The sequence below is a fragment of the Chryseobacterium sp. 2TAF14 genome, assembly GCF_052115105.1.
Classification (GTDB): Bacteria; Bacteroidota; Bacteroidia; order Flavobacteriales; family Weeksellaceae; genus Chryseobacterium.
On sequence record NZ_JBFRGA010000009.1, the window covers coordinates 1 to 57,671 of the forward strand.

Here is a 57,671-nt window from a genome sequence, read left to right on the forward strand (position 1 = left end):
TCTTTTTACAACCTGGTGCGGACCGTGTAAACTGATGAAAAAGAACACATTTACAGATGAAAAAATCGGTAAACTCTTCAATAAAAATTTTGTAAATCTTGCGATTGATGTCGAAAAAGATAAAGACGGGCTTGAACTTGTAAAAAAATATAAGATCGTTAATTATCCTTCGTTTTTATTTTTAGATCAAAACGGCGGGTTGATTCAGTATGATTTCGGCTACTACAATGCGCAACAGTTTTCAGCAGTCGGAATGGCAGTTTTAGATAAAGCTTCGTCAAAAAGCATGGTAAAAACGATCGATCAGGTAAAAGGAAAAATAGTGGGCGATAAAATTGCCGATTTTTCTGCCAAAGATCATTTAGGAAAGACATTCACATTTTCAGAAGAGAAAGGAAAAACAGTTTTGGTTTTTATTCGCGGACAATGGTGTCCTTACTGCAACAAATATGTAGAAAGCCTGCAAAATATTTCACCGGAATTAAAAGCTAAAAACGCAAGGCTGGTTATTATTTCACCCGAAAAGCCAGAATTTATCGAAAAAACGATCGCCAAAACAAAAACTAATTACACTGTCTTGTACGATGAAGATTATAAAATTGCCGAAATGTTTGATGTACTTTACACTCCCGAGCAACAAACGCTTGATTTTTACAACTCAAAAATGAAGGACGATTTTACAGACAGCCGATCAGACAAATCGGGAAGACTTCCGGTTTCTGCAACTTTTATTATTAATGAAAATAAAGAAATTTTGTGGAGGCATTTCAATCCTGATTATAAAGAAAGAGCTTCTCTCAATGATATTTTAAAACAATTATAAACTTTTATTTTTAAAACAATTAAACCCACACATTATGAAAAATCAATTATTCTACAGCTTTTGCTTTCTTTTGCTTGCAATGAATCTAAGTCTGTTAAAAGCACAAGGCTGCAGCGACGCAGGATTTTGCACGGTAAACAGCTTAAAACCTCACAACGCAAATGATTCTGTATCTCTAAAAAATCAATTAAAAATAGGTTTTTCTGTCGGGCAAGCCGATCATAATATTTCTGCCTACAGCCAATATCTGGAATATAACCGGCAGATTAATTCTAAATTGGGCGTAAGCGCCAAAGCAACCTCTATTTTGCAAACCGGAAATGAGGTGAGCGCTTTCGGATTATCTGATATTTATCTGAATTCCAATTACCGTTTAGATAAAAACATTATGTTTACTTTAGGTACAAAAATCCCGTTAACGAATGGAAACACTTTGAAAAACGGGAACGCTTTACCGATGGATTATCAATCAAGTCTTGGTACTTTTGATCTTATTATCGGAATCGGGTATCAAATTAAAAAACTACAGTTGGTTGCAGCTTTACAGCAGCCTTTAACCCAAAATAAAAATCAGTTTGTTGCCGAAAGCTATCCTGCAAATTCTGTTTTTAGGAATTTTCAGACAACAAAAGATTTTAAACGAAGCGGAGATATTTTATTAAGAGCTTCTTACCCGATAAGAATCAGCAACAATTTTCAGCTCACTCCTGGTTTATTAAATATTTATCATCTTTCCAACGATAAGTTTACCAATCTGAACGGTTCTCAACAGCAAATTGAAGGATCTGAAGGATTAACGATAAATGGAAATCTGTTTTTAGATTATAAGCTGAATGAAAGCAATGCTTTGCAACTCAGTATAGGAGCTCCGTTTTTAATTCGTGACATAAGACCTGACGGATTAACGAGAAGCTTTATAGCCAATCTGGAATACAGCTTCAGATTTTAAGTACATTAAAAGTATTTATAAAATCAATAAATTTTATTTAAAAGTGATTATCAGATAACAAGAAGACATTTATCCCAACAAATGTTTTTAAACATTAAATCCTCAAATAAAAAGAAGATTGATGCGTTTTTTTAGGGACAAAAAATTAGCTATTTTAGCGAAGCAAAAAAATCAGCCGATCATCAATGGAAATAATACTGTTTAATTATTGTTTCCATTGACATGAAAGGCATACGCAAAAGATGAGAAATGAGAAAGGTTCTCATAATTTTAATGAAAAAGTAAAATGAAATTTAAAAACTGGTTTTTACTCATTCTGTTGTTTTTTACAACAGCAATTAATGCTCAGATCAAAAATCCCGTAAAATTCAAATTCACGGTCAATGAATTGGGAAACAATCAATATGAAGCCGTTCTGAATGCCACTTTGGAAAGCGGATGGCATATTTACTCGCGAGACATTCCTGAAGACACGGGAATTCCTACAGAATATGTAGTGTCGGGAAAAAACATAGAACTGATCGGAAAATTTCAGGAAGTAGGAAAAAAACATGAAGAATTTTCTGAAGCTTTCGGCGGAACAATTATTTATTATTCCAATTCTGCAGGCTTTAAGCAAAAATTCAAATTAAAAGATCCTTCAAAACCCGGAGATGTTGTTGCAGAAATTACGTATCAGACTTGTGACGATAGGGTTTGTCTGGCTCCGAACACTTTAGAATTTAATAAAAAAATTACACCGACCGGAGYAACAGAAGAAGCTGTAACTGATGATAAAACAGAAGCTGCAAAAGATTCTGTAAAAACTGTTGAAACCGTTATTGCAAATCCCGTAAAAGGTGATTCTGCGATCGTTGAAACCGCAAAATTAGATCCTAAACAATTAAAAATAGCTTCTATTGACATCGCAAAACCTTTAACAGATTGCGGAACCGGCTCATCAAAAATCGATGAAAATTACTGGACGTATCTTTTATTAGGTTTCATCGGAGGTTTGATTGCTTTGTTAACGCCATGCGTTTTCCCGATGATTCCGTTAACGGTTTCTTTCTTTACAAAAGGAAATAAAAACCCTGCAAAAGGTAAAAGAGACGCTTTGGTTTACGGTTTTTTCATCCTTTTGATTTTTGTTTTATTAAGTCTTCCTTTCCATTTAATTGATGGAATTGCAGGAAATATTTTCAACGAAATTTCAACAAATGTCTGGCTGAATATCGTATTTTTTATCATCTTTATTTTCTTCGCAGGAAGTTTCTTTGGATACTACGATATTACATTACCGAGCTCTATCGCCAACAAATCTTCGAAAGCTGAAGAAGCAGGCGGAATGATTGGTATTTTCTTTATGGCTTTAACTTTGGTGATCGTTTCTTTCTCTTGTACAGGTCCTATTTTGGGAAGTTTACTGGGAAGTGCAATTACAGGTTCGGCAAACGTTCCGATGCTGTTAACTTTTGCTTTGGCTGGTTTCGGATTGGCTTGGGCGATTGTTTTCGGATTGTTGGCATTGTTCCCGCAAGCTTTGCAAAGTCTTCCAAAATCAGGAGGCTGGATGAATACCGTGAAAGTAGTTTTAGGTTTTGTGGAACTGGCTTTGGCTTTAAAATTCTTATCAAAAGCAGATTTGGTTTCAAAAACGTTCTTAATTAAAAGAGAACTTTTCATTGCGATCTGGATTGTGGTTGCGATCGGATTGGTTATTTATTTATTTGGATTGATAAGATTTCCGCATGATGATAAAAAGCCGAAAATCTCTATAACAAGAAAGATCATCGGAGTTTTAGGAATTGGTTTTGTTGTTTATTTAATTCAGGGGTTAATTCCTGCGGAACGACCAAAACTGCAATTGCTGAGCGGAATTTTGCCTCCGTTAAATGTAAGTTATTTCCACGATGAAAAAGACGGAATTTTAGGAATGCATCCTGAACACGATTTCTTTAAAGCGATAGAATTAGCAAAAAAAGAAAACAAACCAATCCTGATCGACTTTACAGGTTACGGTTGTGAAAACTGTAGAAAAATGGAAGAATTTGTCTGGAGCGAACCTGATATTTTACCAATCCTACAGAATGACGTAATTCTTGCTTCCCTTTATGTAGACGACAAAGAAGAACTTCCTGAAGACCAGAAAACCAAAATCGATCTTGGTGACGGACAGGTAAAAAAAGTGAAAACAATCGGCGATCGATGGAGCTTGTTCCAGACTGCTAATTTTAATAATAATTCGCAGCCTCATTACGTTCTTTTAACTCCTGACGGAAAAGTGATCAACACACCGGTTTCAGGTTATATGGAGAAAGAAAAATTCAAAAAATTCTTAGAATGTGGCGTCAATTATTTTAAGAACAATAAATAAAATTTAAATAATTTTATCCTAAAAACTCATGCTGAAAAGTGTGAGTTTTTATTTTTTTCTACCTTAATTTATTTAACAATTATTCATTTAAATAAAATTATCTATATTTAAACAACCAACATACAATCAATCGCTTATGAAATATTTAAAATTTACTTTTTATTTTTCTCTTTTTTCTTTTTCATTGATAAACGCACAGACAGCACCTTCCATACAGTGGCAAAAAGCTTTGGGCGGAAGTTCTTATGATGTTGCAAAATCTATACAGCAAACTTCTGACGGAGGATATATATTCGCAGGAGAATCTGATTCTACCAACGGAGACGTTACAGGAAATCACGGAAATACTGATTTTTGGATCGTAAAACTAGATGCATCAGGAATTATACAATGGCAAAAATCTTTAGGCGGAAGTTATGGTGACACGGCAAATTCTATTCAGCAGACTTCTGATGGAGGATATATCGTGGCAGGAGAATCAAGATCTCTCAATGGTGATGTTACAGGAAATCATGGGAATGCCGATTATTGGGTTGTAAAATTAGACCCATCAGGAAATATACAATGGCAGAAATCTTTAGGCGGTAGCAACAGAGATGCAGCAAACTCCGTTAAACAAACTTTAGACGGAGGCTACATCATTGCCGGTCAATCTAATTCTACCGATGGCGACGTTACGGGAAATCATGGAAATTATGACTACTGGATCGTAAAGCTGGATCCTTCAGGAACCATACAATGGCAAAAGTCTTTAGGCGGAAGCCTTTATGATGCCGCAAAATCTATTCAGCAGACTTCAGATGGGGGATATATTGTAGCGGGAGGAGCTGCTTCTGCGGATGGAGACATTACATACAGTCAGGGAAACGGAGATTTCTGGATTGTAAAATTAAATCCTTCAGGAATCATTGAATGGGAAAGATCATTGACGGGCAACCTTCCAGATCACGCAGAATCTATTCAGCAGATAGAAGGAGGTTATATTGTAACAGGCGGATCTAATTCTCAAAACACTGAAAACCCCACAACTTTCGGAATTTCCAATTATCGTGTGGCAAAATTAGATTCTAACGGAATTATGCAGTGGCAAAACCATTTTGGCGGAAGCAACAACGATTACGCCTACTCTACCCAACAAACTCCCGACGGAGGATACATCGTTGCAGGAGGTGCTTTCTCTGCAGACGGAGATGTTATAGGAAATCACGGGAATAGCGACTTCTGGATTATAAAATTAAATTCTTCAGGAAACCTGGAATGGCAAAAAGCTTTAGGCGGAAGCGCTTTTGAAGACGCCTATTCTATAAAAATGACCAATGACGGAGGATTTGTAATTGCAGGATTGACCCAGTCTACAGACGGAGACATTACAGGATATCACGGAAATGGTGATGCGTGGATTGTAAAACTCGGGGCATTTTTAAGCACGAATGAAAACAATATTAAAAATAATATATCCGTTTATCCAAACCCTGCAAAAGATTTTGTGAATATAGACAATCTTCCTTCTGAAACCACGATAAGCGTAACTGATGCATCGGGAAGAAAAATTTTATCTAAAAAATATTCCGAAAAAAATGTTTCAATTAATACATCCGGTTTAATTAACGGAAACTATATTATTCAGATTGAGCATGATGGAACAGCTATTTTATCTAAAAAAATAATCATTTCTAAATAACATCTACATCCAAAACAAAATTCATTTATTAAATTTTTAACTTTATTAAAATTTAGGTATAAACTTTGCATCGAATCATTTTAAAGTGAAATAAAATTTCATTGATTTTAAAATTTTGTTCAACATTTAAAAAACTGAATCATGGCTGAAGTTATCACCAACGAAAAACAAGGCGGAAAATCCCGTCAGAGAAAAAAAAGAATCGGTATTGATATGACCCCGATGGTCGACTTAGGATTTTTACTGATTACATTTTTTATGTTTACAACCAATTTTACAAAACCCAATATAATGGATCTGGGATTGCCAGCAAAAGATGAAAATCCACATCCACCAAAATATGATATTGATTACAGAAATCAAATCACTTTTATCATTGGTGAAAACAACAGGATTTTTTATCATCAAAGCAATGAAAAAGATTTAACAGAAGCGGGCTTAAAAGAAACAAATTACAACGGTCTGAATGTTTCAAAAATAATTTCTGAAGCGTATGAAAAAGCGCCGAAAAAAGAAATTTTCACCATCATCGTAAAGCCGACCGACGATGCCAATTACAAAAACTTTGTAGATATGATGGATAATATTTCGATCTCTAAAAAAGACAGATACGGAATAAGCGACATCAAACCCTGGGAAAAGAAAGTTTACGAAAACCTAATAAAATAAAACCTCAGAGCATTTTTATAATGCTCTTTTTTTGTATAAATTTGAGCATAAATTTCAATCTTTGATGAAAAATATTTTAATTTTAGCCGGAATCGGAATCCTTAGCTTTTCATGCTCTAAAAAAGAAACTACAGAAAACAACAATAAAGTTGACAGCATAAAAATTGTAGATTCTATCAATGCTGTAAGAACAAAGATCAACGACAGCATTAAGATCAAAAACAGCGAAAACCGTTTTAGAGATTTCAGCGGAAGCCATAAATTCATTTATCAGAACGACAGCTCGCCTCAATATGTTGGATCCGTAAAATTTACAAAAATTGAAGGTGAAAGAGACAACTACAATGTTGCAGGAAGCATAAAATCAGGAAATCATTCTGTAAATATCGAAGGATTCATGCAGGTTGTTACAAAAAGACACATGAATTTCACAGGAGAAATCACCCAAAAAATCCCCGAAAACGACAACGGAAAACCCTATACCAGAAAAGGAACCAAAACTTTTATGTCTAAAGACGGCGGAAAAAGCTATAGGCTGCAGGATATGGTAAATGGTTCAGGTTTTGTAGATTATATCGACATTCAATACTAAAATTTTAAGGTTATGCTCAATTTTGAAAAAAAAGGTGACGGAAAAGAGACATTGGTTCTGCTTCATGGTTTTATGGAAAACATTTCAATCTGGAGCGACCTTGAGAAGCACCTTTCCAAAGATTTTACTTTAGTAAAAATAGATCTTCCCGGACATGGACAATCTGATATTTTAGCCGAAGTTCACACCATGGAAATGATGGCGGAAGAAGTAAAAAAAGTTTTAGATCATCAAAATTTAAAAGATATTCATTTGCTCGGTCACTCGATGGGAGGCTATGTTTCATTGGCTTTTGCAGAGCAGTTTTCTGAATATTTAAAAAGTCTCACATTATTTTTCTCAACTTATTTTCCGGATGATGAAGAGAAAAAAGAACAACGCAAAAAAAGCTACAGAATCATAAAAGATGCCTTTGCCCATTATTTTAGACTGCGGCCATAACGGTCATTGGGAAAAACCTTCTATCTGCGCAGAAATTATCAATACAGAACTGCTTCATCATTTGCCAAAAAAATGGGTATTTTAAAAATCATTTATCAATATTAGATACCATTTGTATATAAAATCTTATCTTAGTAAGGCTTAATTTTTTAGATGAATTTATTTTCTTTCAAAAAAAAGAAACCCATTATAGGACTTACACTTTCCGGCGGCGGAATGCGCGGAATTGCCCACATTGCCGTTCTGAAAGCTCTTGAAGAATATGATCTTAAACCCAATATCATTTCGGGAACGAGTGCGGGATCAATCATCGGAGCGTTTTACTCGTTAGGGAAAACTCCTGAAGAAATGATGGATATCGTAAAAGAAACTACATTTTTTTCACGTTCTTACCTCAAACTTTCCAAAAACGGAATTTTCAGCTCAAAATTTATCCTGAAGCTTTTTAATGATCATTTTCCTGAAGATGATTTTAAAGTTTTAAAAATTCCGGTGTATGTTGCTGCAACAGAAATGACTCACGGCATCGTTGATTTTTTCTCTGAAGGTGAGCTTTTCGGGCCGCTTTTGGCGTCTTCAAGCGTGCCTTTTGTTTTACCCCCGGTAAAAATCGGCGAAAAAATCTATGTTGACGGTGGAGTTTTAGATAATCTTCCGATAGAACCAATTATTGACAAATGCGATTTCCTTATTGGCTCTCATGTAAATTCCATCAGTTACGACGGATTAGAAAACATGAGTTTAATGAAAGAATTTGACCGTATTCTGCATTTAGCGATCGCAAAATCTGTTTATTCTAAAGCAAATCATTGCGACATCTTTTTAGACCCTCCAAAAATGACAAAATTCAGTTTATTCAACAAAAAATTTCTTGATGTGATGTTTCAGGAAGTGTATGAATATACCTGTAATGATCTTGAGGAAAGAGGATATAAGAAATTATAATTGATAATTGATAATTGTTAATTATTGTAACTAACTACAAATTCTCCTCAGAAACCCTGCTTTTAAAAGTTTCAATCGTATCAGGTAAAGACTCCATCGATTTTCCTCCTGCAGCATTAATGTGACCTCCCCCATTGAAATATTTTCTTGAAAACTGGTTTACATCTACATCATCTTTACTTCTGAAAGAAATTTTAATGAAATCTTCATAAAGATCTTCCATGAAAAACGCTGCCATTTTCACACCGACAATACTCAGTCCGTAGTTCACAAAACCTTCCGTATCACCTTTCTGGAAACCATATTCCTGAAGCTCTTTTCTTGTTAAATACAAAACCGCAACTTTTCCGTCATTCACCACTTCTATTCTGCCTAAAATCAAAGCCAGTAAATGTAAGCGTGAAACCGTATTTGTATCCCAAGTATTGGAAGTAATCACAGACGGATCTGCTCCTTTTTCAATTAAATTAGCAACAATTCTATGCGTAGTTGCACTTGTAGAACGGAAACGGAAACCTCCTGTATCGGTCATAATTCCCGTGTAAAGACATTCTGCAATATCTTTATTGACCAGTTTCTCGTCATCCATCGCTTCAATGAAATGATAAACCATTTGGCAAGTCGCAGGAATAACGGTATCAGAATACACAAAATCGAAATCTTCCGGTTGCTGATGATGATCGATAAGAATTTTCTTTGCTTTCGCTCTCATCAGCCAATCTCCCAAAATCCCGATTCTTGCAGGAGAATTAAAATCAAGACAGAAAATGACATCAGCTTCATTAATGATATCAAAAGCTACCTTCCTTTTGTATTCTCCGACAATATTTTTCTTTGCTTCGGGCATCCATTTCAGAAACTTCGGAAAATCATTGGGAACTACAACTTCAGCTTCCAGACCTTTGGCTTTTAAGTAATGTTTTAAACCTAAACTCGATCCAATAGCGTCACCATCCGGATTGTAATGGGTAAGAATAACAATTTTATTTTCCGGGACAAGAAGCTGATTGATTTCTAAAAGTTCTGAAGGTGTAAACATTTTCTTTAATTTTGAGTTTCCAAAGATAGAGGTTTTAAACGGAATGAATAGTAAATATAGAATAGCAGAAACGTAGTTTTTTAATAAATTTCTTTAAAAAACAATCAAAAAATATTTCAAAAAAAGAAAGTTAATATTTGCATCTAATAAAAAAATTAATATCTTTGCAACCTGAAAATTAATAGATAATTACGACTTAAACATATAGTAATGAGCAAAAGAACATTCCAACCATCAGAAAGAAAGAAAAGAAACAAACACGGTTTCAGAGAAAGAATGTCTACACCAAACGGTAGAAGAGTTTTAGCTGCAAGAAGAGCTAAAGGAAGAAAAAGCTTAACAGTAAGTTCTGCAAGAGCTAAAAGATAATTCTTTAGTTACAATATACAAATCATGCTTGAAAAGTACTTTTTCAGGCATTTTTTGTTGTTAAAATATATTAATTTTTAGGTTTATAAAATATCTTTTTTTATTTTTAAAATCTGAAAAAGAGCTTTCTGAAAAGCTTGTAAAATCTGAATTTATGCCACATACAAATATCACAGGAGACAGTATTGTAAGCCTGCAACATGCAAAAATTGCTCAAAAAAACTTCACAGTACTTTCTGACGTTAACCTTAATATAAAAAAAGGAAGATTCTGCTATCTTATCGGGAAAACAGGTTCCGGAAAAAGCTCTCTTCTGAAAACCCTTTACGGGCACATTCCGTTGGTTGCAGGAAAAGCGGAAGTGGTAGGTTTTGACCTGGCTAAATTACGCGCATCAGATATCCCCAACCTGAGAAGAAAACTGGGAATTGTTTTCCAGGACTTCCAGCTGCTTTCCGACAGAACAGTTGAGAAAAACCTGAAATTTGTTTTGGAAGCTACAGGATGGAATGACAAAAATAAAATTGATGAGCGTATTAACGAAGTTCTTTCAAGCGTAAACATGAAAGGGAAAAAGCATAAAATGCCGCACGAACTTTCCGGTGGAGAGCAACAGCGTATCGCCATTGCACGAGCGCTTTTAAACCACCCGGATTTAATTTTAGCCGATGAGCCGACAGGAAATTTAGATCCTGAAACTTCTAACGAAATTATGACCCTTCTGAAAAAAGTTGCTGAAGACAATCATGCCGCTGTAGTAATGGCAACGCACGATTACCACATGATTCAGAACTTCCCGGGAGAGGCGATCAGATGTGAAGACGGTAAAGTTTCTGTATTGGATACGTCTGAATTGTTTGAATAAAATTAAACCATTAAGGAGAATTGAAAAGTTAAGTTTCATTAAGAAAAATCAAATAGATTTTTTGAAAAGCATAATGCTTGAAGCGAAGCTGAACTTAATATTCTGAACTTCTTAAGAAAATCTTAATGGTTCAAAATATATTATTTACCGAAAACATGAAACTCTTTAGTGAGTTCAAGATATTGGTCCGAGTATTGTCTCGGGCTTTTTTCTATAATAAATTCTGATTCTTCTAAGGATTTTTCGATTAGAGAAAACTCCAGTATAAGTCTTTTTACTTTTGAGTTTTCAATTCCTTTAATATTAACTTTTCGGATAAGAAACAATCGATTTTCATTAGCAATTCTTATAAAATCGTTTCCAGCTTCAGATGGAATAATCACAGACAAAATTCCATTTTCAGAAAGCAATTCTGTTGATTTTGAAATCAATTGCAGGAAATTTAATTCAACCGTTTGGCGCGCCAATTTATCTTTTTCAGAATCTGATTCTTCAAAATATGGCGGATTTGAAACAATTAAATCAAATTTTTCTTCAGACTGAAATGTTTTGAAATCCTGATGGATATTTTTTAATCCATATCTTCCGCAATTCCGATACCGTTATCTTCAACAGAAATGATAACTCTTCTCTGGTGCTGCTCAATATCGACATTTACCAGAAGTTTTCTGTCGTCACTCTGAGCCTGTTTTGCATTGGTAACCAAATTGGTAATGATTCGAGAAAGAAAAACGCGATCCATCGTAATCATAATATTGCTCTTATTAGAATGAACGAATATCTGATCATCGTTGAAAACCCTTAAAATATTTTCTATTTCATTATTAAGATTTATAACCTCATTATTTTTTTCCGGAAGCTTTGCAAACTCTGAAAAAGCCGACGCCACTGTTGCAATCACATCGATCTGATCAACCATCGTTTTGCTCATCTGCTTTACCCTTTCTGTAACATTCGGATCTTGCGGATCAAATTTTCTTTCAAAATTCTGAATGGTAAGCTTCATCGGCGTTAAAGGATTTTTCACTTCATGCGCCACCTGTTTTGCCATTTCACGCCATGCTTCTTCAGATGCTTTAAAACGAAGCCTTTCTTTCTGATCCTGAATCTGAAGAATCATCCTATTGTAAGCTCTTGCCAAAGCATTAAGCTCATCATTTTTATAATATTTGATGGGGCGCATTTCATTCTCAAATAAAGTGATACGCGTAATCATATCTGAGAATTTCGTAATATTTTTAGCCAAATTATTTGAAGTAACCCAACTGAGCCAGATGCTGAAAGCGATGATAATAAAATCTATTAAAAGTATGTAAACCACATACTTGTGCAATACTTCCAAATAAGCAGATTCGTTGTGGTATAACGGAATGTAAATAATTCCGATCGGCTCCCACATATTGTTTTTCAAAACAAGATAAGATGATGTATAAACCGCATCTTTTGTGGGATCGTACCCACGTATATCATATCTTGTCTCCTTCGAAAGGATTTTATTTACAATATTTAACGGTACTTTTTTCTGATCAATAAGATTAGATTCTTTGTTAGAAAGCAGGTAATTTCCTTTTAAATCATACACAATAATATCATGCTGATTGATATCCGCAATTTCAAATATTTTATTCCCTAAAACCTTTTTCAGGTCATTGGTTTGCACAGAACTGCGACTCAGAGCATAATCAAAGTATGCCATCACCGCATTGGTTTTTTCCTGCATATCTATTTTGCTCTGTTGCAGGGCATTATTCCGCAACACAAAATAAGGCACGAGAGAAGATGCAGCAACACTTAAAAGACATATGAGCAAGAATCCGAAAAAGACCCGGTTTCTTAGACTATATCCTTTATATTTATCAAATGCCATTCTGCCTGTTAATTAATTTTGAAATGTATTTACCAATAATATCAAATTCAAGGTTTACTTTATCGCCAACCTGAAGTGTATTCATATTGGTAAATTCCCAGGTGTATGGGATGATCGCTACAGAAAACTGAAAATCTTCACTTTTAGCCACCGTTAAGCTAATTCCGTTAACGGTGATTGAGCCTTGAGGAACTGTAACAAAATTACCTTCTGAATTATATTTTACAGTAACAAAATAGCTGCCATCTTTGTTTTCGATGCTTACAATTTCTCCGGTTTTGTCTACATGCCCTTGTACAATATGCCCATCAAGCCTTCCATCCATCTTCATACAGCGCTCCAGATTAACCACGCTTCCCACTTTCCATTTGCCTAAATTGGTTTTTTCTAAAGTTTCATTAATTGCAGTAACTACATATTTATCGTCTTTAATCTCTACAACGGTCAGACAACATCCGTTATGCGCAAGACTCTGATCAATTTTTAGTTCGTTAGTAAAAGGACAACTTAGTGTAAAGTCTATATTTGTTCCGTTTTCCTGAATTTTCTCAATAACCCCTACTGCTTCAATAATTCCTGTGAACATATTTATTTTTGCTAAATTTGTAAAATTATAATCTTCAAAGATAATCAAAATGAGCCCAAAAAACCATAAAGTACGAGTAGGAATTTCAATTGGCGATTTCAACGGCATCGGTCCGGAAATCATCATGAAATCTCTGGCAGACAAAAGCATTACAGATTTTTTTACTCCGGTTATTTTTGGCTCAGGCAAACTTTTCACTTACCAGAAAAATCTTTTTAAGCTTAATTTAAATTTCAACTACATCACCGAAGCTTCTCAAGCCCAAAACGGGAAGCTCAATATGGTAAATCTTGTGAAAGAAAATTCTAATGTAGAACTGGGAAAACCTACAGAAGAATCTACAAAAATGGCAATAGATTCGCTGGAAGCTGCAACTACAGCTTTAATGAACGGTGAAATTGACGTTTTGGTAACTGCGCCTATCAACAAAGATGAAATGATGAAGATGGGTTTCAGACATGCAGGTCACACAGGTTATTTTGAAGAGAAATTTAATAAAAAAGGATTAATGTTTTTGGTGTCTGAAGATTTGAAAGTAGCAGTTTCTACGCATCATATTCCTATCTCTCAGGTTGCTGAAAATATTTCTAAAGAAAAAATAAAAAAGCAGATCCGTGCTTTAAACCAAACTTTAATTGAAGACTTTTCAATTACAAGACCCAAAATTGCTGTTTTAGGATTAAATCCGCATTCGGGTGATGGCGGAGTAATCGGAAAAGAAGAAATAGAAATCATCTCTCCCGCAATAAAAGAGCTTTCAGACAACGGAATTCTCGCTTTTGGACCATTTCCTGCAGACAGCTTTTTCCAGCCTGAAAAATATAAAAATTACGATGCCGTTTTAGCAATGTATCACGATCAGGGATTAACTCCTTTTAAGACTTTAGCATACGAAGAAGGAGTAAATTACACTGCTGCGCTGCCTTTCATCAGAACATCTCCCGATCACGGAGTAGCTTATGATATTGCAGGAAAAAACATTGCTGATGCAAGGAGTTTTATGGAAGCAATTTTTACAGCAATAAAAATTTTCAATAACCGAAATGATTATAAAGATTTGATGAGCAATCGCCTACAGCCAAGAAGAATGCCATCGGATAACGGAATTGATGAAGATCTGCCAATAGAAAGTGAAATGTAAAATCTGTAAATGAATTAAAATTAATTTGTTATGGATTTTATTTGTAATATTAAAAAAAATGCATATTTTTGCACACTCATTTTATGGACAAGTTAAGAAACTACGACGTAAGCTTTTCCGGACTAAAAGCCGGTAAGCACGAGTTCAAGTTTGAGATAGATAAAGAGTTCTTTCAATTATTTGACACTGATCAGGAATTTACAGATCCTAAAATTGCAGTTGATGTTTTACTTGATAAGCACACTACTTTTTTAGAATTTGAAATAAAAGTAAATGGTACAGTAGAATTGGTTTGTGATATCACCAACGAAGATTTTACTTATCCTATTGAAAACCAAATCGGTATTTTGGTAAAGTTTGGGGAAGAATATGACGACAGCGAAGAAGATGTCATCACTATCCCTGCAAACGATCACGCTTTCAATGTAGCACAATTGATTTACGAAAACGTGGCCCTTTCAATACCCATGAAAAAATTATCACCCAATGTAAGTGATGAAGATTTGGAAATCCTTGAAAAATTCAGTCCAAAAGAAACAGAAGAAGAGGAAGAACACGAAAGCGATCCCAGATGGGACGCATTAAAAAATTTAAAGAATAAAAATTAAATAGTTTAATGATGAGATGATGAATCTCATCACTCATCAATTAAAAAAGTTATTACAAAATGGCACATCCAAAGAGAAGACAATCGTCTACAAGAAGAGATAAGAGAAGAACTCACTATAAAGCTGTAGTTCCTCAATTGGCAAAAGATGCAACATCAGGAGAAATGCATTTATACCACAGAGCTCACTGGCATGAAGGAAAACTTTACTACAGAGGTAAAGTAGTTATGGAGAAAGAAGTAGCTTCTACTGAAGAAAACTAAGAGTTGATTTTCATCGAAAAACACTCGTTTTAATACAGAAACCGCCCGATTTTTATAAAATTTGGCGGTTTTTTGTTGTTTTTTGTGTTTTTTTGGTATCTTTGACAGCAAATCAAATATCAAATTTATGGACATTAAAGACATACAGAATCTTATCAAGTTTGTATCTAAAGCTGAGGTTTCAGAAGTAAAATATAAAACTAAAGATTTCGAAATTACTATTAAAACCCCACTTGGAGGTAATGAAGCAAGCTATGTTGCTCAGCCTGCAATGTATCAGCAAGCTCCTCAACAGGCAGCTCCTGCACATTCACCTGCTCCTGTTTCTGCAGCTCCGGAAAAAACAGAAGCGGCTTCTGATGATAGTAAATATGTAACTATTAAATCTCCAATGATCGGAACTTTCTACAGAAAACCATCTCCGGATAAAGATGTTTTTGTAAATGTAGGTGACGAAGTTTCTAACGGAAAAGTAGTTTGTGTAATCGAAGCAATGAAGTTATTCAACCAAATCGAATCTGAAGTAAGCGGTAAAATCGTGAAGATTTTAGTTGATGACGCTACCCCTGTTGAATACGACCAACCATTATTCTTAGTAGATCCATCTTAAGGAATTTTAGATTAAAGATTATAAATTTTAGATGAAACATTTCATTTAAAATAATTTAAAATTCAAAATTTATAATTTAAAATTTCGGAAAGATGTTCAAAAAAATATTAATTGCCAATCGTGGCGAAATTGCAATGCGTATTTTACGTACTTGTAAAGAAATGGGAATCAAAACGGTTGCAGTATATTCTACTGCCGATAAAGACAGTCTTCACGTAAGATTTGCTGACGAGGCTGTTTGTATTGGTCCTGCAATGAGCAAAGACTCATATCTTAAAATCCCTAACATTATTGCTGCTGCAGAGATTACAAACGCAGATGCAATTCACCCGGGGTATGGTTTCTTATCTGAAAATGCTAATTTCTCAAGAATCTGTCAGAAAAACGGTATCAAATTTATTGGTGCAAGTCCTGAGCAAATTGAAAGAATGGGAGATAAAGCAAACGCTAAAGCAACCATGAAAGCTGCAAACGTACCTTGTGTACCTGGTTCTGACGGTTTAATTGAATCTTACGAGCACGCAGTAAAAACAGCAGAAGAAACAGGTTATCCGGTAATGATCAAAGCTACTGCAGGTGGTGGCGGAAAAGGGATGAGAGCTGTTTGGAAAGCCGAAGATCTTAAAGAACACTGGGAATCTGCCATTCAGGAAGCGGTTGCAGCCTTCGGAAACGGAGGAATGTACATGGAAAAACTGATTGAAGAGCCAAGACATATCGAGATTCAGGTTGCAGGTGACCAATTTGGAAAAGCCTGTCATCTTTCTGAAAGAGACTGTTCTGTACAAAGAAGAAATCAGAAATTAACTGAAGAAACACCTTCTCCTTTTATGACTGACGAACTTCGTGAGAAAATGGGTGAAGCAGCAGTAAAAGCAGCAGAATTTATCGGTTATGAAGGTGTGGGAACTATTGAATTCCTTGTGGATAAGAACAGAAATTTCTATTTCATGGAAATGAACACCAGAATTCAGGTAGAGCACCCGATTACTGAGCAGGTTATTGATTACGACTTAATCAGAGAGCAGATTCTTTTGGCAGCGGGAACTCCGATTTCAGGAATTAACCATTATCCAAAATTGCATTCAATTGAATGCAGAATCAATGCTGAAGATCCTTACGCTGATTTCAGACCTTCACCGGGAAAAATCACAGGATTAAACATTCCTGGCGGACACGGAATCAGAGTTGATACACACGTTTATTCGGGATATACGATTCCATCAAACTACGATTCAATGATTGCAAAACTGATTACTACGGCTCAAACCCGTGAAGAGGCAATTGCGAAAATGAAACGTGCCTTGGAGGAATTCTACATTGAAGGTGTAAAAACCACTATCCCTTTCCACAGACAATTGATGGAGGATGAAGCTTATCTTTCAGGAAATTACACAACAAAATTCATGGAGACTTTTGTTATGGATAAAAAATATGATAATCACTAAGATTATTCTGAAAAACATATTTAAAACCGCTTCTCTTGAGGCGGTTTTTTTATTTTAAATTTAAACTTCACTGCAAAAGATATAAAAACTGCAAGTCATAATGAGCTTGGGCAATATTTTCTAAATGATTATTTTATATCATCAAAACATACTTGAATACCATTAATATTCAGCAGCATTATACTGTTAAACCATCTTATTTATTATCCTTAAATTTGTAAAAAAGCAAAAAAAGATATGTCAACAGCAGAACAAACAAAAAACTCACAATATTTCATCGAACTTGAAGAAAGACACGGTGCTCACAATTATCATCCGCTTCCTGTGGTTTTAGATAAAGGTGAAGGCGTTTTTGTCTGGGATGTTGAAGGTAAAAAATATTACGATTTTCTTTCGGCTTACTCAGCGGTCAATCAAGGTCATTCTCACCCGAAAATCGTTGATGCGTTGGTAAATCAGGCTAAAAAACTGGCTTTAACATCCAGAGCATTTTACAATTCAAATTTGGGAGAATACGAGAAGAAAATCACTACTCTTTTCGGATTTGATAAAGTTTTACCGATGAATTCCGGAGCAGAAGCCGTAGAAACTGCTGTAAAATTAGCCAGAAAATGGAGCTATGAAGTAAAAGGAATTTCTGAAAATGCAGCCAAAATTGTAGTTTGTGAAAATAATTTCCACGGAAGAACGACAACAATTGTTTCTTTCTCAAATGATCCTGATGCCAATAAAAACTACGGTCCTTTCACACCGGGATTTGTAAAGATACCTTACAACGATCTTTCTGCTTTAGAAGAAGTTTTAAAAAATGATGCTCAAAATATTGCTGCATTTTTAGTAGAACCGATCCAGGGAGAAGCCGGAGTGTACGTTCCGGATGAAAATTTCCTGAAGAATGCTTTAGAATTATGTAAAAAGTATAATGTTTTATTTATTGCTGATGAAGTTCAGACCGGAATTGCCAGAACCGGTAAGCTGATTGCTTGTCACCACGAAGATGTTCAGCCTGATATCTTAATTTTAGGAAAAGCACTTTCAGGTGGAATGTATCCTGTTTCTGCGGTTTTGGCGAATGATGATATTATGAATGTAATCAAGCCGGGACAACATGGCTCTACATTTGGAGGTAATCCGATTGCTTGTGCAGTTGCCATCGCTGCTTTGGATGTTGTGGAAGAAGAGAAACTTTCTGAAAGAGCGGAAAAATTAGGAAAACTATTCAGAAGTGAAATTGAAAAAGTAATTGAAAAGACCGATTTAATTACAAAAGTCCGCGGAAAAGGCTTGCTAAATGCAATCTTAATCAACGATACTCCTGAAAGTTCTACCGCATGGAATCTTTGTTTACAATTAAAAGAAAACGGACTTTTAGCTAAACCAACTCACGGAAACATCATCAGATTGGCGCCGCCATTGGTAATCACCGAAGAGCAATTATTAGATTGCGTAAAGATTATTGAAAAGACAATTTTAGATTTCAAAAAATAAAATTAAATATTTTAAATGAATAACACTCTAAATCAGGGTGTTATTTTTTTATTCAATAAATCGAACAAACGATTGTTTAACTTTTGTACTTATTTTTAATCTAATATTTTTATAATGTGAATGGTATGGAAGATCCAAAAATAAGCGCGCTGCTAATTGTATTTAATGAAGAAAAAAATATTGAAGAAGCTTTAAATTCGGTAGAATTTGCCGATGAAATAATTGTTTTGGATTCTTTCAGCACCGATAAAACGGTTGACATTATAAAAAACAAATATCCCCACGTAAAATTTTATCAAAATAAATTTGAAGATTTTACCAAACAGCGCAATCTCTGCATTTCTTATGCGAAAAACGACTGGATCCTATTTTTAGACGCCGATGAGCGAATTACTCCGAAACTGAAAAGCGAAATTTTAAAAGAAATTAAAAAACCGGTTACTAAAAAAGCCTATTTTTTTAAACGAAAATTCTTTTTTATGGGTGAAAAAGTAAATTATTCGGGTACTCAAAATGACAAWAACATCCGTCTTTTTAAAAAAGAAGTAGCTCATTATGACGAAAATAAAAGAGTACATGAAGGGTTGAGCAATGTTGAAAATCCGGGAACTTTACAAAATTATCTTCTTCATTTTTCTTTTGATTCTTACGAGGCATACTACAAAAAAGTGATTCATTATGCCAGATTAAAAGCCAAAGATCTGCATGAAAAAGGCGTGCATTATCAAATGATAAAGCAGCTGTCTAAAAGTGCTTTTAATTTTATTAAAACCTATTTTTTTAAACTAGGAATTTTAGATGGCAAAAAAGGCTTAACCCTCTCCTACTTAAGCGCTTTAAGTTCTTTTAAAACCTATGAATTTTTAAAAAAAGAATATTCATAATGATTATTTTTTATCAAATATAAAATTCTGAAAATAAACTGTATTTTTGCATCAGTAAGTCACGAGTTTATGAAGCTTTCTGTAGCAATAATTACTTTTAACGAAGAAAGAATAATTGAAAAAAACCTCACCGCAGTTCACGATTTAGCTGACGAAATTATTATTGTTGACAGCTTTTCTAAAGACTGTACGCAGGAGATTTGCTCGAAATTTTCTAAAGTAAAATTTATACAGCACAAATTTCCGGGTTTCGGAAAGCAGAAAAATTTTGCTATTGAACAATGTCAATCTGAATGGATTCTGTTTTTAGATTCTGATGAAATTCCTGATGAAGAATTAAAAAAATCAATCCAAAAAACAACCTCAGAATCACAACCTGAATTTAACGTATATGATGTAGAATTCAACAATATTTTCTTAGGCGAAACACTGAAATACGGAGGTTGGGGAAATATAAAAAGAGAAAGGCTTTTCAAAAAAGGTCACGGTAAATATTCTGAAGACATCGTGCACGAAGCATTCATCACGACCGAAGCTAAAGGAAAACTGAAAGGAAAAATAAATCATTACACCTACAAAGATATTTATCACCACATCGAAAAATCTAACAAATACACTTCGATGATGGCAGAAAAGATGTATAAAAATGGTAAAAAATCCAACATCTTTAAAATTCTTTTCAAACCTATGTTTCAGTTTTTTAAATCCTATTTTTTACGTCTGGGATTTCTCGACGGTTTGGTGGGTTATTACGCAACTGTAGAAAATCTTGATCAACAGCTGATTTACATTAAAAAAAAATTCAACACCGTTTTTTTCAAAGATCTGGAAACTTCAAAATCTGTTGAAAATAAAATCATCTTAACCTTCGATGACGGATATTACAATAATTTGGAATATCTTCTTCCGTTACTGGAAAAGCATCAATTAAAGGCGACAATTTTCATTCCTACCGAATTAATTCAAAACAATCTGAATGAAAATAACAGGATATACATGAATTTTGATGAAATAAAATCGCTGAATCCTGATTTAGTGGAAATTGCTTTACACAGTCATTCTCACAAAAATTTTTCGCAAATGACATTATCCGAAGCAGAAACAGACCTTCTAAAAAACATTGAAGTTCTGGAGCAGAATAAGATCACTTTCACAAAAGTCCTTGCGTATCCTTATGGTAAATTTCCAAAAGACAAAGAAAGTAAAAAGAAGTTTTTTGAAATGCTCGACAGAATAGGCATTATCTCTGCGGTAAGAATCGGGAATAAAATTGCAGATTATCCTTTTAAAAAAAGATTTGAAGTCACACGTATCGATATTAAATATGGTGATTCTTTAAAAAAATTTAAACTAAAACTTAAGTTTGGTAAAACAAAGCTTTAATCAAGCAAATCCTGATACAATCGTTCATAAGATTCGGCCATGCTTTTATAACTGAATTTTGATGCTCTATCCTTTAATTTTGCACTGTACTCATCTTTATTAGCATTAAATTTTTCAATTCCCTCTTCATAAGTTTTCTTCATTAGTTCCGGCGAAAAATCTTTAAAATAAAAAGCCAGATCGCCGCCAATTTCCGGAAGACTTGTTAGATTGCTTAAAAAAACAGGCTTCCCGAAATGCATTGCTTCAACCGGAGGAATCCCAAAACCTTCTGCCAATGAAGGATGGCAATACGATTCGCATTGCTGAAGCAGGAAATATTTTTCGTTATTTTCTACATTTTCTAAAATGTGAACCTTTTTTTCTAAACCTAAATTTTTAACTTTTTCAAGAAACCTTTCTTTGTATTCAGATTTTGTAGAAGAAGTGATTAAAACAAGATCTCTTTCATTTTCTGCAATGAGATTAAGCAAAGCTTCCTGATTTTTCTTAGGGAAAAGAACCCCGATATTGAGAATGAATTTTCTGTTGATAAAATCATACTTTCTTTCTGAACTGAACTTTTCGTTTTCAGGTAAAACCAATCCATTATAAATCACCTCGATTTTTACATCGTTTTTTAGGGCAAACAAATGTTTATTTTTAAGAAAATCATTCTTTACAAACTCTGAAATACACACGATAGAATCTGCATTTCCGATATTTTTTTGCACAAGCTTCTTAGATTTTTCAATTTTTTTTGCAGAACTATTATCATGAAGAAAGTTTAGATCGTGCAATATAACTACTTTTTTCTGATCTGTTTTTTTAGAATGAAAATAATCTGATAATTGATGCGTAACATGAATTAATGAAAAAGATGACGTATTTATTTTAATTTTTTTTTGCCAGAACTTCCAGTTAATGACTTTAAAATCAGACTGAGTTGCTGGGATATTCTTCTCCGGACCATAAAGTGTATAATTGAAATGGCACAATTTTTCGTCTAATCCTCTGATTAATGAAACGCATACGTTTGCAATTCCGGATCTTGGATATTTAAGTCGTTCAACGTCTATAAGAATATTCTTTTTCATGAAAAACATGGGGTTTTGCCCAAAATTATAAATTTAAACTTTAAAATCTTTACTTTTGTTTTATGAAAATTTGTTTAATCAGTTTTGATTTCTGGCACTATGATGAACATATCGTAAATAAACTGAAAGAAAAAGGTGTAGAAGCTTACCACATTAACATCGGAGCTTTTACGCACAAAAATTTTGGGGCAAGGGTTAAGAATGCGATGAGCAAAGTTTTTATCGGAAAAAACCTGAAGCACGAGAAAAGACAAAACTTCATCATCGATTCTCTTAAAAAAATAGGAAAGCAGGATCAAATCTTGGTCATTAATCCTGAAGGAATTGAAGAACACGTGCATGAAGTGATCAGAAAATACACAGACCGCAATATTGCTTATTTATATGATAGCATGTCGAGAAATCCGGCTCATCATATTTTACATTTTTTTGATACCGTTTTCTCTTTTGATGATGAAGATGTGAAAGAATATGGATTCAAAAAAATAACCAATTACAATTATCTTAAATATTGCCCGGCTGAAAAGCAAAATCCGGCGCTCGATCTTTTTTACATTACCTCTTACGATACGCAGAGATTGCAGAAACTTAATATTTTAATCAATCAGATTGAAGATCTGAACATTAAATTTAAAACAATTGTTGCCGGAAAAAAAAGCTGGAAAAATAAGATTGCACAGATTGTTGATTCTAAAAATATCAACATCATTAAATTCAGAACCCGAAATATACCTCAGCAATCATTGCCTAAGATTTATAAAAACACGAAGGTAATTCTGGATCTTCAGCGTGATAATCAAATGGGGCTTAGTTTCCGTATTTTTGAGGCAATGGCTTTGGAGAAAAAGTTCATTACTGATAATCAAACAATTAAAAACTACGATTTTTATAATCCTGAAAATATTTTGATTCTCAATGAAGATTTCAGTAATATTGAAAAGTCTTTTTTTGAAACCGATTATCAAAAACTTCCGGATGAAATTTATTATAAATACACTTTGGATAATTGGGTGAAAAAAGTTTTTGACTTATGAAATCAGTTAAACATGTTTTGTTTATCACAAAGGAATTTGAATCTGAATTTCAACAAAATATTGGAGGAACTGGTGTTTTTTATAAAAACCTTACAGATGCCTTTATTGAAAAAAACATCTATGTTTCAGTTTTCGGATCTTCCAGAAAACCGTTTTCTATTAAAAATGATAAACTCTCTGTACTTTTTGTAAAAGATTATTTCAAAAAAAATAAATTTATGGAGCTATTACGTTCCGTAACCGGTAAAGTTTCCTTTTTGAAGAAACTACACTTTAAAATTTATGATTTAGAATTTAAATATTTAGAAAAAGAGTTAGCAAAATTTACAGAAAGCAAAAAAATTGATATTATTGAAACACATGACTGGGAAGGAATAAGCCGCATTGTGGAAAATTCGGGAATTCCATACGTTATTCGCTGTCATGGTTCCTGGTCTATTCTGCATAATTTCTTTGGATATGGCGCTGCAAAAGGCAAAATGTATAATGAAAAAAAAGCTTTTGAAAACTCTGATCATATTATTACCATTTCACACAATAACGAGAAGATGGTGCGACAAATCTTTGGTGAAAAAAATTACCATTTAATCTATAATGGAATAGACACTGATATTTTCAAGCCTCAAAAAGGTGTTCAGATTTTAGAGAAATCAATCTTTTATTTAGGAAATGTATCATCTGAAAAGGGAGCTGAAACTGCATTGAATGCATTTATTAAAGTAAACAAAACCGAACAGAACTCTACACTTCACTTTATTGGAAAAGAAACTGATCTTGTCAATCAATTAAAGGAAAAAATTTCACAGGAAAAGCTGGGACAAAAAGTTTATTTTCATGGTAAAAAAAACAGAAATGAAGTAATAGAGCTTATTTCTGAAGCAGAGGTTGTCATATTCCCTTCGAAAGGCGAAACGTTTGGCTTGGCTCTCGCAGAAGCTATGGCTCTGGAAAAACCAATAGTCTGCTCCAATTTGGAAGCTTTCAGAGAAATCGTTTCTGATAAAGAAAACGGACTCATTGCAAAATCTGAAGATGAGTTTGCCCATCATATATCTCAAATTTTTTCTGATCAATCATTTGCTGCACATTTAGCAAAAAAAGCAAGGAAAACAATAACAGAAAAGTTTTCGTCGCAAATTATGGTGCAAAAAACTCTGGAGTATTATACTGAAATAATTAACAAGTAAAAGGATTATTTGATCTTATGAAAAGCTTTCACTTCTTTTTTACCGGTAAAAGAATTCAATATATTTAAGAAGACTTTCAAAAGCTTCCACAAAAATGGATGATTTTTTTGAATATTTTGAATTTGCTGAATTCTACGAGAGCTCGCAAATTCAATTAATTTAATTTCATTTTCCAAATTGGGAAACAGTTCTTTATATACAGCTTGCTTTTCGTTATAAATCAGTTTTTCATTTTCAGAATTGCTTGAAATTCCAGAATTATCAAAATCACTGATTACTGTATCTATATGAAAATAGCTGGCTTTATTCACAATAATCGCTCTCAAAAAGAATTCCCAATCTGAGATTATCTTAAATTTCTCATTATAAAGCCCAATCTTCTGAAAAAGGCTTTTTTTAATAAAAGATGAAGGATGCGGAAGAAATGAATTTAAAAAATAAGTGAAATCTATATTTTTTGAAGGTACAAATAATGTTTGGGGAGTTTCGTTTAAACTGTAAATTAGATTACCGTAAATAATATCTGAATTATTTTCTAATAAAGGTAAAACTTTCGCTATGACATTCTCATCCGCAAGTTTGTCACCACTATTCAGAAATAGCAAATAATCACCACTTGCCATTCCAATGCCTTTATTCATTGCATTATAAACACCTGAATCTGGTTCGCTGATCCATTTATTGATATAATTTTTATTTTTTTCAATTATATCTTTACTTTCATCGGTGCTGTTTCCGTCTACGACAACATATTCAAAATTTTTAGAATTCTGATTAATAATACTTTTCAAGGTTCTTTCTAAACCTTTAGCATTATTATAATTTATGGTAATTATAGACAGTTTACAGCTCACTTTTTTAAATTTGAGTTTGAACAAAATTGATTATTCAAGAAATCAATCTTTTTTCATTTTGAATTTTCGTAAAAATAATAAGACCAAACTAATCATCCATTTTAAAATTCTCCAGGCTACAGGAAATTTTTTAATGTGCATTACCTGTTGAATTCTTTTAATTCTTGCTTCCTGACTGAATTTTAAATCATCAAGAAACGCAGAAAAATATTTATTTAAAGTAATCTCTCTTTCTGAATGATAAATGGATAAATTTTCTGGTTTTGCAGAAATTCCCGAAAAATCATAATAACAAATAGTTTCTCCCAAATGTTTATATGTCGCATTATACAAACATATGGCAACAATAAAAAATTCCCAGTCTGCACTGATTTTATAATCTTCATTGTAAAAGAAAAAATCGTGGAAAAGATTTCTTTTTATAAAAGCAGCCTGATGATTGATTCCCCCCGAATAAAAGAAGCTAAATGTTAATTTTTTCGGCGGAACTTCTACTCTTCTATATCCTGTATCATTAAAATAGACTGAGTCGCCATATAAAATATCAATATCAGAATTAAGCTGCTTTTGTACTTTTTCTAATACATTATCATCATAGAAAAAATCACCACTGTTCATAAAAATGATGTAATCACCGGAAGCTTTTCTAATACCTTTATTCATTGCATTATACACTCCGGAATCTTTTTCACTCACCCAATGATTGACTTTAGGATTTTTTTCAATTAATTCTTTTCCGCCATCTGTACTTCCGCCATCAATTACAATATATTCAAAATCTGACCATGTCTGATTACTGATAGATTCAAAAGTCTTAGCAAGACCTTCTTTATTATTAAAATTAATGGTTATAATAGTTAACTTTATACTCATTATGAATGTTCTCCTTTTAAATTATTTCCTGCTGCATCCATGTAAACCTGCAAGCATTGTTCCGCTGCATCCTTCCAATCAAACTTCTTCACGTGTTGCAATCCTTTTTCAGCATGCTCTTTTCTAAGATTATCATCAGACAATAGCATCTGTATCTTTTCACGAAGGCTTTCTTCAGAATCAGAATCAAAATAAATTCCGGCATTACCCGCTACTTCCGGGAAAGATCCGTGTTTCGACAATATAATCGGGCAACCACAAGCCATGGATTCTAAAACGGGAATTCCAAAACCTTCGTATAAAGATGGAAAAACGAAACATTTTGCATTTTGATAATAATGTCCTAATTCTTCTTCTTTAAAGTACCGTTGAATTACTTGTTTTTCTATACCTAATTCCTTGATAAATGTCGTTTCTTCGTCACTAAACTCTCCTCCTCCGGCTGCAATCAGCATTAAATCAGGATTATTTTTCAACAAGGGCGCTGCTGATTTTACTAAAAATTCAAAGTTTTTGTAATTAGGTCTGGCTCCAACATATAAAATATAATTCTTTGGCAAATCAACTTTTACTGTCGGATCAATTTTTATTGAACTGCCGTGATAAATTACAACAATTTTATCAGGGTCGATTTGAGGATAAACTTTAATAATATCTTTCTTTGTATTATTTGAAACCGCAATTATTTTAGTAGCTTTTTCCAGCAATTGCAGTTTACGTTCAACAACTTTAAAAGAGTCATTTACAAAATATTGTGGAAACAATTCGTGAATCATATCATAAACCGTTAAAACATATGGTTTATCATTAATTTTATCTAAAAAATATGGATGATAATATGTTGGAACAAATACATCATAATCATTATCTTCAAAAGCCTTAATGAGTAGTTTTTCAGAATTTTTTCTTCTTAAAGATCTTGTACTTATTTTGAAAAATGCCAAAACATTATATAATAAATTTAACCCTTTATTCTCAACAAGCAAATCTGTTTTTTTAATGTAAGCATTATCTGATCTATAAATTGGTAAAACAATTTCTACATTTTTTTTCTTTTTAAGAATTGAAAAAATCTCAGTATAATATCTTGAAATCCCTCCATAGGTTTGCTGATCAAAGATCTGTGGATCTAAAAGTATCTTCATATATCCTAAATATAAAATTCCGAGATTTTATCTTCTGTAAATTCTTTCTCTTGTTCACTGTAAGCTAATACATCAAAATAGAAAATGGTAGAATAATGATTTTTCACCTGTGATCTTATTACATACTTATTCAGTGTAATGATATCATCCACAGAACTGGTAGTCATCACATACGTTCCAAAATTATCAAACAGGCTGAATTGAGTATATCCTTTTTCTTTGAGTTTTATGATCGCATTGATATAATTTTCACTCATTTCTTCCCTTTGTAGAGTTTTACCAGCGTCATTGTTAAGGAAAGTCTGCATCTCAAAAAATATAAATCTTGGATTATACATTTTTTCACTATTCTCCGCGAACGAATTAATAACATCCCAATCAAAACCATCAGTATCGATTTTTAACATATCAAAACTTTTGTATTTTTCTGACGGAACTAAATTCATTAATTCAGAAAAAGAAATTGTGTTATCAACATCTTCAGAAGTGCTAATATTTATTGATCCAGTGGATGAAGTTTTATCTTTTTCAATAATAAAAGAACCTTTTTTCGTTGAAATAAATTTCTGCACTCCAAAAAAACGGTCGGTTAGATGATTAATTTCAATAGTTTGTATACAATGATTAAAGAAATCTTTATCAGGTTCCACTCCTACGATAAAACAGTTATCATTTTGGCTAAAAATTGCAATGCTTGTATCTCCGATATTAGCACCGATATCAATGATTAAACCGTCAAAGAAACTGCAGAAATATGGTAAAAAACGGTCATACAGCGGAAATTGTGCCTGATATTTTTCAATCATATGATTATTTTTCAGAAGCATTTTATATTTTCCGACATGGTATTCAGTAATCACCTCTTCTTCAATCTGAGATTCTGCATACTTTTTTTTACCAAATAAATTCAATTTCATAAGAATAGGTTATTAGCTATAAAAAACAATCTTAAAATTTATATGTTCTCAATATTATGATAAAACTAGCTCCTATCATATTCATCATCCAGCCTCACAATATCGTCCTCACCAAAATAAGTTCCGGTTTGTACTTCTATGAAAACAACAGGTTTTTCGGAAAGATTCATGATTCTGTGTTTGGCTCCTAAAGGAATGAAAATACTTTCGCCGTAAGACAGTTTTATTTCTTTATCATCCAGAATTATGGTAGCATCACCTTCAATGATCGTCCATTGTTCCTGTCTTTTGTGGTGATATTGGTATGACAATTTTTGCCCCGGATTTACTTCTATTCTTTTCAGTTTATAATTGGGTTCGTCTGCCAATACATAATATTTTCCCCAAGGTCTTTCGCCGATTTCTAGCATAATTGATGAATTCTAAATTTATACAAATGTAAATATTAAGATTAAAAATCCCAATATAGAAAACATTAAACATCATTAAACATTTAATTTTTAAGTAAATTTGCAAAAATTTTATTTAAAATGGAGAAAGTAAGAGTCCGTTTTGCACCAAGTCCTACAGGACCTTTGCATTTGGGAGGCGTAAGAACCGCATTGTATGATTATCTTTTTGCTAAAAATCAGGGTGGCGAGTTTGTATTGAGAATAGAAGATACAGATACCGCAAGATACGTTGAAGGAGCCGAAGAATACATTGAGGAAGCTTTGGAATGGTGCGGAATTAYTCCCGATGAAAGTCCTAAAAAAGGTGGGAAATTTGCTCCATACAGACAATCTGAAAGAAGAGATATTTACGATAAATATACAGAGCAGATCCTTAAAACAGATTATGCATACATTGCTTTCGACACTGCGGAAGAATTAGACGCAATCCGTGCTGAATACGAAGCTAAAGGAGATGTTTTCTCTTACGACAATAAAACAAGAAACCGTTTAAGAAACAGTCTTGCACTTTCTGAAGAGGAAGTTCAAAGGTTGTTGGATGCAAAAACACCTTACGTTGTAAGATTTAAAATGCCTGTTGACAGAACTCTAGGTTTGGTAGATATCATCAGAGGAAATTCTGCGGTAAATACAGATACTTTAGACGATAAAGTTTTAGTAAAAAACGACGGAATGCCTACTTATCATTTCGCTAATATCATCGATGATCACGAGATGGAAATTTCTCACGTTATTCGTGGTGAAGAATGGTTGCCTTCTTTAGGTTTGCATACTTTATTATACGAAGCAATGGGTTGGGAAGCGCCTCAGTTTGCTCACCTTTCTTTAATTTTAAAACCTGAAGGTAAAGGAAAATTAAGCRAAAGAGATGGCGATAAATTCGGATTTCCGGTATTTCCATTAAACTTTACAGATCCTGCAACGGGAAATGTTTCTAAAGGATACAGAGAAAGTGGCTATTTACCGGAAGCTTTTATCAATATGGTAGCGCTTTTAGGTTGGTCTCCTGCAGATGATAAAGAGATTTTATCATTGGATGAAATGGTAAATGAATTTGATTTGCATAAAGTTCATAAAGCCGGAGCAAGATTCAGCAAAGAAAAAGCAGAATGGTTTAATCATCAATATATTCAAAAAACGTCTGATGAAGAATTGATGAATATTCTTAAAAATTCAGATTTAAATTTAAATATCGATGATGAAAAATTGTTGAAAATCATTCATCTGATGAAAGAAAGAGCAACTTTCCCGAAAGATATTTACGAAAACGGAAAATTTTTCTTTGAAGCACCTACTTCTTACGACGAGAAAGCATCAAAAAAAGCTTGGAATGACGAAACTTCAAATCTTTTGACTGAATTTTCTGTCACGCTGAGCGCAGTCGAAGCGTTTACTGCTGAAAACATCAAACAAAGCTTACACGATTTTGCTGAAAGCAAGGGCTTAGGAATGGGTAAAATAATGATGCCATTACGTTTAGCATTGGTAGGAGAATTGAAAGGACCAGATGTTCCGGACATCGTAGAACTCATTGGTAAAGAGGAAACTACCCTCCGAATAAGTAATGCAGTGAATAATTTTAAATAGATWTATCATATTTTTCATACATTTGAAAGATTTAATTTACTTCAAGAATGGAATATTTAAGTTTCGAACTTCCTATAAAAGAACTGATGAATTTTGCAGATGATCCTGCATTGATTGGTGGTTTAGCAACTCTTGATGGTCAGAAAATAATGATTATCGGAACCCAAAAAGGAAGAACTACTAAAGAAAGACAATACAGAAGATTTGGAATGCCAAATCCTGAAGGATACAGAAAAGCTTTAAGACTCATGAAGCTTGCTGAAAAATTCAGAATTCCTGTTGTAACTTTGGTTGATACACCGGGAGCTTACCCAGGTTTGGAAGCTGAAGAAAGAGGACAAGGTGAAGCGATTGCAAGAAATATTTTCGAAATGACCATGCTTAAAACTCCTATTTTCACTTACATTATCGGTGAAGGAGCAAGTGGCGGAGCATTAGGAATTGGTGTTGGTAACAAAGTGTATATGCTGGAAAATACTTGGTACACTGTAATTGCGCCGGAAAGCTGCTCTTCAATTCTTTGGAGAAACTGGGATCATAAAGAAGATGCCGCAAACGCATTGAATCTTACCCCGAAAGATGCATTGAGAGAAAAATTCATCGACGGAATTATAGAAGAACCACTTGGTGGAGCTCATTACGACCCGGAAGTTGCTTATTTAAATTTAAAAGCTTCTATTTTACAAAACATAAAAGCTTTCTCTAAATTTACAGGTAAGGAACTGGAGACCCACAGACAAGACAAATTTATTGCAATGGGGCAATTTAAAGGATAAAAAAAACGGTTAAGAAAAAAATTCTTAACCGTTTTTTGTTTTTGTAATTAAATTTACTCTGCAACATTCAGCTGAATTTCAATATCTCTTGTTACTTTTTTCAAAGAAGAATATTTAGCATCACAAACGGATKTCGTCAAAACATAATCACCTTTTTCTACCATAACAAAATTTTGCCCGTTTGCAGGCACATCAAGATTATAATATTTTTTACCGCTTATTTTTACAATCAGCCTGCACTTTGATTTGTTTTTGATATTGATATAAGCTTCATTATCATTAGGATCGTTATTGAAAAGATGAGTCAGGTAGCTGTCTTGGTATTTGAAGCCAGATTTTTACCTTTATTAAGCTCGTTATTGCTTACGATTTTTTCAATTTTATTTTTGCTTAAAGGTTTTATGGTAGGTTTTGCTTCTATGGAATTATCTGCCATAATCATCTCGATAAGTTTCCTTTTCAGCTTATCGTTTTTTTCGTGTCCCGGATTTTGTTTGATAAAACCTGCTATAATTCTTGCTTCGGCAGTAGACTCTGCTTCTTCAAGAGTATAAATGATAACCGTTTCTTTTTCTGCAACAACTTTGGCTTTGGCTTTTTTCTTCTTTTGAGCAACGCCCAGACTGAAAATAGACAAGAATATGATTAGAAATAGTTTTTTCATGTAAAATCTTTAAAAATTTATTAAATAAATACTATAACGTCAAAAGTCATTTTTTAGTTTATCATTAAAATCATTATCTTTGCACTGCTCAAAAATAAACTATTAAAGTTAATTATAATTTTAAATAAAAAAATAACAAATATTATGTCTTATTCACCAGCTGCTGCAGACGTAGCAAAATTAAGAAACCAAACAGGTGCAGGTATGATGGACTGCAAGAAAGCTCTAGTTGAAGCAGAAGGAGACTTCGAAAAAGCAGTAGATATCCTTAGAAAAAAAGGACAAAAAGTTGCTGCAAACAGAGCTGACAGAGATTCTTCTGAAGGTGCAGTAATCGCAAGAGTAAACGAAGATAATACTTTAGGTGTTATTATTTCTTTAAACTGCGAAACTGACTTCGTTGCTAAAAACGAAGCGTTCATCGAGTTGGCTTACGAATTGGCTGAAATGGCTATTTTCGCTGCTACTAAAGAAGAATTATTGGCTACAGATTTCCACGGAATGACGGTTGCTGATAAATTGATCGAGCAAACAGGAGTTATCGGTGAGAAAATCGAGATCGGTGCATTCGAAAGAATTACAGGACCTTTCTTAGGAGCTTACATCCACGCTGGAAACAAGATTGCTGCAATCACTGCACTTTCTGCTAAAGTAGAAGGAGCTGACGAAGCTGCTAAAGCTGTTTCTATGCAGGCTGCTGCAATGAATCCAATCGCTCTTGATGAGAATGCTGTTTCTCAGGAAACTATCGATAAAGAATTGGAAATCGAAAGACACAAACTTACTGAAGAAGGTAAGCCTGCAAACATTATCGATAACATTTTGAAAGGTAAAATGCAGAGATTCTACAAAGACAATACTTTGGTACACCAGGATTTCATTAAAGACAATTCTGTTTCTGTTGCTGATTATGTAAAATCTGTAAACGGAGATCTTAAAGTAACAGGATTTGTAAGAGTTAGCTTATAATAGCTTTTCAAATTTAAAAATACCAATCCCGATGATTTTTTCATCGGGATTTTTTTTGCTGTAATTTCAGATTACAATATTAACAAAATATGAAGCCTGTTTTAAGTTTTCCACATTTTAGCAAATATTAAAAAAGTGTTAAAAAAATACTGTAAAAAATTGATTATTAATGCTTAAATTTGTCGCCCCTAAAACTGAGGCATGAAAAGATTTCTACTTATTATCTGTACATTTTGGTGTTTTATCCTTAATGCTCAACTCGATACTGAGCACTGGTTTGCTCCTATGGCTGCAAAAGCAGGAACCGGTGGTCTTGAAGGATATTTATATCTATCAACCGATGAAGCTGTACCTTTCACAGTACAGATTTTCAACAACAATACACTTTACACCACTGCTCAGGTAAGTAAAAACAATCCGGCACAGGTAATTATTCCCAACGATTTTTTGATCGCCTCTTCTCAAAACCAATTGTTTACACCAAATAACATGGGATTGAATGTGAAAGGTCCTAAAAAATTCTTTGCCAATTACAGATTTGCAATGACCAATCATGCTGAGATTTTAACATCGAAAGGAGCAGCAGGTTTAGGAACAACATTTTACGCAGGATTAGCTCCTATTTCGGGATCCGAAAACCATATGAATGCTACAATCGGGGTTACTGCAACCGAAGACAATACGGTCGTTACGATTTCCGGCTACAATCCGGGTATTACTTTTTCAGACGGAGTATCTTCTCCTACAAGAACATTTACGCTTAATAAAGGCAAATCTTATATTTTAGATGTGGTAAGCTCGTGGTCTAATGCCAATAAAACAGGATTGGTAGGAGCAAAAATTGTTGCCACAAAAGCAATTTCTGTTACCAACGGAAACTTTAACGCAGCTTATACTTCGCAGAACCTTACCAACAATGATATTTTGATGGATCAGGCGGTTCCTGTGGATCGTTTAGGAAAAGATTTTGTGGTTGTAAAAGGAAACGGAACCGTAAATTCTCAAATGGAAACCGCTTTGATTATTGCTACAGAAAACAATACCCAGATCACCTTTAACGGAACCGGAGCGACAACAACTCTTAATGAAGGACAATATTATTTAGTCCCAAGCGCAAGATACCAAAACCAGGGAAATGGTCATTATAATATGAATATTTCTTCTACTAAAAACATCTACGTTTATCAGCTTCTTTCCGGTGCTACCAACGGAAACGAATATGCTTCCGGAGGAATGAATTTCATCCCGCCTTTAAGCTGTTTTATGCCTAATAAAATTGATGAAATAGGATTTATCAACAGAATCGGAGGACAAACTTTTGCTACAAGATTAAATATTATTACGCAGACCGGAGCGACTGTAACCTTAAACGGAAATGCAATTGCTGCAGGAAACGGACCATATCCTGTAACGGGAAACCCGAATTGGGTAAGCTACTCTGTTCAAAATGTTACAGGAAATATCACATTAAACTCTACAAAAGCAATGACGGCTGGAATTGCGGCAGGAAGCGGCGCTGTAGGATACGGAGGATATTTTGCAGGGTTTTCATCTGTTCCGGCAATTACAAAAACCGGCGATTGCTACGCAGGAATTCTTTTGCAGGTTGATAATAATTATGATTCTTACCAATGGTACTTAAACGGAGTTGCCATTCCCGGAGCAACAACTTTCTCAATAAACCCAGAATTATACGGAGCGGGAGCTTATACTTGCTCGGTAACCAAAAATAATTGCGAAACAAAACTGACTGCGGTATATAATTACACGCTTTGTCCGCCAATTTCAACAACAACTTATACAATCGGGTCTTGTAATACTAAAGTGATTACTCCTGCTTTTACCAATTCTACACAAACGATTGTACCTGCACTTACTACAATTATTTCTCAGCCAGCCAACGGAACTGTAACGGTAAACCCAACAGGACAGATTACTTACACGCCAAATGCGACGACTGTTAACATGACTGATTCGTTTATTTATTATATTCAAGGAAACGGAAACCCTTTTGCTTTTGAATATTTTAAAATCATTATCAATACGGATGTTCTTCAGGTAAACAATGCAACATTAACAGCATGCAGCAACGCTACAGGAAACGGAACTTATAATTTAACAACAGCAAACGTTACTACCGCTCCCGGAGCTACGATTACCTATTTTACAAATGCAAATTTAACTGGGCAAATTGCTGCTCCTACAACATATTCAGGACCTGCAGGAATTATTTATGCCAATGTAACCTCAGCTTACGGATGTACAAAAGTGGCACAGATTACTTTAACGGTTAATCCTTCCCCGAATATTAATACTGCAAATTACAATGCTGTACTTTGTGATGATAATTTTGATGGAAATATTAATGTAAATTTTACAACGATTACTCCTCAAATTGTAACAAATTCTGGAAATTTTACGGTAAGATATTATTTAAATCAAACCGATGCCAATGCCGGAAACAACAACACCCTTCCTGCAAACTGGATTTACAATACAAACACCATCGTTTACGTACGAGTAGACGGATCGAGCACGACTTGTCCTTCATCTTTCGGACAGATTGAGTTTAATATCGGTAATAAAATCACATTATTGGCTTCAAACATAAATACAGAAGTTTGTGACAATGATTTAAGCGGCACTCAAAATGTCAATCTTAATGACTATAAAAACCAATTTACTGCAGATCCTGCCGTAAATTTAACTTTCCATGCAACATTGGCAGATGCACAATCTGGAATCAACGGATTAGCTGCCAATCAGATAATTACCACAGCAACAACTTTTTATATCAGATTCACCAGTGGTAACGGATGTCCAAATACAGCCACATTAAAGGTAAGTTTAAAATCTCCGAAAAAATCTGATGTTTTGAAAGATCAGGTGATCTGCTCAAATGACAAAGCCGTTTTGAATGCCGGAGACGGTTTCACTTCTTATTTGTGGAGTACGGGAGCTACTACTTCTGCAATTACAGCCGGCGTAGGAACTTACTATGTAGATTTAGGATTTAACGGATGTGTTTACAGACAAAGTGTAACAGTAACCGCAGCAGAGGCTCCTACAGTTACCAGCATTATCGTTACAGGAACTACCGCAACAATAAACGTTACAGGAGGAACTGCGCCCTACCAATATTCATTAAACGGCTCTGATTATCAGAACTCTAATGTATTTACCGGTTTAACGAGAGGCCCGTACAAAGTTTATGTAATTGGCAGAGATGGTTGCCAACCTGTAATTAAAGATTTTTTAATTTTAAATTTAATCAATACCATTACTCCAAACGGAGATGGAAGAAATGATGCTTTAGACTATTCAGATTTAAAAATAAAACAACAGGTAAGCATTGAAGTGGTTGACCGTTACGGCGCAGCTGTTTACAAATCTTCCGGTAACAATTACAAATGGGACGGAAGATCCGGCGGAAGAAGTCTTTCGACAGGAACATACTGGTATATCATTAAATGGATTGAGCCCGACACAAAATTGCCGGTTTCTCACTCGGGATGGCTATTAATAAAGAATAGAGATTAGATTTTTTAGTTTTGTTATGAAAAAATGCTGATCCTAATAATTTAAAGTAATCCTTATCCCTAACTTAATTTATATTAAAAAATCATTAAGAATGGATAATTAGATTCAATAAAATTTAAGAGAGAATATTTTAAGTTCTCTCTTTTTTATTTATGAGCTAAGAATAATCAATTTAATTGGTAAAAATAATTTCAACAATTCATAATTTCAACCAATTAAATTTGCATTAGCTATAGAATCAAGAATAAATTTTAAATTTTATTTATAATTTATTAACAATATATTAAATATTATTTTAATTTTGTAGAAATCCTAATTCCATATTTTATGAAAAGATTTCTATTAAGTTTCGTATTACTTTTTACAACATTTACATCTTTGTTTGCACAAAGAGATACGGAGCATTGGATATGTAATTACTAAAGGTGTATATCTGCAAGGAAGCAAGCCGTTCTACTGTACGCTAAGAATGGGTCAGTTTTCACATGGCGAGATTGTGACCAGTAAAGGTAAAGCTGGTCTCGGGAAAGAATTTTACGTAGCTAATACACCATCAAATTCAACATCAAATAACTTTACTGCCGGAGTTATGGCAACAGAAAATAACACTGTTGTAACTGCTACCTGGAACGGAATCGTTAATTTTTTTGGAGGTACACCCACCGGAAACACCACCACTTTTACTTTAAATAAAGGGCAATCATTCATATTTGCAGGAAATACCTCACCAACAGCTCCGTTCATGGGAGCAAAAATTGTTTCTGATAAGCCAATTACTCTTACCAACGGAAATGTGAACGGAAATTTTGGACTTGGTGCAAGTGTTGGTTCAGATGCTGTTTTAGATCAATCTGTTCCTGTAGAAAGACTAGGAAGTACTTTTGCTATGGTAAGAACGAAGTCTACAGCATCAGATTTAGAAGGCGGAATCGTAATTGCCACTGAAAATAATACAGACATATTTTTAAACGGTGCAGGTGCACCTGTAGCTACAATTAACCAAGGCCAATGGTATAGAATTCCTGGAAGCGCTTATCAGTTGCAGGGAACTAATAACCATTATAATATGTTGGTTACTACATCAAAAAATGCATATTTATATCAATTAGTATCTGTAAATGATAGCAATGCAACTTGCGGATTCAACTATATACCCCCATTAAACTGTTTTTTACCAAGAAAAATTGATGAAATTGGCAAAATCAATGAGATGCCTGGTTATACAGGAACAATCAATCTAAAATTAAATATCTTAACAGAAGCAGGAGCTACAGTTACAGTAAACGGGGTTGCACCTACGGCAGCTCAAGGACCTTACCCACTTACAGGAAATACGGCTTGGGTAACGTATGCTGTTGAAGGATTGCCTAATAATTTAACAATTGAATCTAATAAAGCTGTAACAGCCGGTATTAACGGAGGTTACGAAACCGCAGGTTATGGTGGATATTTTGCAGGATTCTCTTCAATTCCTGTAATTGCAAAACAGACCGGTGAATGTATTCCGGGAATTATTTTAGAGGTTGACGACGGTTATGAAACCTACCAATGGTTTTTAAATAATGCACCAATTGCCGGGGCAACTACTCACACGATTACTCCTACCGTTGCAGGAAACTATACCGTAAAAGTAACGATGGGAACCTGTCCGCCAGTGACAACTCCAATTTACAAAGTATTTGCTTGTCTGGCGCAAACTACAGAAAATATAAACATCTGTGGTACAAAAGCAATTGTTCCTGAGTTTACAAACTCTACTCAGACACCGGTTCCAGGTACAGTTCAGATTATTACACAGCCAACAAACGGAACTGCAACACTTAACCCTTCTACCGGAGTGATAACCTATATTCCAAATGCAGGATATTTAGGACCAGATAAGATTGTTTATAAATTCTGCGGTAATGCAACTGAATTTATAGATTGCGAACAGGTAACTTTAAATTTAAATGTGGTTCCTTTTGTACTTACAGACAGAACGATCTATGCTTGCCAATATGCTGGTAACGGATTCTTTGATTTAACGACAGCAAATGTAACAGACAATGCTGTTCCAACAACAAAAAAATTCTATCCAACTCTGGCAGATTTAAATGCAAATACTAATCAGATTACTAACCCAACGAATTATTTCTCAGGATTAGGCTCAGTATATGTAAGAGTTACAACAGCAGAAGGCTGTGTAGGAAATGCTAAAATTACATTAGATTTCTTCCCTACTCCGGTAGTTAAAGAAGCAACTTTAACAGAATGCTTTATAGAAAATGACGAAACAAGAGGAAGATTTAATCTTGTAAGCGCAGATGTAACAGCAGAAGCACCGGTTACAAAAAAATTCTACCCAACTTCTACTGACGCAAGTAACGGAACCAATGAAATTGTAGGAGTTGATGCTTATGTTTCTGGAAACGGCGCTGTATATACAAGAGTATTCAACTCAAACGGTTGTTATGCGATTGCTAAAATCAACCTGAAAGTAACTCCTCCGAAAAGATCTCCATTATTGGTAGATAAATACATTTGTATTGATGACAAGACAACTCTGGATGCAGGTCCCGGATATCAATCTTACCGTTGGAGTACTGGTGCAACTACACAAACCATCCAAGGAGTAACAGTAGGCGATTATTGGGTAATTCTTCAGGATTCAGGATGTTCTGTGAAGCAGTTTGTGAGCGTGAAGAAAGCACAGGATCCTGTCATCACTTCGGTTGAAATATCTAATAATACAGCTACAGTAATCGTAACCGGAGGAATAGCTCCATATCAGTTCTCAGTAGACGGCATAACTGCATGGCAAGATTCTAATGTATTTACCAATCTTACAAGAGGACAGCATACATTCTACGTAAAAGATTCTTTCAACTGTACCCCGATTTCTGTGGAGGTTACCGTACCAAATTTGGTAAATGCAATTACCCCTAATGGAGATAATGTAAATGATTACCTGGATTACAGAGAGCTTGCGTATAAGGATAATCTTATTTTTGTAATTTATGACAGATACGGGAATAAAATATTCACAGGTGATAAGTCTAATAATTACAGATGGGACGGAACTCAATCTAATAAAAAGATCTTAACAGGAACTTATTGGTATCATATTAACTGGAATGAGCCAAATGAAGCAAAAACTCCAATTAAATACACCGGTTGGATTCTTGTTAAAAACAGAGAATAAAAGAATATCTTTTTTAATATTAAGCCACAACTTAACGGTTGTGGCTTTTTCTTATTTATTTTTGATTTTTTTTTATTATTTTTTACAATACTTTTAAAATAATCTATTATTTTTGTACAAATCCTAATTCTACATTATGAGAAAACTTTTACTCACTATTTTATTGGTACTTTTTAGTAGCAATATACTCTTTGCGCAGAGAGATACAGATCACTGGTTTGCTCCGTATTTTGACAGTCAAAACAGTACTCCGTACACTCATACGCTTTATTTCTCTACAGATTCAACCACGCCCTTTGAAGTTAAAATTTTTAATAACAACACACAGATTGGTGCGGTAACAATCAGTAAAAATTCACCACAATCATTCCCTTTGCCTGCACAATATATCTGGACAGACAATGAAAGTATGGCATCTACTCCGGTTAACATGGGAGTTTATACCAAAGGAACGAAGCCATATTTTGCATCATTAAGAGCTGCAGTGACTTCACACGGTGAAATTATCACCTCCAAAGGTAAAGCAGGAATAGGAACCAAGTTTTATGCAGCAGCGGCTCCTATTACGACTACTACTTCTTCACACAACTTTACAACTGGTATTCTTGCCACAGAAGATAATACAACAGTTACTGTAACAGGATATAATGCGAATGTTCAGTTTGTAAATAATACAGCTCCGCCATTGACGCTAACTTTTAATTTAAATAAAGGACAATCTTATATTTTAGCCGGACAAGCAGATGTTGCAGCTAACAGAGATGGTTTTATCGGATCTAAAATTGTGGCTACAAAACCAATTTCTGTAACTAACGGAAATGCAAATGCAATGTATGCTACCGGACAAACAAGTAACGGTTCAGACCTTATTATGGATCAATCAGTACCGGTTGATCGACTAGGTAATGAGTTTGCCATGGTGAGAAGCCGTGCGGTTCTTAATACTTATAATACCGAAGGAGGAATTATTATAGCAACTGAAAATAATACACAAGTATATCTTAATGGTGCTACGACACCTGTTGCTACACTTGCGGAAGGAGATTATTACAGAATTTTAGAAAGCAGCTATGTACTTCAGGGTACAAGCGGTCATTATAACATGTATATTAACACATCTAAAAATGTTTATTTATACCAATTGTTAGCAAGTGCTTCTCCCACTACTTCCTCTGGTACAGAAACCGGAGGATACAACTACATACCCCCTTTAAACTGTTTTTTACCTAGAAAAATTGATGAAATTGGCAGAGTACAGGAGATACCTGGCTCATCCGGAACAGTTACTTTAAAGCTTAATATCCTTACTGAAGCAGGAGCAACTGTAACAGTAAACGGTGTACAGCCAACCGCTGCACAAGGTCCTTACCCTCTTACTGGAAACACCAACTGGGTAACGTATGCGATACAACCTGTTACAGGAAACTTAACAATTACCTCAACAAAAGCAGTAACAGCAGGTATTAATGGAGGATACAGTACAGCAGGATACGGTGGTTATTTTGCAGGTTTCTCTTCAATTCCGCTTATTGCAAAACAAACAGGAGAATGTATTCCTGGATTGGTTTTAGAAGTTGACGACAGCTACGATACTTATCAGTGGTTCAGAAACGATGTGGCAATCCCTGGAGCAAACAGCAATACTTATACTCCGACTGTTGCAGGAAACTATACCGTGAGAATTACGGTAGGATCTTGTCCTCCGGCAATCACTCCAATATTCAAAGTTTTCACTTGTCTTGAGGAAACTGCTAAAACAAGAACAGTGTGTGAAGGATATTTAAATATTGTTCCGCAATTTACTACCTCTACACAGACATTTACACCAAGCAGTGTACAGATCATTACTCCGCCAACCAATGGTACAGCAATAATCAATCCTACAACAGGCGTTATCGGATATACTCCAAATGCCGGTTTTGTAGGTACTGATACGATTGTTTATAAATTCTGCGGAAATGATCCTGAATTTGTAGACTGTGAACAGATCACACTTACTTTAACTGTAGCAGAAAGCCCGATAGTAAATGATGCAACATTAAGAACGTGCTTCCTTGAAGAAAATATCGCTACAGGATTATTTAATCTTACGAATGCAACTGTAACTACTCAACCGGGTGTTACCAAAAAATATTATCCTTCATTAACTGATGCCAACAATCAAACGAATGAAATATTGGTTCCGGATCAATATGTGGCTCCAACCGGTGTTGCTTATATAAGAGTAAGTAATGCAAACGGATGTTATCGTGTTGCAAAAGTAAATCTGGTTGTTTTAGCACCGGTAGAATCTGCGGTATTGGTAGATAAAATAATCTGCGTTGAAGACAAAACAGTTTTAGATGCAGGACCAGGATTTGACGAATACGAATGGAGCACAGGAGCTACTACACAAACTATCTCTAATGTAGGAGTAGGAACGTATTGGGTAAAACTAAGAACAGGAGACTGTACTACCAAACAAGCTGTAAAAGTGTATGCTTCTGAGCAGCCGGTTATTACAAATATTGAAGTTTCCAGCACAAGTATTACAGTTTATGTTACCGGAGGTGTTGCTCCTTATGAATATTCTATCAACAATATCAACTGGCAGTCATCAAACGTATTTACAGATCTTCCGAGAGGTGATGTTAAAGTTTATGTAAGAGATACTTTCAATTGCGTACCGATTGAAGTAGATATTACAATTCCTAATATTGTGAATGTAATTACTCCAAACTCAGACGGAATTAATGACATATTAGATTATTCTGCCCTTGCAAATAAGCCAAATCTGGTATTCAATATTTTTGACAGATACGGAAACAGAATCCACCAAGGAAACAAAGACAATGGTTATACCTGGGATGGAACAACCAATGACAGAAAGAAGGTTTCTACAGGAAATTACTGGTACAACATCAGTTGGAATGAGAACAACAGAACTAAAACTCCAATCAAATTCTCAGGCTGGATTTTAGTGAAAAACAGAGAATAAGCAATCTCAAATCAAATATTATTAAAAACCACGATTTAATATCGTGGTTTTTTGTTTATTTTTAAAACTATTAACGTATTTTATTATTAAATTTGTAGTAAACTCAAGTTCAATATGAAGAAAATTCTATCTTTTTTTCTTATTTTTTATATATTCTCTACTTCACTTGCTCAGCTGGATAGAGAACATTGGTTTGCTCCCATGGTAGATCGTACAGGCAACCCCAATCCTTACCAAAAACTTTATCTTTCCACAAACCGTACTACTCCGTTTGCTGTTACCATTTACAATAACAATGTCGTTATTGGCACAGTTACCATTAGCAAAAACAATCCGCAAAAATTTGATGTTCTTAGAGAATATATTATTACTACTCAGCAGACGGATCTTTTTACTCCAACCTCAAAAGGTTTATATCTAAAAGCCGACTTTCCTTTTTATGCGAACCTTAGATTTTCGGTTTTTAATCACGCTGAAATTATTACCTCAAAAGGAATTTCCTCAACGGGTACAACTTTTCACGCAGCTTCAGCTCCAATAACGGTAAACAACAGCATCCTCAATTTTATGACGAGTGTTTTGGCAACTGAAGACAATACAACGGTTACCATTTCAGGTTACAGAAATACAGTACAGTTCTCAAACGGAACAACAGGAGCTACAAACCCAACTCTTACTTTTACATTAAACAAAGGGCAGTCTTATATCATTGACGGTATCGGGAATATTACAGGAAATTTTGACGGATTTATCGGTGCTAAAATTATCGCCACAAAGCCTGTAAATATTACCAACGGAAACTTCAACGGTCAATATGCCGGAAATAATCCTACAAGTTCAGATATTTTAATGGATCAGTCGATACCGGTAAGTCAGCTTGGAACCACTTTTGCCCTTGTAAAAGGTAACGGAAATATCGGCAGCAATATGGAAGGAGCTGTAGTAATTGCCACGCAAGACAATACTGCAGTATATGTAAATAACGAACTTATACCTATTGCCAATCTGAATACCGGGCAATATTTTGTAATTCCCGATAACAAATATCAGCTTCAGGGAACCAACCATTATAATCTTTATATTGTAACAAGTAAAAACGCTTACGTTTATCAGATACTCGCAGGAGCAGCCACTACAGGAAATGAAGTGGCAACAGGTGGTTTTAATTTTATTCCGGCGCTCAACTGTTATCTTCCAAAACAGATCGATGAAGTCGGGCTTATTAATGAAAACTTTGTGCATACCAACAATAACCCTGCAGGAATTCTTAATATTCCAACCAAATTAAATCTTATCACCGAAAAAGGCGCTACTGTTTTTGTAAACGGAACACCTCCTCCGGCAGGAACAGGACCGTTTGATATGACAGGAACCACCAACTGGGTAACATATGGAATTCCAAATACTACAGGAACAATTACAGTAACTTCAACAAAAGCAATCACCGCAGGAATTACCGCAGGAAGTGACGCTGTAGGATACGGCGGTTTTTTTGCAGGATTTTCTACTCAACCCGTGATTTTAAAATCCGGCGGAGACTGCGTTCCGGGAATCATACTAACCGTAGATCCTGTTATCTATGACTCTTATCAATGGTATGTAAACGGAAATATTATACCGGGAGCTACATCCTCCTCCTACACTCCTACCGGATCCGGAAATTATACCTGTTCGGTAACGATGGGAACCTGCGCTCCGCTTGTAACAGCACCTTTCAAGGTTTTAAACTGTATGAAGCAAACTGCTGTAACGTATGACATTTGTGATACAAAAGTTATCACTCCTGCATTTACAAGTTCTACACAAACTCCGGTTGCATCTACTGTTGCCATTACCACTGCTCCAACTTTAGGAACTGCAACCATTAATGCAGCAACAGGAATTATTACTTATACCGCAACCAATCCTGCAGCTGGAGGAACCGACACGTTCGTTTATACTTTCTGCGGAAACGATCCGGACTTTACAGACTGCGAAACCGTTACAGTAACGATTAATATTAATCCTGTAACTGTAAACAATGCAACTTTAAATGTCTGTAATGTTAACGGGAACGGAACTTTTAACCTTACAACGGCTGTTGTTACCACAAATACACCGGTAACCATTACTTATTATCCTACATTACTTGATGCTCAAAACGAAAATTTGGCAGCATTAATTACTGTTCCTACAACCTATCCTGCAGCGAACGGAACTATCGTTTATGCAGTTGTAAAAAATGCTACAGGGTGTAAAAATATAGCACAGATTACATTAAACCTGTTTCCGCTTGCAGTTGTTACGCCTGCAAACATGGGAAATCAGTGTGATGAAAACCTGGATGGAACCGTGAATGTAGTTCTTTCAGATATTACACAACTTATACTAAACAATCCTGCTTATTTTACCAATGTAAGATATTATGCTCAGTTGGCAGATGCCAATTTAGGAAATGCAAATACGCTTCCCAATAACTGGAGCTATAATGCAAATACCACTATTTTCATCCGCGTGGAATCTCCGGATGGATGTGCTCCTGTCATTCAACAGGTGAATTTTACGGTTGGTACGAAACTGACTTTAATCAGAAACACCTTAACCACCGATTTTTGTGATGACGATTTAGATGGAATAAAACCGATGAATCTGTCATTTTTCATAAATCAGTTTACGGCAGACCCGCTTGTTACGGTTAGTTATCATGCCACTCTTGCAGATGCACAGAATGATGCTTCGCCAATTAGCGGTGCGGTTACCCTTACCGGATCTCATACTTTTTACATTAGATTTGAAAAAAGTGGTTTTTGTCCGGATGTAGCAACCATAAGAATCAACCTTAAAGTTCCTAAAAAATCTGATATTTTAGCAGATAAAATAGTTTGTCCTAAAACCAATACCAACTTAGATGCAGGTCCCGGATTTGATGCTTACCTTTGGAGCACAGGTGATACAACACCCGCAATTTCTAATGTTCCTGCAGGAAATTATTGGGTTGAGCTTAGTTTTAACGGATGCGTTTACAGACAATTTGTAAATGTTTCAGAATCTACTCTGCCTGTGATTACTTCAATCGAAATCAACGGGTCTACAGTRACCATCGGCGTAAGCGGCGGTACACCTGCTTATGAATATTCTCTTGATGGTTTTACATGGCAGACTTCTAATATATTTAACAATGTAGGAAGAGGAACTTACACGATTTATGTAAGAGATTCCCTGAGTTGCGAGATTGTAACGAAAGATTTTGTGATCATTAATTTAATTAATACCATCACACCAAATGGTGACGGCAGAAATGATGAAATAGATTATTCGGCTTTGATGAACAAAGAAAATCTCGAATTCAGGATTTTTGACAGATACGGCGCAGAAGTTTTCCGTGGAACTCCTTCCAATAAGTTTACCTGGGACGGAAACATGAAAGGAAGACCTGTTTCTACCGCAACATATTGGTATTTTATAAGCTGGACAGAACTTGGCAATGTAACCACTGTAAAATATTCTAGCTGGCTATTGGTAAAACACAGAAATAACAGTCTTTGGGATAAATAAATGTAAAATTTAGAGCTTTTTTATAAACTTTGTTTGTTCTTATTTTTAACATTAAGATTTTTAATCTAAATGGTTTTAATTTCGTAATGTTAAAAATATATTTAATACTGAAAATACTTTCTATAACATACATTAACAGTTAAGTATAAAGTTTAATATAATTTTAACCACGTATTGATAAATCTCACATAAAACTGACACAATTCTTATGTAATTTTGCACGACATATGAAGAAACTTTTTTTAATTATAGTGTTGGTTTTTATAAGTAAAATTAATGCACAGAATTTTTCCGGCGAAGTCTTTTTGCGAGACAATTCGGTACTGTACCTTAATCAGGTTTATGTCACCAATCTTACGACACTCAAGACTGTTCTTACAACTTATAGTGGAGAATTTAATATAAAAGCAGAACCCGGAGATGTTATACGTTTCACATCAATCATTACAGAAAGAAAAGATGTGAAGTTAACGCCGCAAATGTTTAATTCTAAAAATTTAATTGAATTAAAAGTAGCATACTACGATATTCAGGAGGTTGTTATCAGCAGATTCAGACCTACCGGAAATCTCAGATACGATGTAAACTCTATCCGCAAAGAAGACAAAACACTTGCCCTGAAAAAAGTAATCGGTCTTCCCGAGCCTAAAGGTGACGGTACTTCGCCAGAACTTCCGGTTGCCGGTTTGAGAGACGGTGGTCTTACGTTCAGCTTAGAGAGTATATTTGATATTCTTTCCGGTGACCGCAAGAAAAAACAACGTCTGGTCGCTTACGAGAGAATGAATAACTCTATTACCAACATCAAAAATTATTTAGGAAACGATTATTTCACAAGGCTGAAAATTCCTGAAAATCTTATCGACAACTTTTTGCAGTTTGTTTATACTTCCGAAAACATTGAAGTTTATATTCAAAGCGGAAATTTTGAAGCCGTAAAATTACCTATTGAAAAGTATCTTCCTATTTACCAGAGAAGACTGAAAAATTCACACCTTCAGGAAGTTGTAGAGTAATTTCTCAGTTGAAATTCATCCTTCAAAACAAATCTTAACACTTTAGGCAATAATATTTTTTAAAATTTGTTTAATTTTAAATGAAACTAATAACACCATCAGTTTAAATAAGCCTTAAAATTTATTTAAGCAATATCAATAAATATTATTTTAATGAAAAAGGTAATTTTACTTTTCACCACTTTATTATTCCTGACGTTTTCGGCGCAGAGGAAAGGCAAAGACTACAGCAATATCCTTAAAAGCAAGAATATTTACGAAATCAATGCCTTCCTGAGAGATGCACATCCCGATGATCCGCGAAGATCTGTACTTAAACCCAGAGTAATGGATTTTATGAAAGATTATATCAAAAATGCTCCACCGGGTGACAGAAAGGTAAGAGAAATGCAGGATAATCTCGCAAGACTGAAAAGAGGCCCGTCTACGAAAGTTTCTTTCGAGGAAATGAATGCCATGATCAAGCAAAAGCAAATCTTAAAATATCAGAAACAGCTGCAGGTCGGTCAGTCTGCGGTCGTTTATACACCAAGCTCTGCCCAAAATGTGTATGTAACCGCTTCTGCAACTACAAAAAACACAAAAGTAATTGCCGATACAGAAGCTTCTGAATTTAATATGCTGATGGGAGAAAACCCTATAGAACATAAAAATAAAACGGTAAAAATTCTGAACTCTTTATTTGATAACGATCCCAACTCAAAAGAATGCATTGTGATGATTACCAATAAATCAGACTGTAATATCATCGTTAGGATTGAAGGTGTCGGAAATACAAAATACAGGCTTCCGATTCCGGCTCACGGCGACAATTCTATCGTGGTGGAAAAAGGAGATTATCTCTTTACCAGTCTTGTTTGCGGAGCACAGTATGCGTCTCAGAAAACGATACAAAAACCTTTGATGGTGGCGCTCGGAAGTTCCTCAAAATAGATTCTTTGCTCTGCTGCTTTTCATTTCGATTTTAAAATTTAAATGCTGCATAATTTTCGTAATTTTGCAGCTTCATATATAGTTCATGGGCAAAAACAAATTAAAAAGATTCGCTGAAAATAAAACACTCCCAAATGTTATTCAACCTACAAGAGATGAAGCTCTGAATGGTTTTAAACTAAAAGGAAACTGGAGAAAAGATTTCTTTAAAAACGATCAGCCAATCGTTCTGGAATTGGGCTGCGGAAAAGGTGAATACACCGTTGGTCTTGCAAAAACCTTCACCGATAAAAACTTTATCGGAATAGATATTAAAGGAGCGAGATTTTGGTTTGGCGCAAAAGAGGCAGCAGAAAACGGAATGAATAATGTTGCTTTTCTACGATCACAAATCGAGTTGGTAGAATATTATTTTGCTGAAAATGAAGTGGATGAAATCTGGATCACTTTCCCTGATCCGCAGATTAAATTCAAACGTACAAAACACAGGTTAACGCATCCTGATTTTCTTGAAAGATATAAGAAATTCTTAAAACCCGGCGGAATTGTACATTTAAAAACCGACTCCGAGTTTTTGCACGGTTATACTTTAGGCTATTTACAAGGAGCGGGTTACGAAATTATTTCTGCACATCATGATATTTACGGAGCTCTGGAATACGATCCGAATACTCCTCATCTAAGAGACATCCGAACGTACTATGAAGAGTTGTTTTCGGCAAAAGGGAAAACCATTACTTACATAAAATTTAAGATTAATTAAATCAATATTGGAGCTGTAAATTATTTTGCAGCTTTTTTTATGGCAATAAAGCAGTCATTTTTGAGTTTAATAAAAATCTACATTTACATCAGGAATATGAAAAAAACTATTCTGCTCTGTGTTTTTACCGTTTTATTTATAAATAGTTGTGGAACAACCACTCACAGCAGTACCAGAAAACCTGTAAAAAAATCCTTTCCCGCAGCCTCAAACATCGGAACAAAAATAAGTCCTGCAGCACAAACGGAAAGAGAATACCAAGCTTTACTAAAAATCTACAAACCTGAAACTGCAGAAGTTTTAAACAGTTTGCTAAATAGTTCTTCAAACAGTACAACTGTTTCTATTTCCGTGGAAAACAAATCGAATTGCAATATGGTTTTAACCATAAGCGGTAAAAATTATTTTAAAAAAATTCCTATCGGAGCAAATAAAACGGGGTCTGTGATGATTCCCAAAAACCAAAATTATAATCTGTCGGGAATGCTTTGCAACTCTTTTTATGAGAAAATAAAATATGTTTCAAATTCTTTGAATATAAAATTGTCAAATTAAATGATTGTAATCATATTTTGATTACATTTGTAATCAACAACCTGTTCTGAATAATATTCGGAAAATAAAAACACAACTTGATGAAGAAAAAAACACTTCTTTTTCTCTTCTTGAGTCTCATAATTTCATCCTGTGCAGGTAATAATACAACCGCTAAAGTTGATATCCTTAAAAGTACAAACATTAATGAGATTGAAGAATATCTTGGGAAAGCACATCCCGAAGATCCTAAAACGAGAATTCTAAAACAACGCATCATTGCATTGAAAAATGCCGAATGGACGAAAGGTGCAAAAAATGCAAAACCTATGGAAGCAAGACCTGTTTTCATGGAATTACCGGATCAGCTAAACAATAAGAAAAAATCTGAAGCCAATCTGGAGGTTTTTAAAAAACTGATGTCTGAAACATCCGATGAGCATAAAGAGAAGACCAAAAAGCTTCTGAATAATATGTTTAATGAAGATATTACTCACAATGAGGTCATTATTTTACTTAAAAACAATTCTGACTGTAATCTGGTTTTAGAAATTTCAGGAAAGAAGTTTTACAATCTTGCCGTACCGGCGAAAGGCGAAAATTTTATTGTCTTAGACAAAGATTCATATACTTTTTCGGGAAATGTTTGTGATGTAAAATACCAAAGTTCAAAAGATATTAAAAAAAGCCTTGTCATCGTTTTACAAAACCCGGGATTCAAACCTGCATCGGAAAAAGTTTTAATTGCAGAAAACAAACCGTCTAAAGATTCAGAAACTACAAAGGTAAAGCAAAGTGTTTCTTCAAAACGAAAGAAGAAAAAATAGAAATTCTTAAACATTAAACAAACAAAAACCGCTGAATTTCTTCAACGGTTTTATTATTTTAAAGAGATAATCTTCAGATTATTCAGCAGAATCGAAGTCTGCATCTTTATCCGCAGAAACTACTTCTCCTTCTTCTTTAGATTTTTCTTTATCAGCTTTTCTCTGAGACTGACCTTCTTTGATAGATTCAGAAACTACGTTCAGGATCATATCGATAGATTTAGAAGCATCATCGTTTCCTGGGATAACGAAGTCTACTTTTCTTGGGTCAGAGTTTGTATCAACAATACCGAAAACCGGGATACCTAATTTCTTAGCTTCAGTTACAGCGATGTGTTCTCTCATGATATCTACAACGAAGATTGCAGAAGGAAGACGCACCATGTCAGAGATTGAACCTAAGTTTTTCTCTAAGTTAGCTCTTTGTCTGTCAACCTGTAATCTTTCTTTTTTAGATAAAGTTTCGAACGTACCGTCTTTTTTCATTTTGTCGATAGAGTTCATTTTCTTTACAGCCTTTCTGATAGTAACAAAGTTTGTTAACATACCTCCTGGCCATCTTTCTGTAATATAAGGCATATTAAGTTCAGCAGCGTGCTTAGCAACTACTTCTTTCGCTTGCTTCTTAGTAGCTACGAAAAGAACTTTTTTACCTGCAGAAGTCAATTTTTCTAAAGCGTTACAAGCTTCATCCAATTTAACTGCTGTTTTATGTAAGTCTACAATGTGAATACCGTTTTTCTCCATAAAAATGTATGGAGCCATATTTGGATTCCACTTTCTAGTCATGTGACCGAAGTGTACACCAGCCTCTAGAAGGTCTTTTACATTTGCTTTTGCCATGTTTTCTGTTTTTGTTAGTTTACTTTCCGTTTTTTAAACAATCAACAACTTCTTTAGATGGGAGAAGCGTTTGGATGCTAAACGTAACGGGCAATTTTTAAATTAAGATTAATAGATTTCAGATATAAGATAGCAGACGAAAAAAGTCTGAAATCTGACATCTCCAATCTGAAGTCTGAAAATTAACGTTTTGAGAACTGGAATCTCTTTCTTGCTTTTTTCTGACCTGGTTTCTTTCTTTCCACCATTCTTGCGTCTCTCGTAAGTAAACCTGCAGGTTTCAATGCTAATCTGAACTCAGCGTTGATCTCGCAAAGTGCTCTAGAAATACCTAACCTGATAGCTTCTGCCTGACCTGTATTTCCACCACCGAAAACATTTACGGTAACATCATATTGACCAACAGTTTCAGAAAGGATGAACGGCTGGTTTAATTTGTAAACCATCACGTCTGTAGAGAAATAAGTTGCAGCATCTTTACCGTTTACTGTAATGTTACCAGAACCTGGCTTTACATAAACTCTAGCTACAGAAGTTTTTCTTCTTCCGATTTTGTGAACTATAGACATAATTAATTATTTAAATTCGTTAACATTAATTGTTTTAGGCTGCTGAGCTTCATGTTTGTGCTCAGTTCCTTCATAAAGATAAAGGTTCTTCAATAAAGCAGATCCCAATCTGTTTTTCGGCAACATACCTTTTACAGATTTTTCCAATACTTTTAAAGAATCTTTCTTTTGAAGTTCAGCCGCAGTCATAGACTTCTGTCCACCAGGATAACCTGTATGCCAGATATAAGTCTTATCGTTCCACTTGTTTCCAGAAAGAGTTACTTTCCCAGCATTCAAAACAATAACGTTATCACCACAATCTACGTGAGGTGTAAAGTTTGCTTTGTGCTTACCTCTCAAAATCTTTGCAACCGTAGAAGCTAGTCTTCCCAACGGTTGTCCTTCAGCGTCTACCACAACCCATTCTTTATTAGCAGTAGCTTTGTTCGCTGAAACAGTTTTGTAACTTAATGTATTCACACGTTTTAGTTAAAGATTAAACATAATTTACCCCTAAAAGGGTGTGCAAAGGTACACATATTTTTTTAATCTGAAAATATATTTTGAATTAAAGTATTGAAAATGGTGATATTAAGTAAGTTATCGTATTTGAAAGAATCAAAATCTTAACTTTTGTAAAGTCAAAAAACGATAAATAAAATCTGAAAAAAATTGAAATCGGTAATTTCAAAAATAAATTTCGAAAAGAAAATTTTAATTACGCAAAGATTTACTCCTTCTGAAACTCGCTATTAAATAATAAGCCACGAAAACCGTAGAAAATTTCAAGATTGACGGAATTGCCAGTTCAAGACTGAAAATTACAGCACCAACTGCAACTAAAACAGCCATCACACCAAAAGAAGAACCCATTTTCTGGAAAAGAGAAAATTTAGGATTATCAAGAAAATACGCCATTCCCCACGCAAGACCGAAAGCGATGGCATAATATATTTCCAGACCGATATTTTCGCCGTCAATAAACAGATAATTGATTAAAAAACTCAATACCGTTCCCAATGCAAAATAGATTAATGCTCTTTTCATTCCTAAAATTCTAACTGCAAAAATAAAAATTTAATTCCGAAAAACTCAAAATGAAAGAATAACGATACAAACCCCTGAACAAATGTTAGTTCAGTTATAAAATCAAACTGCAATAAAATCATATTCAATTTAAAATCAATCTCTTAACTTGAAAACAACGGTTCTTATTTTATTATTATATTTGGAAATTCAGAAATTTTCTAGTTTTTTTATGGAAACCCAAAAATATACTCCAACAAATAAAGTAAGAATTGTAACAGCTGCATCGTTATTCGACGGTCATGATGCTGCAATTAATATCATGCGTCGTGTCATTCAGGGAACAGGATGTGAAGTCATCCACCTTGGTCACGACAAATCTGCTGAAGAAGTTGTAAACACAGCCATTCAGGAAGATGCCAATGCGATTGCCTTAACTTCTTATCAAGGTGGTCACAACGAATATTTTAAATATATCTATGATCTTTTAAGAGAAAAGAACTCTCCGCAAATCAAAATTTTTGGTGGCGGTGGCGGTGTAATTCTGCCTGAAGAAATCGAAGACATCATGTCTTACGGAATCGACAGAATTTATTCTCCGGACGACGGCCGTGAACTTGGTTTACAAGGGATGATCGATGATTTGGTGAAAAGATCAGATTTCGCGACAGGAAAAGAAGTTACGGCAAGCGATTTAGATTCAATCAGTTTTGAAAATTCTACGAGCATCGCAAAAATCATTTCAGCGGTTGAAAACTTTTCAGAAGAAAAACCAGAATTGGTTGCTGCGATTGACGAAAAATCAAAAGATTTAAATATTCCGATTATCGGTATTACAGGTACTGGTGGAGCCGGAAAATCTTCATTGACAGACGAATTGGTAAGACGTTTCTTACGTTCCAATACAGATAAAAAAATTGCCATTATTTCAATTGACCCTTCAAAAAAGAAAACAGGAGGCGCACTTTTAGGTGACAGAATCCGTATGAACGCGATCAATGATCCGAGAGTTTATATGCGTTCGATGGCGACGAGAGAAAACAACGTTTCGGTTTCTCCGTTTATTCATTCTGCCTTGAATGTGTTGAAATTAGCTCATCCAGACGTAATTATTCTGGAAACTTCAGGTATCGGACAATCTGGTTCGGAAGTTTCAGATTTTGCCGATGTTTCAATGTACGTAATGACTCCTGAATACGGAGCTTCTACACAGTTGGAAAAAATCGACATGTTGGATTATGCAGATTTGGTTGCTTTAAATAAATCAGATAAAAGAGGTGCTTTAGATGCACTTCAGGCGGTTAGAAAGCAGTTCCAGAGAAACCATTTATTATGGGAACAGCCATTAGATGAAATGCCTGTTTATGCAACAAAAGCATCTCAATTCAACGACCACGGAACAACTGAATTATACAACAGATTAGTTTCTAAAGTCAACGAAAAATTTGCTGATTTAAATCTTCAAGGATTTGTTGAACAGGAAATTACCGACGAAGTAACGATCATTCCTCCGAAAAGAGTGCGCTACCTTTCTGAAATTGTTGAAAACAACAGAATTTATGATGCAAACATTGAAAAACAAGCTGAATTAGCGAGAACAATGTATCATATTGATGGCGTTAAAAAAATTATTTCCAATGAAACTTTAGATGCAGAATATCAAAAAGCTGAAAAAGAACTTCAACAGGAAAACATCGACTTCTTAAAAACTTGGGATGATACGAAAAAAGCTTTCCACGAAGAGTTTTATTCGTATTTTGTAAGAGGAAAAGAAATTAAAGTTGAAACCTCAACTGAATCTTTATCTCACTTAAGAATTCCAAAAATTGCATTACCAAAATATACTGATTGGGGTGATTTAATTAAATGGAAAGGTCAGGAAAATCTTCCCGGTGGATTTCCTTTTACAGCCGGAATTTATCCTTTCAAAAGAACAGGAGAGGATCCAACGAGAATGTTCGCCGGAGAAGGCGGTCCTGAAAGAACCAACAGAAGATTCCACTATGTTTCTGCTGAAATGCCTGCAAAACGTTTATCTACAGCTTTCGATTCAGTAACATTGTACGGACAAGACCCTGCTTTACCACCAGATATTTATGGTAAAATCGGAAATGCAGGAGTTTCCATTGCAACTTTAGATGATGCTAAAAAGCTATATTCAGGTTTTGATTTGGTGAATGCATTAACTTCAGTTTCAATGACGATCAACGGACCTGCACCGATGTTGTTGGCTTTCTTTATGAACGCTGCGATCGATCAGAATGTAGAAAAATATATTGCTGAAAATGGTTTGGAATCTAAAGTTGAAGCTGCTTTAAAAGCAAAATTCGACGATAAAGGTTTAGCAAGACCAAAATATAATGGAGAATTGCCTCCTTCGAATAATGGTTTAGGTTTAAAACTATTAGGAATTACAGGTGATGAAATTATTCCTGCCGATGTTTATGCTGAGATTAAAGCTAAAACAATTGCAACCGTTCGTGGAACTGTTCAGGCAGACATTTTAAAAGAAGATCAAGCTCAGAATACTTGTATTTTCTCGACTGAATTTGCCTTGAGATTAATGGGTGACGTTCAGGAATATTTCATCAAAGAAAAAGTAAGAAACTTTTACTCTGTTTCGATTTCCGGTTATCACATTGCGGAAGCAGGAGCAAATCCGGTTTCTCAGTTGGCATTTACTTTGGCAAATGGTTTCACCTATGTGGAATATTATTTGTCAAGAGGAATGGATATCAATGATTTTGCTCCCAACTTATCGTTCTTCTTCTCCAACGGTATCGACCCTGAATATTCAGTAATTGGACGTGTTGCAAGAAGAATCTGGGCAAAAGCCATGAAACTGAAATATGGAGCCGACGAAAGAAGCCAGATGTTGAAATATCACATTCAGACTTCCGGACGTTCACTTCACGCTCAGGAAATTGATTTCAACGATATCAGAACGACTTTACAGGCGCTTTATGCAATCTACGACAATTGTAATTCTCTTCACACGAATGCTTATGACGAAGCGATTACGACTCCGACTGAACAATCTGTAAGAAGAGCGATGGCCATTCAGTTGATTATCAACAAAGAATTAGGTTTAGCTAAAAACGAAAATCCGCTTCAAGGTTCATTTATTATTGAAGAATTGACGGATTTGGTGGAAGAAGCTGTGTATGCAGAATTCGACAGAATTACGGAAAGAGGTGGTGTTCTAGGAGCAATGGAAACGATGTATCAACGTTCGAAAATCCAGGAAGAATCGATGCATTACGAATGGTTGAAACATACAGGAGAATATCCGATCATCGGGGTAAATACATTCTTAGGAAAAGACGGTTCGCCAACGGTTCGTCCGGGAGAAGTTATTCGTTCGACTGAAGAGGAAAAACAATTCCAGATTGAAATGCTTCACAATTTCCAGAATTCTAATGAAGATAAATCTGCAGAAGCTCTGAAAACTTTACAACACGCAGCAATCAATCAGCAAAATTTATTTGAAGTAATGATGGATGCCGTGAAATATTGTTCGCTTGGGCAGATTACTAATGCTTTGTTTGAAGTAGGCGGGAAATACAGAAGAAACATGTGATACCCAAAATATAAAAAAGGCTGTTCAATGAACAGCCTTTTTTATATTATGAAATTTCTAAAATTAGCTTGATAGATATTTCTACAAATTTATCAATAGGAATTTCACCTTTCATACTTTCATCGTCTAACATTGATGTAATATCAATTTCCGACCTAATTTTTGTTTTATCCTTTACAAAAAATGTTTTCGTAATCTTATCTAGCTGAAATGTAAATGAAACTTCATCATAAAAATTTCCTTCAATCTCAACTTGCTCATCACCTGTGTAACTTTTACTATGAATATTAAATAATACTTGTTTAAAGTTATCCTTAGTAGCGAATTTTTGGAAGACCAATTGAGTCGTAATTGTCCCTTTATTAGAATCACTTACGCCTTCGAACAATTCTGAAAAACTATTTGGAATAATATTTTTTTCAAGATTAATTTCTTTCAGCTCTCCAAACTCCATCATTCTTTGCATCAATTTTGAATTTGGTGCATGTGAAAGTTTAATTCTGATTCTATTCTCACCTTCAAAACCTTTCCTCACTAAAAAATCATTAAAACAATTTTCTAAGCTTTTTTGAATACTATGAGTGGACTTTCTTTGTAATACAATGAAGCCTTCTTGTTTATTTTTAGGAATTTGAGCATAGAAATTCAAAATTCTAGCTTGAAGTTCATCAGGACCCACAGAATAGTTTGTTTCATTAGTTTCTGGGTCGTTAATATTCACTGGGTCACCTGTACTTCCTGCATCAAACTTACCATAAATTTGTCTTTTTTCTTTGTCAAATTTATGTGGCTCCCTTAATGTAAGACTTTTATCTTTCCCATTTTCATTGAACTTTTTAGTATTTAAAAAAATATCGGTCAAAAATTCGTTAAACAAATCTTGAAAATCAATATTTCCTGGTAAGTTAGCTAAAAAGTGTTTTTCCCCATTTCTATTTGAAACGAAGAATTTAAAAGTAGATACTTTATAATTCATAATTTTTGTTTCTTTTTAATTTAAAATTTGTATTAAATAATATTATTCTCATTTTTTAATATTATAATTACTCTAACGCGTGTGAGTGTTAAAACGAATTTTATTTTTGGAAAAAAGAAACAGATGTTGTACTTTTGCACAATAAAAGGAGACGAGCTAATCTCATTATCCTTAAGTTTAAAATTTCTTTAAAAACCACTTCCCCAAGTATTTTTAAGAAAACTTATAAATTTCCAATGGCTGTTTATTCAGCCTTTTTTATTTTTTTTCCTCAGTATTATTTTTTTCTTTTAGTTAAAATAAAAAATTCTGTTAACTCAGAATTCTCTTTCTTTATATCATATATATAACTTTTACTTTTATAATCAATTCCTCGTTTATCAAAAACGTTTTTCAAATTTATATAATAATACATTCCTGCTTTTGATACTTTAAAAGCATTATTTTCGTCATCAGATTTAACCATATAAATACTATCATCCGTAGCATCATTATTATTAAATCCTACCATAAAATAAGACTCTTCTTTAATTCCCATAAAATCTTCAGCCCCAGAAGAAAACCCAAGCTTTCCAGTCTTATGTATAGTTGCCTTTATAGAACCTCCAACCTTATTAGGGTCTTCAAATGAAATGAAATCTAAAATACCCATGTTAATATTTTCTACAAAATTAATAAAAATATTTTAAAAATCAAAATACATAAAATTTTCTTTTAAGATTGACATCTTACTATTTATGGTTTTCCGTAATCGAATATCAAATTATTCATAGTTTCACTTGTGCGATTCCTTACAACAAAATAACAAATCACACTATTTCTTTTATAGCCAATTATTGTATTTTATTT

Annotated in this window: 50 protein-coding genes and 1 pseudogene; 33 read left to right on the plus strand and 18 right to left on the minus strand. The window is 34.4% G+C overall.

What is annotated here, in order from left to right:
* The 8 genes from AB4Y90_RS02290 to AB4Y90_RS02325 all read left to right on the plus strand — a co-directional run.
* Nucleotides 1-823, plus strand: an 823-nt coding sequence (locus tag AB4Y90_RS02290) for a redoxin domain-containing protein (protein WP_441555674.1), incomplete at its 5' end; no start/stop codon positions are given.
* A gap of 34 nt (nucleotides 824-857) precedes the next feature.
* Nucleotides 858-1,772 (plus strand): hypothetical protein, encoded by a 915-nt coding sequence (locus AB4Y90_RS02295; protein WP_441555675.1) that lies wholly within the window; start codon nucleotides 858-860, stop codon nucleotides 1,770-1,772.
* 286 nt (nucleotides 1,773-2,058) lie between these two features.
* On the plus strand, nucleotides 2,059-4,128 hold the full coding sequence (locus AB4Y90_RS02300; RefSeq protein ID WP_441555676.1) for a cytochrome c biogenesis protein CcdA: 2,070 nt from the start codon (nucleotides 2,059-2,061) through the stop codon (nucleotides 4,126-4,128).
* Between the two features lie 136 nt (nucleotides 4,129-4,264).
* A complete protein-coding gene (locus AB4Y90_RS02305) occupies nucleotides 4,265-5,809 on the plus strand; it encodes a T9SS type A sorting domain-containing protein (RefSeq protein WP_441555677.1) in 1,545 nt (514 codons plus the stop codon).
* A 141-nt stretch (nucleotides 5,810-5,950) separates the two neighbouring features.
* The gene (locus AB4Y90_RS02310; protein ID WP_441555679.1) at nucleotides 5,951-6,478 is read left to right on the plus strand and encodes an ExbD/TolR family protein; all 528 of its coding nucleotides are present in this window, start codon (nucleotides 5,951-5,953) and stop codon (nucleotides 6,476-6,478) included.
* 64 nt (nucleotides 6,479-6,542) lie between these two features.
* On the plus strand, nucleotides 6,543-7,070 hold the full coding sequence (locus AB4Y90_RS02315) for a hypothetical protein (RefSeq protein WP_441555680.1): 528 nt from the start codon (nucleotides 6,543-6,545) through the stop codon (nucleotides 7,068-7,070).
* 12 nt (nucleotides 7,071-7,082) lie between these two features.
* Nucleotides 7,083-7,511: an alpha/beta fold hydrolase gene (locus tag AB4Y90_RS02320; protein ID WP_441555682.1), complete on the plus strand. Its 429-nt coding sequence runs from the start codon at nucleotides 7,083-7,085 to the stop codon at nucleotides 7,509-7,511.
* A gap of 153 nt (nucleotides 7,512-7,664) precedes the next feature.
* Entirely contained in the window at nucleotides 7,665-8,456 is a 792-nt protein-coding gene (locus AB4Y90_RS02325) for a patatin-like phospholipase family protein (protein ID WP_441555683.1), read from the plus strand.
* 34 nt (nucleotides 8,457-8,490) lie between these two features.
* Here the strand turns inward: AB4Y90_RS02325 and AB4Y90_RS02330 are convergent, their stop codons facing one another.
* Nucleotides 8,491-9,495: a DHH family phosphoesterase gene (locus AB4Y90_RS02330; protein WP_441555684.1), complete on the minus strand. Its 1,005-nt coding sequence runs from the start codon at nucleotides 9,493-9,495 to the stop codon at nucleotides 8,491-8,493.
* Nucleotides 9,496-9,705: 210 nt separating this feature from the next.
* On the opposite strand from AB4Y90_RS02330, the gene rpmH reads away from it, so the two are divergent.
* Both rpmH and AB4Y90_RS02340 read left to right on the plus strand, forming a co-directional pair.
* The gene (gene rpmH, locus AB4Y90_RS02335; RefSeq protein WP_034679005.1) at nucleotides 9,706-9,864 is read left to right on the plus strand and encodes a 50S ribosomal protein L34; all 159 of its coding nucleotides are present in this window, start codon (nucleotides 9,706-9,708) and stop codon (nucleotides 9,862-9,864) included.
* Nucleotides 9,865-10,018: 154 nt separating this feature from the next.
* Complete coding sequence (locus AB4Y90_RS02340; RefSeq protein ID WP_441555686.1) at nucleotides 10,019-10,729, plus strand: cell division ATP-binding protein FtsE; 711 nt, start codon at nucleotides 10,019-10,021, stop codon at nucleotides 10,727-10,729.
* 140 nt (nucleotides 10,730-10,869) lie between these two features.
* Here AB4Y90_RS02340 and AB4Y90_RS02345 read toward each other — a convergent pair whose 3' ends face one another.
* From AB4Y90_RS02345 to AB4Y90_RS02355, 3 genes are all read right to left on the minus strand, one after another.
* The gene (locus AB4Y90_RS02345) at nucleotides 10,870-11,295 is read right to left on the minus strand and encodes an Eco57I restriction-modification methylase domain-containing protein (protein WP_441555743.1); all 426 of its coding nucleotides are present in this window, start codon (nucleotides 11,293-11,295) and stop codon (nucleotides 10,870-10,872) included.
* A 5-nt stretch (nucleotides 11,296-11,300) separates the two neighbouring features.
* Nucleotides 11,301-12,449 carry a sensor histidine kinase gene (locus AB4Y90_RS02350; RefSeq protein WP_441555687.1) on the minus strand — a complete coding sequence of 383 codons (1,149 nt, stop codon included), beginning with the start codon at nucleotides 12,447-12,449 and terminating at the stop codon, nucleotides 11,301-11,303.
* A gap of 136 nt (nucleotides 12,450-12,585) precedes the next feature.
* Nucleotides 12,586-13,182: a riboflavin synthase gene (locus AB4Y90_RS02355; RefSeq protein WP_441555689.1), complete on the minus strand. Its 597-nt coding sequence runs from the start codon at nucleotides 13,180-13,182 to the stop codon at nucleotides 12,586-12,588.
* A gap of 49 nt (nucleotides 13,183-13,231) precedes the next feature.
* On the opposite strand from AB4Y90_RS02355, the gene pdxA reads away from it, so the two are divergent.
* The 8 genes from pdxA to AB4Y90_RS02395 all read left to right on the plus strand — a co-directional run bounded on the left by pdxA (nucleotide 13,232) and on the right by AB4Y90_RS02395 (nucleotide 21,007).
* On the plus strand, nucleotides 13,232-14,323 hold the full coding sequence (pdxA, locus tag AB4Y90_RS02360; RefSeq protein WP_441555690.1) for a 4-hydroxythreonine-4-phosphate dehydrogenase PdxA: 1,092 nt from the start codon (nucleotides 13,232-13,234) through the stop codon (nucleotides 14,321-14,323).
* Between the two features lie 83 nt (nucleotides 14,324-14,406).
* Nucleotides 14,407-14,931: a YceD family protein gene (locus AB4Y90_RS02365; protein WP_441555691.1), complete on the plus strand. Its 525-nt coding sequence runs from the start codon at nucleotides 14,407-14,409 to the stop codon at nucleotides 14,929-14,931.
* Nucleotides 14,932-14,990: 59 nt separating this feature from the next.
* Complete coding sequence (rpmF, locus tag AB4Y90_RS02370; RefSeq protein WP_262149414.1) at nucleotides 14,991-15,194, plus strand: 50S ribosomal protein L32; 204 nt, start codon at nucleotides 14,991-14,993, stop codon at nucleotides 15,192-15,194.
* A gap of 127 nt (nucleotides 15,195-15,321) precedes the next feature.
* Nucleotides 15,322-15,804, plus strand: coding sequence for an acetyl-CoA carboxylase biotin carboxyl carrier protein (gene accB / locus AB4Y90_RS02375; protein WP_441555692.1), 483 nt, complete (start codon nucleotides 15,322-15,324; stop codon nucleotides 15,802-15,804).
* Between the two features lie 92 nt (nucleotides 15,805-15,896).
* Complete coding sequence (accC, locus tag AB4Y90_RS02380; protein WP_441555693.1) at nucleotides 15,897-17,252, plus strand: acetyl-CoA carboxylase biotin carboxylase subunit; 1,356 nt, start codon at nucleotides 15,897-15,899, stop codon at nucleotides 17,250-17,252.
* Between the two features lie 237 nt (nucleotides 17,253-17,489).
* Nucleotides 17,490-18,740: an ornithine--oxo-acid transaminase gene (rocD, locus tag AB4Y90_RS02385; protein ID WP_441555694.1), complete on the plus strand. Its 1,251-nt coding sequence runs from the start codon at nucleotides 17,490-17,492 to the stop codon at nucleotides 18,738-18,740.
* A gap of 125 nt (nucleotides 18,741-18,865) precedes the next feature.
* Nucleotides 18,866-19,624, plus strand: a complete 759-nt coding sequence (locus tag AB4Y90_RS02390; RefSeq protein ID WP_441555695.1) for a glycosyltransferase family 2 protein — start codon at nucleotides 18,866-18,868, stop codon at nucleotides 19,622-19,624.
* 69 nt (nucleotides 19,625-19,693) lie between these two features.
* Nucleotides 19,694-21,007 carry a polysaccharide deacetylase family protein gene (locus tag AB4Y90_RS02395; RefSeq protein WP_441555696.1) on the plus strand — a complete coding sequence of 438 codons (1,314 nt, stop codon included), beginning with the start codon at nucleotides 19,694-19,696 and terminating at the stop codon, nucleotides 21,005-21,007.
* On the opposite strand, the gene AB4Y90_RS02400 is transcribed toward AB4Y90_RS02395, so the two are convergent.
* Nucleotides 21,004-22,083 (minus strand): glycosyltransferase family 4 protein, encoded by a 1,080-nt coding sequence (locus AB4Y90_RS02400; protein ID WP_441555697.1) that lies wholly within the window; start codon nucleotides 22,081-22,083, stop codon nucleotides 21,004-21,006. The two genes, AB4Y90_RS02395 and AB4Y90_RS02400, sit on opposite strands and share 4 nt — an antisense overlap.
* Before the next feature lie 62 nt (nucleotides 22,084-22,145).
* On the opposite strand from AB4Y90_RS02400, the gene AB4Y90_RS02405 reads away from it, so the two are divergent.
* On the plus strand, nucleotides 22,146-23,117 hold the full coding sequence (locus tag AB4Y90_RS02405; RefSeq protein ID WP_441555699.1) for a glycosyltransferase family protein: 972 nt from the start codon (nucleotides 22,146-22,148) through the stop codon (nucleotides 23,115-23,117).
* Nucleotides 23,114-24,304, plus strand: a complete 1,191-nt coding sequence (locus AB4Y90_RS02410; RefSeq protein WP_441555700.1) for a glycosyltransferase family 4 protein — start codon at nucleotides 23,114-23,116, stop codon at nucleotides 24,302-24,304. Before AB4Y90_RS02405 ends, AB4Y90_RS02410 begins: the two co-directional genes overlap by 4 nt.
* A gap of 5 nt (nucleotides 24,305-24,309) precedes the next feature.
* Here the strand turns inward: AB4Y90_RS02410 and AB4Y90_RS02415 are convergent, their stop codons facing one another.
* The 5 genes from AB4Y90_RS02415 to AB4Y90_RS02435 form a co-directional block, all read right to left on the minus strand.
* The gene (locus tag AB4Y90_RS02415; RefSeq protein WP_441555701.1) at nucleotides 24,310-25,158 is read right to left on the minus strand and encodes a glycosyltransferase family 2 protein; all 849 of its coding nucleotides are present in this window, start codon (nucleotides 25,156-25,158) and stop codon (nucleotides 24,310-24,312) included.
* A gap of 42 nt (nucleotides 25,159-25,200) precedes the next feature.
* Nucleotides 25,201-26,031: a glycosyltransferase family 2 protein gene (locus tag AB4Y90_RS02420; protein WP_441555702.1), complete on the minus strand. Its 831-nt coding sequence runs from the start codon at nucleotides 26,029-26,031 to the stop codon at nucleotides 25,201-25,203.
* On the minus strand, nucleotides 26,031-27,176 hold the full coding sequence (locus AB4Y90_RS02425; protein WP_441555704.1) for a glycosyltransferase family 4 protein: 1,146 nt from the start codon (nucleotides 27,174-27,176) through the stop codon (nucleotides 26,031-26,033). Before AB4Y90_RS02425 ends, AB4Y90_RS02420 begins: the two co-directional genes overlap by 1 nt.
* A gap of 5 nt (nucleotides 27,177-27,181) precedes the next feature.
* Nucleotides 27,182-28,093, minus strand: a complete 912-nt coding sequence (locus AB4Y90_RS02430; protein WP_441555706.1) for an FkbM family methyltransferase — start codon at nucleotides 28,091-28,093, stop codon at nucleotides 27,182-27,184.
* Nucleotides 28,094-28,158: 65 nt separating this feature from the next.
* On the minus strand, nucleotides 28,159-28,503 hold the full coding sequence (locus AB4Y90_RS02435) for a phosphomannose isomerase type II C-terminal cupin domain (RefSeq protein ID WP_066674759.1): 345 nt from the start codon (nucleotides 28,501-28,503) through the stop codon (nucleotides 28,159-28,161).
* Nucleotides 28,504-28,623: 120 nt separating this feature from the next.
* Here AB4Y90_RS02435 and gltX point away from each other — a divergent pair, with 120 nt between their 5' ends.
* The gene (gene gltX, locus AB4Y90_RS02440) at nucleotides 28,624-30,132 is read left to right on the plus strand and encodes a glutamate--tRNA ligase (protein ID WP_441555707.1); all 1,509 of its coding nucleotides are present in this window, start codon (nucleotides 28,624-28,626) and stop codon (nucleotides 30,130-30,132) included.
* 89 nt (nucleotides 30,133-30,221) lie between these two features.
* A pseudogene (gene accA, locus AB4Y90_RS02445) lies at nucleotides 30,222-30,908 on the plus strand (carboxyltransferase subunit alpha); the annotation flags it as partial.
* A 53-nt stretch (nucleotides 30,909-30,961) separates the two neighbouring features.
* On the opposite strand, the gene AB4Y90_RS02450 reads toward accA, so the two are convergent.
* Nucleotides 30,962-31,216 (minus strand): DUF6759 domain-containing protein, encoded by a 255-nt coding sequence (locus AB4Y90_RS02450; protein ID WP_441555745.1) that lies wholly within the window; start codon nucleotides 31,214-31,216, stop codon nucleotides 30,962-30,964.
* Entirely contained in the window at nucleotides 31,213-31,572 is a 360-nt protein-coding gene (locus tag AB4Y90_RS02455; RefSeq protein ID WP_441555709.1) for a hypothetical protein, read from the minus strand. The genes AB4Y90_RS02450 and AB4Y90_RS02455 overlap by 4 nt, the downstream gene beginning before the upstream one ends.
* 144 nt (nucleotides 31,573-31,716) lie before the next feature.
* Here AB4Y90_RS02455 and tsf point away from each other — a divergent pair, with 144 nt between their 5' ends.
* The 10 genes from tsf to AB4Y90_RS02505 all read left to right on the plus strand — a co-directional run bounded on the left by tsf (nucleotide 31,717) and on the right by AB4Y90_RS02505 (nucleotide 49,846).
* Nucleotides 31,717-32,541, plus strand: a complete 825-nt coding sequence (tsf, locus tag AB4Y90_RS02460; protein ID WP_441555710.1) for a translation elongation factor Ts — start codon at nucleotides 31,717-31,719, stop codon at nucleotides 32,539-32,541.
* A 201-nt stretch (nucleotides 32,542-32,742) separates the two neighbouring features.
* Entirely contained in the window at nucleotides 32,743-36,081 is a 3,339-nt protein-coding gene (locus AB4Y90_RS02465) for a gliding motility-associated C-terminal domain-containing protein (protein WP_441555712.1), read from the plus strand.
* A gap of 382 nt (nucleotides 36,082-36,463) precedes the next feature.
* A complete protein-coding gene (locus AB4Y90_RS02470; RefSeq protein ID WP_441555714.1) occupies nucleotides 36,464-39,262 on the plus strand; it encodes a gliding motility-associated C-terminal domain-containing protein in 2,799 nt (932 codons plus the stop codon).
* A 136-nt stretch (nucleotides 39,263-39,398) separates the two neighbouring features.
* Entirely contained in the window at nucleotides 39,399-42,239 is a 2,841-nt protein-coding gene (locus AB4Y90_RS02475) for a T9SS type B sorting domain-containing protein (RefSeq protein WP_441555716.1), read from the plus strand.
* 114 nt (nucleotides 42,240-42,353) lie between these two features.
* Nucleotides 42,354-45,773, plus strand: a complete 3,420-nt coding sequence (locus AB4Y90_RS02480; RefSeq protein WP_441555717.1) for a T9SS type B sorting domain-containing protein — start codon at nucleotides 42,354-42,356, stop codon at nucleotides 45,771-45,773.
* A 227-nt stretch (nucleotides 45,774-46,000) separates the two neighbouring features.
* Nucleotides 46,001-46,789 (plus strand): hypothetical protein, encoded by a 789-nt coding sequence (locus AB4Y90_RS02485; RefSeq protein ID WP_441555719.1) that lies wholly within the window; start codon nucleotides 46,001-46,003, stop codon nucleotides 46,787-46,789.
* Between the two features lie 153 nt (nucleotides 46,790-46,942).
* Nucleotides 46,943-47,722, plus strand: a complete 780-nt coding sequence (locus AB4Y90_RS02490; protein WP_441555721.1) for a DUF6759 domain-containing protein — start codon at nucleotides 46,943-46,945, stop codon at nucleotides 47,720-47,722.
* Between the two features lie 85 nt (nucleotides 47,723-47,807).
* Nucleotides 47,808-48,485: a tRNA (guanosine(46)-N7)-methyltransferase TrmB gene (trmB, locus tag AB4Y90_RS02495; RefSeq protein WP_441555722.1), complete on the plus strand. Its 678-nt coding sequence runs from the start codon at nucleotides 47,808-47,810 to the stop codon at nucleotides 48,483-48,485.
* Nucleotides 48,486-48,581: 96 nt separating this feature from the next.
* Entirely contained in the window at nucleotides 48,582-49,040 is a 459-nt protein-coding gene (locus AB4Y90_RS02500; RefSeq protein ID WP_441555723.1) for a DUF6759 domain-containing protein, read from the plus strand.
* A gap of 80 nt (nucleotides 49,041-49,120) precedes the next feature.
* Nucleotides 49,121-49,846, plus strand: a complete 726-nt coding sequence (locus AB4Y90_RS02505) for a DUF6759 domain-containing protein (protein ID WP_441555725.1) — start codon at nucleotides 49,121-49,123, stop codon at nucleotides 49,844-49,846.
* 78 nt (nucleotides 49,847-49,924) lie between these two features.
* Here the strand turns inward: AB4Y90_RS02505 and rpsB are convergent, their stop codons facing one another.
* The 4 genes from rpsB to AB4Y90_RS02525 all read right to left on the minus strand — a co-directional run bounded on the left by rpsB (nucleotide 49,925) and on the right by AB4Y90_RS02525 (nucleotide 52,287).
* Nucleotides 49,925-50,689 carry a 30S ribosomal protein S2 gene (gene rpsB / locus AB4Y90_RS02510; protein ID WP_441555726.1) on the minus strand — a complete coding sequence of 255 codons (765 nt, stop codon included), beginning with the start codon at nucleotides 50,687-50,689 and terminating at the stop codon, nucleotides 49,925-49,927.
* A 182-nt stretch (nucleotides 50,690-50,871) separates the two neighbouring features.
* Complete coding sequence (rpsI, locus tag AB4Y90_RS02515) at nucleotides 50,872-51,258, minus strand: 30S ribosomal protein S9 (protein WP_441555728.1); 387 nt, start codon at nucleotides 51,256-51,258, stop codon at nucleotides 50,872-50,874.
* 6 nt (nucleotides 51,259-51,264) lie between these two features.
* Nucleotides 51,265-51,720: a 50S ribosomal protein L13 gene (gene rplM / locus AB4Y90_RS02520; RefSeq protein ID WP_034678947.1), complete on the minus strand. Its 456-nt coding sequence runs from the start codon at nucleotides 51,718-51,720 to the stop codon at nucleotides 51,265-51,267.
* Between the two features lie 234 nt (nucleotides 51,721-51,954).
* On the minus strand, nucleotides 51,955-52,287 hold the full coding sequence (locus AB4Y90_RS02525) for a hypothetical protein (RefSeq protein WP_441555729.1): 333 nt from the start codon (nucleotides 52,285-52,287) through the stop codon (nucleotides 51,955-51,957).
* A gap of 211 nt (nucleotides 52,288-52,498) precedes the next feature.
* On the opposite strand from AB4Y90_RS02525, the gene AB4Y90_RS02530 reads away from it, so the two are divergent.
* Nucleotides 52,499-55,846 carry a methylmalonyl-CoA mutase family protein gene (locus AB4Y90_RS02530; RefSeq protein ID WP_441555730.1) on the plus strand — a complete coding sequence of 1,116 codons (3,348 nt, stop codon included), beginning with the start codon at nucleotides 52,499-52,501 and terminating at the stop codon, nucleotides 55,844-55,846.
* A gap of 46 nt (nucleotides 55,847-55,892) precedes the next feature.
* Here the strand turns inward: AB4Y90_RS02530 and AB4Y90_RS02535 are convergent, their stop codons facing one another.
* Both AB4Y90_RS02535 and AB4Y90_RS02540 read right to left on the minus strand, forming a co-directional pair.
* Nucleotides 55,893-56,822, minus strand: a complete 930-nt coding sequence (locus tag AB4Y90_RS02535) for a hypothetical protein (RefSeq protein ID WP_441555732.1) — start codon at nucleotides 56,820-56,822, stop codon at nucleotides 55,893-55,895.
* Between the two features lie 277 nt (nucleotides 56,823-57,099).
* On the minus strand, nucleotides 57,100-57,474 hold the full coding sequence (locus tag AB4Y90_RS02540) for a hypothetical protein (RefSeq protein ID WP_441555733.1): 375 nt from the start codon (nucleotides 57,472-57,474) through the stop codon (nucleotides 57,100-57,102).
* Nucleotides 57,475-57,671: the final 197 nt, after the last annotated feature.

Excerpts from the sequence above, each read along its gene's own strand:
- AB4Y90_RS02295 (WP_441555675.1), top strand. The coding sequence starts at position 858 with ATGAAAAATCAATTATTCTACAGCTTTTGCTTTCTTTTGCTTGCAATG.
- AB4Y90_RS02305 (WP_441555677.1), top strand. The coding sequence starts at position 4,265 with ATGAAATATTTAAAATTTACTTTTTATTTTTCTCTTTTTTCTTTTTCA.
- AB4Y90_RS02310 (WP_441555679.1), top strand. The coding sequence starts at position 5,951 with ATGGCTGAAGTTATCACCAACGAAAAACAAGGCGGAAAATCCCGTCAG.
- AB4Y90_RS02315 (WP_441555680.1), top strand. The coding sequence starts at position 6,543 with ATGAAAAATATTTTAATTTTAGCCGGAATCGGAATCCTTAGCTTTTCA.
- AB4Y90_RS02320 (WP_441555682.1), top strand. The coding sequence starts at position 7,083 with ATGCTCAATTTTGAAAAAAAAGGTGACGGAAAAGAGACATTGGTTCTG.
- AB4Y90_RS02325 (WP_441555683.1), top strand. The coding sequence starts at position 7,665 with ATGAATTTATTTTCTTTCAAAAAAAAGAAACCCATTATAGGACTTACA.
- AB4Y90_RS02330 (WP_441555684.1), bottom strand. The coding sequence starts at position 9,495 with ATGTTTACACCTTCAGAACTTTTAGAAATCAATCAGCTTCTTGTCCCG.
- rpmH (WP_034679005.1), top strand. The coding sequence starts at position 9,706 with ATGAGCAAAAGAACATTCCAACCATCAGAAAGAAAGAAAAGAAACAAA.
- AB4Y90_RS02340 (WP_441555686.1), top strand. The coding sequence starts at position 10,019 with ATGCCACATACAAATATCACAGGAGACAGTATTGTAAGCCTGCAACAT.
- AB4Y90_RS02350 (WP_441555687.1), bottom strand. The coding sequence starts at position 12,449 with ATGCAGGAAAAAACCAATGCGGTGATGGCATACTTTGATTATGCTCTG.
- AB4Y90_RS02355 (WP_441555689.1), bottom strand. The coding sequence starts at position 13,182 with ATGTTCACAGGAATTATTGAAGCAGTAGGGGTTATTGAGAAAATTCAG.
- pdxA (WP_441555690.1), top strand. The coding sequence starts at position 13,232 with ATGAGCCCAAAAAACCATAAAGTACGAGTAGGAATTTCAATTGGCGAT.
- AB4Y90_RS02365 (WP_441555691.1), top strand. The coding sequence starts at position 14,407 with ATGGACAAGTTAAGAAACTACGACGTAAGCTTTTCCGGACTAAAAGCC.
- rpmF (WP_262149414.1), top strand. The coding sequence starts at position 14,991 with ATGGCACATCCAAAGAGAAGACAATCGTCTACAAGAAGAGATAAGAGA.
- accB (WP_441555692.1), top strand. The coding sequence starts at position 15,322 with ATGGACATTAAAGACATACAGAATCTTATCAAGTTTGTATCTAAAGCT.
- accC (WP_441555693.1), top strand. The coding sequence starts at position 15,897 with ATGTTCAAAAAAATATTAATTGCCAATCGTGGCGAAATTGCAATGCGT.
- rocD (WP_441555694.1), top strand. The coding sequence starts at position 17,490 with ATGTCAACAGCAGAACAAACAAAAAACTCACAATATTTCATCGAACTT.
- AB4Y90_RS02395 (WP_441555696.1), top strand. The coding sequence starts at position 19,694 with ATGAAGCTTTCTGTAGCAATAATTACTTTTAACGAAGAAAGAATAATT.
- AB4Y90_RS02400 (WP_441555697.1), bottom strand. The coding sequence starts at position 22,083 with ATGAAAAAGAATATTCTTATAGACGTTGAACGACTTAAATATCCAAGA.
- AB4Y90_RS02405 (WP_441555699.1), top strand. The coding sequence starts at position 22,146 with ATGAAAATTTGTTTAATCAGTTTTGATTTCTGGCACTATGATGAACAT.
- AB4Y90_RS02410 (WP_441555700.1), top strand. The coding sequence starts at position 23,114 with ATGAAATCAGTTAAACATGTTTTGTTTATCACAAAGGAATTTGAATCT.
- AB4Y90_RS02420 (WP_441555702.1), bottom strand. The coding sequence starts at position 26,031 with ATGAGTATAAAGTTAACTATTATAACCATTAATTTTAATAATAAAGAA.
- AB4Y90_RS02425 (WP_441555704.1), bottom strand. The coding sequence starts at position 27,176 with ATGAAGATACTTTTAGATCCACAGATCTTTGATCAGCAAACCTATGGA.
- AB4Y90_RS02430 (WP_441555706.1), bottom strand. The coding sequence starts at position 28,093 with ATGAAATTGAATTTATTTGGTAAAAAAAAGTATGCAGAATCTCAGATT.
- AB4Y90_RS02435 (WP_066674759.1), bottom strand. The coding sequence starts at position 28,503 with ATGCTAGAAATCGGCGAAAGACCTTGGGGAAAATATTATGTATTGGCA.
- AB4Y90_RS02455 (WP_441555709.1), bottom strand. The coding sequence starts at position 31,572 with ATGAAAAAACTATTTCTAATCATATTCTTGTCTATTTTCAGTCTGGGC.
- tsf (WP_441555710.1), top strand. The coding sequence starts at position 31,717 with ATGTCTTATTCACCAGCTGCTGCAGACGTAGCAAAATTAAGAAACCAA.
- AB4Y90_RS02465 (WP_441555712.1), top strand. The coding sequence starts at position 32,743 with ATGAAAAGATTTCTACTTATTATCTGTACATTTTGGTGTTTTATCCTT.
- AB4Y90_RS02475 (WP_441555716.1), top strand. The coding sequence starts at position 39,399 with ATGAGAAAACTTTTACTCACTATTTTATTGGTACTTTTTAGTAGCAAT.
- AB4Y90_RS02485 (WP_441555719.1), top strand. The coding sequence starts at position 46,001 with ATGAAGAAACTTTTTTTAATTATAGTGTTGGTTTTTATAAGTAAAATT.
- AB4Y90_RS02490 (WP_441555721.1), top strand. The coding sequence starts at position 46,943 with ATGAAAAAGGTAATTTTACTTTTCACCACTTTATTATTCCTGACGTTT.
- trmB (WP_441555722.1), top strand. The coding sequence starts at position 47,808 with ATGGGCAAAAACAAATTAAAAAGATTCGCTGAAAATAAAACACTCCCA.
- AB4Y90_RS02500 (WP_441555723.1), top strand. The coding sequence starts at position 48,582 with ATGAAAAAAACTATTCTGCTCTGTGTTTTTACCGTTTTATTTATAAAT.
- AB4Y90_RS02505 (WP_441555725.1), top strand. The coding sequence starts at position 49,121 with ATGAAGAAAAAAACACTTCTTTTTCTCTTCTTGAGTCTCATAATTTCA.
- rpsB (WP_441555726.1), bottom strand. The coding sequence starts at position 50,689 with ATGGCAAAAGCAAATGTAAAAGACCTTCTAGAGGCTGGTGTACACTTC.
- rpsI (WP_441555728.1), bottom strand. The coding sequence starts at position 51,258 with ATGTCTATAGTTCACAAAATCGGAAGAAGAAAAACTTCTGTAGCTAGA.
- AB4Y90_RS02525 (WP_441555729.1), bottom strand. The coding sequence starts at position 52,287 with ATGAAAAGAGCATTAATCTATTTTGCATTGGGAACGGTATTGAGTTTT.
- AB4Y90_RS02530 (WP_441555730.1), top strand. The coding sequence starts at position 52,499 with ATGGAAACCCAAAAATATACTCCAACAAATAAAGTAAGAATTGTAACA.
- AB4Y90_RS02535 (WP_441555732.1), bottom strand. The coding sequence starts at position 56,822 with ATGAATTATAAAGTATCTACTTTTAAATTCTTCGTTTCAAATAGAAAT.
- AB4Y90_RS02540 (WP_441555733.1), bottom strand. The coding sequence starts at position 57,474 with ATGGGTATTTTAGATTTCATTTCATTTGAAGACCCTAATAAGGTTGGA.